52 protein-coding genes and 2 pseudogenes are annotated in these 46,487 nt (G+C 59.9%); 33 read left to right on the top strand and 21 right to left on the bottom strand.

From position 1 onward, the window contains the following. From HBO24_RS29865 to HBO24_RS28325, 7 genes and pseudogenes are all read left to right on the top strand, one after another. Positions 1-92 (top strand): IS3 family transposase (locus tag HBO24_RS29865; protein ID WP_332875105.1); only part of this gene is annotated, 92 nt, incomplete at its 5' end. 52 nt (positions 93-144) lie between these two features. Further along, positions 145-306: pseudogene (locus HBO24_RS29765) on the top strand (transposase); the annotation flags it as partial. Positions 307-388: 82 nt separating this feature from the next. Continuing rightward, entirely contained in the window at positions 389-883 is a 495-nt protein-coding gene (locus HBO24_RS28305; RefSeq protein ID WP_170060776.1) for a hypothetical protein, read from the top strand. A 136-nt stretch (positions 884-1,019) separates the two neighbouring features. Continuing rightward, positions 1,020-1,196, top strand: a pseudogene (locus tag HBO24_RS28310) (HNH endonuclease); the annotation flags it as partial. Positions 1,197-1,268: 72 nt separating this feature from the next. Then, on the top strand, positions 1,269-1,913 hold the full coding sequence (locus HBO24_RS28315) for an HAD family hydrolase (RefSeq protein WP_057960453.1): 645 nt from the start codon (positions 1,269-1,271) through the stop codon (positions 1,911-1,913). Between the two features lie 116 nt (positions 1,914-2,029). Then, entirely contained in the window at positions 2,030-2,980 is a 951-nt protein-coding gene (locus HBO24_RS28320) for a hypothetical protein (protein WP_170060777.1), read from the top strand. Positions 2,981-3,103: 123 nt separating this feature from the next. Next, positions 3,104-3,478 carry a helix-turn-helix transcriptional regulator gene (locus HBO24_RS28325; protein ID WP_170060778.1) on the top strand — a complete coding sequence of 125 codons (375 nt, stop codon included), beginning with the start codon at positions 3,104-3,106 and terminating at the stop codon, positions 3,476-3,478. Positions 3,479-3,500: 22 nt separating this feature from the next. On the opposite strand, the gene HBO24_RS28330 is transcribed toward HBO24_RS28325, so the two are convergent. Next, positions 3,501-4,136, bottom strand: coding sequence for an amidase family protein (locus HBO24_RS28330; protein WP_170060779.1), 636 nt, complete (start codon positions 4,134-4,136; stop codon positions 3,501-3,503). A gap of 239 nt (positions 4,137-4,375) precedes the next feature. Next, positions 4,376-5,431 (bottom strand): MBL fold metallo-hydrolase, encoded by a 1,056-nt coding sequence (locus tag HBO24_RS28335; protein ID WP_170060780.1) that lies wholly within the window; start codon positions 5,429-5,431, stop codon positions 4,376-4,378. Positions 5,432-5,563: 132 nt separating this feature from the next. Between HBO24_RS28335 and HBO24_RS28340 the strand changes: the two genes are divergently transcribed. Further along, positions 5,564-6,187, top strand: coding sequence for a TetR/AcrR family transcriptional regulator (locus HBO24_RS28340; protein ID WP_170060781.1), 624 nt, complete (start codon positions 5,564-5,566; stop codon positions 6,185-6,187). Between the two features lie 196 nt (positions 6,188-6,383). After that, positions 6,384-7,442, top strand: a complete 1,059-nt coding sequence (locus tag HBO24_RS28345; protein ID WP_170060782.1) for a diguanylate cyclase — start codon at positions 6,384-6,386, stop codon at positions 7,440-7,442. A 99-nt stretch (positions 7,443-7,541) separates the two neighbouring features. On the opposite strand, the gene HBO24_RS28350 is transcribed toward HBO24_RS28345, so the two are convergent. Beyond that, entirely contained in the window at positions 7,542-8,429 is an 888-nt protein-coding gene (locus HBO24_RS28350; RefSeq protein WP_170060783.1) for a LysR family transcriptional regulator, read from the bottom strand. A gap of 80 nt (positions 8,430-8,509) precedes the next feature. Between HBO24_RS28350 and HBO24_RS28355 the strand changes: the two genes are divergently transcribed. Next, complete coding sequence (locus HBO24_RS28355; protein WP_170060784.1) at positions 8,510-9,217, top strand: CTP synthase; 708 nt, start codon at positions 8,510-8,512, stop codon at positions 9,215-9,217. Further along, positions 9,214-9,570, top strand: coding sequence for an antibiotic biosynthesis monooxygenase (locus tag HBO24_RS28360; RefSeq protein WP_057960460.1), 357 nt, complete (start codon positions 9,214-9,216; stop codon positions 9,568-9,570). The genes HBO24_RS28355 and HBO24_RS28360 overlap by 4 nt, the downstream gene beginning before the upstream one ends. Before the next feature lie 6 nt (positions 9,571-9,576). Here HBO24_RS28360 and HBO24_RS28365 read toward each other — a convergent pair whose 3' ends face one another. Beyond that, entirely contained in the window at positions 9,577-9,900 is a 324-nt protein-coding gene (locus HBO24_RS28365) for a DUF2025 family protein (RefSeq protein ID WP_076962912.1), read from the bottom strand. 246 nt (positions 9,901-10,146) lie between these two features. Between HBO24_RS28365 and HBO24_RS28370 the strand changes: the two genes are divergently transcribed. Both HBO24_RS28370 and HBO24_RS28375 read left to right on the top strand, forming a co-directional pair. Then, positions 10,147-11,274 (top strand): glycerophosphodiester phosphodiesterase, encoded by a 1,128-nt coding sequence (locus HBO24_RS28370; protein ID WP_169961349.1) that lies wholly within the window; start codon positions 10,147-10,149, stop codon positions 11,272-11,274. After that, positions 11,275-11,949, top strand: coding sequence for an AraC family transcriptional regulator (locus tag HBO24_RS28375; RefSeq protein WP_170060785.1), 675 nt, complete (start codon positions 11,275-11,277; stop codon positions 11,947-11,949). Here the strand turns inward: HBO24_RS28375 and HBO24_RS28380 are convergent. Continuing rightward, positions 11,941-12,819, bottom strand: coding sequence for a sterol desaturase family protein (locus HBO24_RS28380; RefSeq protein WP_170060786.1), 879 nt, complete (start codon positions 12,817-12,819; stop codon positions 11,941-11,943). The two genes, HBO24_RS28375 and HBO24_RS28380, sit on opposite strands and share 9 nt — an antisense overlap. A 151-nt stretch (positions 12,820-12,970) precedes the next feature. On the opposite strand from HBO24_RS28380, the gene HBO24_RS28385 reads away from it, so the two are divergent. After that, entirely contained in the window at positions 12,971-13,276 is a 306-nt protein-coding gene (locus HBO24_RS28385; protein WP_038442689.1) for a PepSY domain-containing protein, read from the top strand. A gap of 51 nt (positions 13,277-13,327) precedes the next feature. Here HBO24_RS28385 and HBO24_RS28390 read toward each other — a convergent pair whose 3' ends face one another. Then, positions 13,328-14,956, bottom strand: a complete 1,629-nt coding sequence (locus HBO24_RS28390; protein ID WP_170060787.1) for a methyl-accepting chemotaxis protein — start codon at positions 14,954-14,956, stop codon at positions 13,328-13,330. 231 nt (positions 14,957-15,187) lie between these two features. On the opposite strand from HBO24_RS28390, the gene HBO24_RS28395 reads away from it, so the two are divergent. Beyond that, positions 15,188-16,210, top strand: coding sequence for a transporter (locus HBO24_RS28395; protein ID WP_057441934.1), 1,023 nt, complete (start codon positions 15,188-15,190; stop codon positions 16,208-16,210). A gap of 146 nt (positions 16,211-16,356) precedes the next feature. Further along, positions 16,357-17,973 carry an inorganic phosphate transporter gene (locus HBO24_RS28400; RefSeq protein ID WP_170060788.1) on the top strand — a complete coding sequence of 539 codons (1,617 nt, stop codon included), beginning with the start codon at positions 16,357-16,359 and terminating at the stop codon, positions 17,971-17,973. Positions 17,974-18,066: 93 nt separating this feature from the next. Here the strand turns inward: HBO24_RS28400 and HBO24_RS28405 are convergent, their stop codons facing one another. After that, on the bottom strand, positions 18,067-18,510 hold the full coding sequence (locus tag HBO24_RS28405; RefSeq protein ID WP_057441938.1) for a multidrug/biocide efflux PACE transporter: 444 nt from the start codon (positions 18,508-18,510) through the stop codon (positions 18,067-18,069). Positions 18,511-18,600: 90 nt separating this feature from the next. On the opposite strand from HBO24_RS28405, the gene HBO24_RS28410 reads away from it, so the two are divergent. After that, entirely contained in the window at positions 18,601-19,455 is an 855-nt protein-coding gene (locus HBO24_RS28410) for a LysR family transcriptional regulator (protein ID WP_120733967.1), read from the top strand. 13 nt (positions 19,456-19,468) lie between these two features. On the opposite strand, the gene HBO24_RS28415 is transcribed toward HBO24_RS28410, so the two are convergent. Genes HBO24_RS28415 through HBO24_RS28430 form a run of 4 tightly spaced genes read right to left on the bottom strand, consistent with a single transcriptional unit; the run spans position 19,469 to position 22,011 of the window. Further along, a complete protein-coding gene (locus HBO24_RS28415; RefSeq protein ID WP_170060789.1) occupies positions 19,469-20,698 on the bottom strand; it encodes an RNA polymerase sigma factor in 1,230 nt (409 codons plus the stop codon). Further along, the gene (locus HBO24_RS28420) at positions 20,695-21,171 is read right to left on the bottom strand and encodes an SRPBCC family protein (RefSeq protein WP_057441942.1); all 477 of its coding nucleotides are present in this window, start codon (positions 21,169-21,171) and stop codon (positions 20,695-20,697) included. Before HBO24_RS28420 ends, HBO24_RS28415 begins: the two co-directional genes overlap by 4 nt. A 32-nt stretch (positions 21,172-21,203) precedes the next feature. Next, on the bottom strand, positions 21,204-21,548 hold the full coding sequence (locus HBO24_RS28425) for a YciI family protein (protein ID WP_057441944.1): 345 nt from the start codon (positions 21,546-21,548) through the stop codon (positions 21,204-21,206). Positions 21,549-21,591: 43 nt separating this feature from the next. Further along, complete coding sequence (locus HBO24_RS28430; protein WP_057960470.1) at positions 21,592-22,011, bottom strand: nuclear transport factor 2 family protein; 420 nt, start codon at positions 22,009-22,011, stop codon at positions 21,592-21,594. 148 nt (positions 22,012-22,159) lie between these two features. Between HBO24_RS28430 and HBO24_RS28435 the strand changes: the two genes are divergently transcribed. The 4 genes from HBO24_RS28435 to HBO24_RS28450 all read left to right on the top strand — a co-directional run bounded on the left by HBO24_RS28435 (position 22,160) and on the right by HBO24_RS28450 (position 24,811). Next, positions 22,160-22,648: a GNAT family N-acetyltransferase gene (locus tag HBO24_RS28435; RefSeq protein WP_057441948.1), complete on the top strand. Its 489-nt coding sequence runs from the start codon at positions 22,160-22,162 to the stop codon at positions 22,646-22,648. Positions 22,649-22,718: 70 nt separating this feature from the next. Next, on the top strand, positions 22,719-22,973 hold the full coding sequence (locus tag HBO24_RS28440; protein ID WP_170045752.1) for a helix-turn-helix domain-containing protein: 255 nt from the start codon (positions 22,719-22,721) through the stop codon (positions 22,971-22,973). Beyond that, positions 22,966-24,174, top strand: a complete 1,209-nt coding sequence (locus tag HBO24_RS28445; RefSeq protein WP_170060790.1) for a type II toxin-antitoxin system HipA family toxin — start codon at positions 22,966-22,968, stop codon at positions 24,172-24,174. The genes HBO24_RS28440 and HBO24_RS28445 overlap by 8 nt, the downstream gene beginning before the upstream one ends. A 31-nt stretch (positions 24,175-24,205) precedes the next feature. After that, positions 24,206-24,811, top strand: a complete 606-nt coding sequence (locus tag HBO24_RS28450; RefSeq protein WP_057960474.1) for a pyridoxamine 5'-phosphate oxidase family protein — start codon at positions 24,206-24,208, stop codon at positions 24,809-24,811. A 150-nt stretch (positions 24,812-24,961) separates the two neighbouring features. Here the strand turns inward: HBO24_RS28450 and HBO24_RS28455 are convergent, their stop codons facing one another. After that, positions 24,962-25,444, bottom strand: coding sequence for a GyrI-like domain-containing protein (locus HBO24_RS28455; RefSeq protein WP_057441956.1), 483 nt, complete (start codon positions 25,442-25,444; stop codon positions 24,962-24,964). A gap of 195 nt (positions 25,445-25,639) precedes the next feature. Between HBO24_RS28455 and alaC the strand changes: the two genes are divergently transcribed. Beyond that, positions 25,640-26,851, top strand: a complete 1,212-nt coding sequence (gene alaC, locus HBO24_RS28460; protein WP_029296464.1) for an alanine transaminase — start codon at positions 25,640-25,642, stop codon at positions 26,849-26,851. A gap of 130 nt (positions 26,852-26,981) precedes the next feature. Here alaC and HBO24_RS28465 read toward each other — a convergent pair whose 3' ends face one another. Both HBO24_RS28465 and HBO24_RS28470 read right to left on the bottom strand, forming a co-directional pair. Further along, positions 26,982-28,334 (bottom strand): GntP family permease, encoded by a 1,353-nt coding sequence (locus tag HBO24_RS28465; RefSeq protein ID WP_057960476.1) that lies wholly within the window; start codon positions 28,332-28,334, stop codon positions 26,982-26,984. An 84-nt stretch (positions 28,335-28,418) separates the two neighbouring features. Beyond that, positions 28,419-28,952, bottom strand: coding sequence for a gluconokinase (locus HBO24_RS28470; RefSeq protein ID WP_057441958.1), 534 nt, complete (start codon positions 28,950-28,952; stop codon positions 28,419-28,421). Between the two features lie 213 nt (positions 28,953-29,165). Between HBO24_RS28470 and HBO24_RS28475 the strand changes: the two genes are divergently transcribed. The 5 genes from HBO24_RS28475 (at position 29,166) to HBO24_RS28495 (ending at position 33,006) form a co-directional block, all read left to right on the top strand. Further along, entirely contained in the window at positions 29,166-30,197 is a 1,032-nt protein-coding gene (locus HBO24_RS28475) for a LacI family DNA-binding transcriptional regulator (RefSeq protein WP_162947806.1), read from the top strand. A gap of 337 nt (positions 30,198-30,534) precedes the next feature. After that, positions 30,535-30,858, top strand: a complete 324-nt coding sequence (locus HBO24_RS28480; protein WP_057960477.1) for a DUF6124 family protein — start codon at positions 30,535-30,537, stop codon at positions 30,856-30,858. A 117-nt stretch (positions 30,859-30,975) separates the two neighbouring features. Next, positions 30,976-31,608, top strand: a complete 633-nt coding sequence (locus tag HBO24_RS28485; protein WP_057439933.1) for a glutathione S-transferase — start codon at positions 30,976-30,978, stop codon at positions 31,606-31,608. Positions 31,609-31,618: 10 nt separating this feature from the next. Further along, entirely contained in the window at positions 31,619-32,356 is a 738-nt protein-coding gene (locus HBO24_RS28490) for an NAD(P)-dependent oxidoreductase (RefSeq protein ID WP_170060791.1), read from the top strand. A gap of 149 nt (positions 32,357-32,505) precedes the next feature. Further along, positions 32,506-33,006 carry a hypothetical protein gene (locus tag HBO24_RS28495; RefSeq protein ID WP_170045872.1) on the top strand — a complete coding sequence of 167 codons (501 nt, stop codon included), beginning with the start codon at positions 32,506-32,508 and terminating at the stop codon, positions 33,004-33,006. Between the two features lie 168 nt (positions 33,007-33,174). Here the strand turns inward: HBO24_RS28495 and HBO24_RS28500 are convergent, their stop codons facing one another. Beyond that, the gene (locus HBO24_RS28500) at positions 33,175-34,494 is read right to left on the bottom strand and encodes a PAS domain-containing methyl-accepting chemotaxis protein (RefSeq protein WP_057439937.1); all 1,320 of its coding nucleotides are present in this window, start codon (positions 34,492-34,494) and stop codon (positions 33,175-33,177) included. A gap of 704 nt (positions 34,495-35,198) precedes the next feature. Here HBO24_RS28500 and HBO24_RS28505 point away from each other — a divergent pair. Next, positions 35,199-35,615 carry a GNAT family N-acetyltransferase gene (locus HBO24_RS28505; protein ID WP_170060792.1) on the top strand — a complete coding sequence of 139 codons (417 nt, stop codon included), beginning with the start codon at positions 35,199-35,201 and terminating at the stop codon, positions 35,613-35,615. On the opposite strand, the gene def is transcribed toward HBO24_RS28505, so the two are convergent. From def to HBO24_RS28520, 3 genes are all read right to left on the bottom strand, one after another. Next, positions 35,612-36,151, bottom strand: a complete 540-nt coding sequence (def, locus tag HBO24_RS28510; protein ID WP_029296447.1) for a peptide deformylase — start codon at positions 36,149-36,151, stop codon at positions 35,612-35,614. The two genes, HBO24_RS28505 and def, sit on opposite strands and share 4 nt — an antisense overlap. Positions 36,152-36,154: 3 nt before the next feature. Continuing rightward, on the bottom strand, positions 36,155-37,108 hold the full coding sequence (locus HBO24_RS28515) for a YihY/virulence factor BrkB family protein (RefSeq protein ID WP_115128800.1): 954 nt from the start codon (positions 37,106-37,108) through the stop codon (positions 36,155-36,157). 176 nt (positions 37,109-37,284) lie between these two features. Next, the gene (locus HBO24_RS28520; protein WP_057439941.1) at positions 37,285-37,476 is read right to left on the bottom strand and encodes a CsbD family protein; all 192 of its coding nucleotides are present in this window, start codon (positions 37,474-37,476) and stop codon (positions 37,285-37,287) included. A 199-nt stretch (positions 37,477-37,675) separates the two neighbouring features. Between HBO24_RS28520 and HBO24_RS28525 the strand changes: the two genes are divergently transcribed. Continuing rightward, positions 37,676-38,053, top strand: a complete 378-nt coding sequence (locus HBO24_RS28525) for a hypothetical protein (protein ID WP_057439943.1) — start codon at positions 37,676-37,678, stop codon at positions 38,051-38,053. Between the two features lie 195 nt (positions 38,054-38,248). Here HBO24_RS28525 and fadD1 read toward each other — a convergent pair whose 3' ends face one another. Both fadD1 and fadD2 read right to left on the bottom strand, forming a co-directional pair. Beyond that, a complete protein-coding gene (gene fadD1, locus HBO24_RS28530; protein ID WP_057439947.1) occupies positions 38,249-39,940 on the bottom strand; it encodes a long-chain-fatty-acid--CoA ligase FadD1 in 1,692 nt (563 codons plus the stop codon). A gap of 312 nt (positions 39,941-40,252) precedes the next feature. Beyond that, positions 40,253-41,941 (bottom strand): long-chain-fatty-acid--CoA ligase FadD2, encoded by a 1,689-nt coding sequence (gene fadD2, locus HBO24_RS28535; protein ID WP_057439948.1) that lies wholly within the window; start codon positions 41,939-41,941, stop codon positions 40,253-40,255. A 210-nt stretch (positions 41,942-42,151) separates the two neighbouring features. Here fadD2 and HBO24_RS28540 point away from each other — a divergent pair, with 210 nt between their 5' ends. Together HBO24_RS28540 and HBO24_RS28545 are read left to right on the top strand one after the other, a co-directional pair. Further along, positions 42,152-43,096 (top strand): alpha/beta hydrolase, encoded by a 945-nt coding sequence (locus HBO24_RS28540; RefSeq protein WP_057960484.1) that lies wholly within the window; start codon positions 42,152-42,154, stop codon positions 43,094-43,096. A gap of 68 nt (positions 43,097-43,164) precedes the next feature. Continuing rightward, positions 43,165-43,635 (top strand): MaoC family dehydratase, encoded by a 471-nt coding sequence (locus tag HBO24_RS28545; protein ID WP_032862565.1) that lies wholly within the window; start codon positions 43,165-43,167, stop codon positions 43,633-43,635. Between the two features lie 185 nt (positions 43,636-43,820). Here the strand turns inward: HBO24_RS28545 and HBO24_RS28550 are convergent, their stop codons facing one another. After that, a complete protein-coding gene (locus HBO24_RS28550) occupies positions 43,821-44,288 on the bottom strand; it encodes a PA2169 family four-helix-bundle protein (RefSeq protein WP_057439949.1) in 468 nt (155 codons plus the stop codon). Positions 44,289-44,494: 206 nt separating this feature from the next. Between HBO24_RS28550 and HBO24_RS28555 the strand changes: the two genes are divergently transcribed. Then, entirely contained in the window at positions 44,495-44,731 is a 237-nt protein-coding gene (locus HBO24_RS28555; RefSeq protein WP_008056784.1) for a DUF3820 family protein, read from the top strand. A 12-nt stretch (positions 44,732-44,743) separates the two neighbouring features. After that, on the top strand, positions 44,744-45,916 hold the full coding sequence (locus HBO24_RS28560) for an aminotransferase class V-fold PLP-dependent enzyme (protein WP_170060793.1): 1,173 nt from the start codon (positions 44,744-44,746) through the stop codon (positions 45,914-45,916). Positions 45,917-46,487: the final 571 nt, after the last annotated feature.

The raw sequence follows: 46,487 nt of genomic DNA on the forward strand, positions 1-46,487 counted from the left end.
TCGATTACATTGAGGCGTTTTACAACCGAACGCGTCGTCACAGTCACCTGGGCGGCGTCAGTCCTGAGGCCTTTGAAAGTGCCTCACTTTGAGGCTGGAAAATGTCTACGGAAACGGGGGTAGTCCATTTTAAGCGGGTCTTTCATGCAGCCACAACGCCGTTCCTACTCCAAGTCCTTCAAGGCCCTAGTCATCCAAGAGTGCGCCCAGCCCGGGGCCTCGATTGCCAGCGTTGCGCTGAGCCATAGCCTCAACGCGAAACTCGTCCTTAAATGGATTCGATTGCAAACGCAGAAAACCATGGCGCTGCAACCTGCTTTCATTCCGCTGCCCTTGCAGCTAGCCGGAGCAAATTCGCAAGCCGTGTCATCGACTAGGCGCCTCCAGCTTGATCGGAGAGGAATCTACATCAAGCACTCATACAACGCGCGTTCTTGGGTTTGTACTGCACGATTTGAAGCATCTCGAACGACAAGGCTTGATCACGCGAGCAAAAAATCTGAAGACTGGTCGCCATTTCACCAGCAGCTCGGTGGAAAATGCCAAAGCACAGCTTGAGAACATGATCTCGCTCAAGCGTTTTTCAGCTCAGCTCGGCATGACTCCAAAGACGTTCTCCAGGCGATTTATCCAAAGCGACTTTCTGGAGTACCTCCGCATAGGGAGTAAAACCCTAATATCCATAGAGCAAATCCGTCGAGTGCAAGAGCACAGCGAGCTATTCATAAGCTTCTGCGAAGCGGATGAAATCGTAGGCGCTTCAATCGGCCACAGCGCCAACCTTGTAAGACAGAAAAGGCTTAATCCCGTACACCTGCATGAAACCGGCTACGTTTCTACAATTCGCCTTTTGCGCCGACATGATGTTATCGAAATAAAATAACCCCCTCCTACGCAAAAACCAGTAATGTTCTGCCATTTATTTTCGGGACCACCGTTTCGCGGGCCAATGACGATGAGCTCATAGTCGCAGCGTGAAAAAGCCCTGGGGTCGCACCCGGGGCTTTTTTATGGCCGCCGGTTTGCCATTTCTTGAAGTACATCACCTCAAACACCTGGCCCGTAAGGGTTCGGATCGCATCTCCAATGCTGTAGCCTTGTGCCCCAATTGCCATCAGCGTTGTCACCGGTCGAGCGACCGGGATGATTTCACTGCGGGGTTTTACTCGAGAATCAGCAGATTGATACCGGAGTAGACTCCTGCGGTCACAGCTTATGCATTCCAAAAAAATAGTAGATAGGACCGAGGCCACCCCGTGAACCCAGACATGCTAGAAGCCGGCCCCGTGGGCGCCAAGGTACTTTCAGTGTTCGACTTCGACGGCACCCTGACCCGCCACGACAGTTTTGTGCCGTTTCTCAAGTTTGCTTTCGGCAAGCAGGAATTCAATCGCCGGATGCTCAAGCTGGCGCTGCCGGGCTTGCGCTTTCTGGTGCGCCGGATGAGCCGTGATGAGCTCAAGGCGCAGTTGATTCGCACCTTTATGACCGGTGTAGAGAAGGCCTGGGTGCAGCGCAAAGCCGAAGAATACTGCCAGGCTTATTGGAACAAGCTGATGCGCCCTGCCGGTTTGCAGTCGGTGGCCGATGAAATTGGCTCCGGTGCCGAAGTGACGTTGTGTTCGGCTTCGCCGGCAATCGTGTTGCAACCTTTTGCCGATCGCCTGGGAATCAAACTGATCGGGACCGAGCTTGAGGTGGTCGATGGGGTGTTGAGTGGGCGCCTTACGGGCAACAACTGCCGTTGTGAGAACAAGGTGTTGCGGCTTGAAGCGGTGTATGGCGACCTGGGTGAGTATCGGCTCAGGGCCTGGGGTGACACGCGCGGGGATCGCGAGTTGCTGGCGGCGGCGCAAGATGCGCATTGGCGGCATTTTCATTCGGCCAAGCGCCGAGGCAAACCGAAGCCGTAAGCCGCTTGGAACCAGCCCTTTCAGACGTGTTGAAAGGGCTGCGCCCTGATAGCGGACATTTGTGCTACCTGCGCAACCCCGCTATTAATAGCGAATCTTGCCACGGACCCGCCCCGATGAAATTCGACATAGCCTATTGCCTGAGCCTGGACGAAAAGCTGTCGATCTATGACGTGCGCGACCTGAATTTCGACGAAACCGCCGCCTTCGACTCCGATAAGGACAGCTTTCTCTGCCCCAACGATGATTGCCGTGCAGCGTTTGCAGCGGGCAATGTGCTGGGTACGTTCAATGGCAAGAACGTCAACTACCTGCGCACCCCGCACTTCAAGAACCTGCCCAGCACCCGGCATATCGACGGCTGCCGCTATGCCAGCCACAAGGCCGCTGCGGGAGACGCTGCGGACGAGCGCGAAGAGAACTTCCCGTCGGAGTTTGTGCTGACTCGACGTCAGTACGAACGCAAGACAGTCATCCAAGGTTCCGCAGACGCTATCCCACAAGATCCGGCGAAAGCACCTTCGAAAATCTCCAATACTTCCCACAGCGCCAGCGAAACCACCCCGGACAAGACCAGCGTCTTCGCCCACCCGGTGGAATGCTACGTGTCCAATATCGACGACAAGGACAAGCTCAAGGGCATGCCGTTGAAGATCGGTGAGCACACCGCGACGTATTGGGCGTTTTTCAAGAAGATCGAATACCTGCAAGACAACAAGGGCTTGATCTACTGGGGCCGGATCAAAGCGATCAAGGACTACACCAGCAGCGTTCGCATCGACTTTGAAAAGAAAGTGTGGCTCGACAAGAAGCCGTATTCCGTCAACGTCTACCTGAACAAGAAGCTGATCGAGAACTACCGCAAGCGCAAGGCGTTCCTGGAGCAGATCAGGGCCGCCGTAAACAGCGATCGCCCGCTGTATTGCTTCTTTTATGGTGTGACGCCGGAGTTGAAACAGGTACCAAGCAAGAAAAACCCCGAGCAGACGTTCGGGGTGTTCAGTGCCGATATCCAGAACCTGGACCACCTGCTGATCCGCGAGGCGCCGGGGCTGGAGGAGAAGTGACCGGAAGCGCCCGCCAATCGCGGGCCGATCAGCCGAGAAAGAATCCAGTTGATGAACGGTCAAAACAGCTGTACAAAAACACAGTATAGTTTGCCCTCCCCCGTTGGATTCCTGGAGAACCCCATGTCCTCTCTGGCAGTGAGCACCACCGTAGATCAGCAAATCGTCCTTCATCAATTCACCCCACGGCACAGTGTGCAGGCCCGCGCGCTGCTGGGCTGGAGCCGGGAAGACCTGGCCCGACAAGCCGGGGTTGGGGTGGACGCTATCCAGCGTTTTGAAAGCCATCAGGAGGTGGATGACGCCATCCGCATCGCCCTGGCATTTCGTCTGGAGCACGAAGGCCTGGTGTTTTTCCCAGGGTTTGCGCCGGGATGGGGCATGAGCGGGCGTCGCTCCCCTACGCCACAGGCGGATGCCGAACCGGCTCGTCGGAGCCTTATCGCCCGGCTGCTGGGCTCGCCATCCTCGAACACGCCTCAACCCAACGGCGCTTAGGCCCGATGACCGCGCAAAGGGGTCACCTCACGGGCATGTCGGCGTGAGCCTGCATCGCCTGTTGATAGACCCGCACCAAGACCGACAGCGAGTCCCGTGCCCAACGGGCACCGTAGAACCAGAGTACGACCCTCGTGCCTTGGAGACCGTCGCTGAATATCTGGCATACGCCTGGGTATCCGGTTTTGCAGAAGATGTGGAAGGCTGGGCTTTGGCCGTCTGACACCAACGCGTCGAGGCGATGCTCGTTCATTCGCTTGTCGATCTCGTTGCTGGACTCCAGAGTGAAGTACGCGGCATCCGGTAACTGTGCCTCCACTGGCACCACTTGGGCGCCGGCAGCCTTTAACACCTCCAAAGCCTGGAGAAACCCGCTGGAATGCTCCACCGTTTCACGTACACCGTTGCGCAAATATCCGTCGGCAAAACCGATACGCCAATCGGCCAGGGCGGGAGCGGATTTGGCGGCGTTGTTTTCCATGATGGGCGGAACTTCCACCATGACCTGGCCTACAGGGTCCAGGCCGCTCAAGGCAATAAGCGATAGCGACGGATCACGTACGGTCTTCATCATCGGGCCAGGGATATCGAACCTGGGGCCCTGGACGGCAGGCGTAGCAGCAGGCTGAAACTCAATGCCACCGCGAGACGTTGACACATTGTCTGTCGACCCAGAAGGAGCGGCAGGCCCACAAGGCATTGCGTTAAAGGCGTTGAACACCAAAGGCAACCCCACGGAACAGGGTGCACCGGGCGACAAGGTTTTCCTACATTTGTCCTCCATCAGGCCCCACTCCCAGAAAATGGCTTTCCGAGATCATCGCACCCTTTTCCAGTCGGTTCTCCAGGCAGAAATACCTTGAAAGCCCTTTTACCGTGTGGCTTTAGCAACCCCTTTCAACTCACTAGCTGTTCTGCCGCCTGGGCCTCGACATCCAGCCACCAGGCATGCCCACGTTCAGGGGCAGCCAGCATAAAAGCCTGGCCCATGGCGGGTGTGGCAATTGACACATTGCGCTCCCAGGCCAGGGCCATGATGCGGTCAAACGGCTCATGCCAGGCATGAAATGCCAGGTCAAAGGTGCCATTGTGGATCGGCAGCAACCAGCGCCCCTTCAGGTCGATATGGGCCTGCAAAGTTTGTTCGGGCTGCATGTGGATATCGGGCCAGTCGACGTTGTAAGCACCGGTTTCCATCAGCGTCAGGTCAAATGGCCCATATTGCTCGCCAATACGCTTGAAACCTTCGAAATAGCCGGTGTCGCCACTGAAAAAGATACGCCGGGCATCATCGACCATCACCCAGGACGCCCACAGCGTCTGGTTGCCATCAAACAGGCCTCGGCCGGAAAAATGCTGGGCTGGGGTGGCGACAAAGTGGATGCCGTCCACTTCAGTGCCCTGCCACCAATCCAACTGCCGCACCTTGCCTGGCGCCACACCCCATTTGATCAAGGTGTCACCCACGCCCAGTGGCGCGAGAAAATAGCGCGTCTTGGCGGCCAATTGCACAACGGCTTGGCGGTCCAGGTGGTCGTAATGGTCATGCGACAAGATCACCGCCTCAATCGGCGGCAGTTCTTCAAGGCTGATAGGCGGCTGATGAAAGCGCTTGGGGCCGGCCCAATTGAAAGGCGAAGCCCGCTCGGCGAACACCGGATCGGTCAGCCAGAACTTGCCGCGCATTTTCAGCAGGACGGTGGAATGCCCCAAGCGGTAGACACTGTGATTCGGGGCGCTCAATAACTGCTCACGCGTCAGGCACTGTACCGGGATTTCACCTACCGGCCGCGTGCTGCGGGGCTTATGAAAGAGCATCTTCCAGAAAATCTGTAGCGTTTTGCCAAAGCCTGCACGGCTGACCGGCGCATGATTATTGAACTGACCTTGCTGCTGCTCGGACGATTTGAGCGCTGGGGAAGAGGTATCGACACGGGTAGAGATCGTGGCCATTACAGAGTGACTCCGGTACGTTCTGCTGATGCAGGTCAACAACTACACTGCACAGTGTAGTTTCAAGATTGCAACAAAACCCGGACCAAGTAAACTACCGAGTGTAATTTTCTTCCCAGAGCCGAAAGCCCCATGACTGCACCTCAACGCCTCACCGACCGTAAACGCGAAGCCATTGTGGCAGCGGCCATTGCCGAGTTTCGCGATAACGGTTTCGAGGTCACCAGCATGGACAAGATCGCCGCCACCGCTGGCGTATCCAAGCGCACGGTGTACAACCACTTCCCCAGCAAGGAGGAGTTGTTCACCGAGATCCTGAATAAGTTATGGGCCAGCAGCGTTGCACAACTGGATGTCAGCTACAGCAGCGCACAGCCCCTGCGCGACCAATTGCGGGTGTTGCTGCAAGCGAAGATGAAGATGATGTCGGACGCCAACTTCCTCGACCTGGCCCGGGTGGCAATTGCCGCGACCATCCATTCCCCGGAGCGGGCCCAGGGCATCGTCAATCGCCTGAGCGAACGTGAAGAAGGGTTCACATTATGGGTGCGCGCAGCGCAGGAAGACGGTCGCCTCAAGCCCGTGGACCCGTGCTTTGCCGCCCATCAGGTGCAAAGCCTGCTCAAGGCCTTCGCCTTCTGGCCGCAAATCACCCTGGGCCAACCCACCCTGGATGCGACTACCCAGGCCAACGTGATCGAGTCAGCGATGGACCTGTTTCTGGCCGGCTACGAGATTGCCACCCGCCCCCAATAAATCCCTCTGTCGTCAATACGACACTGGCGGGTCGTTTTTGCCTGAATCCTGCGGATCCCCACGCAAATGGCCTGGAAGGACACTGATTATTCCTGCGTAAATCACTGACAATAATCACCTGTCATCTGGCGTAAATGGCCTTTTGACAAGGCACGCCTTCGCAACTTAAAAAAAGAACAACCTGACGCAGGAATCTATGGAAAACCTTCGAGGCAAAGGGCTCTCGTTTGCCCGGCGCATTTATCGGCCGCGCATTCTCGGGCTGGGCATCGGCAGCCTTTGCGTGCTGGCCGCCCTATACCCGCTGGCCATGCCCGGATGGGTCTGGGCACTGTGGCTGTTCAATGGGTTTATCTGGCCGCACCTGGCATACCAGCTATCAAGCCATTCAGCGTTTCCGTACCAGGCCGAGCGACGCAATCTGCTGTATGACTCAGTGTCCGGCGGGTTCTGGGCCGCAGCCACACAATTCACGCCCCTGACTGCAGTGACCATCCTCGCGATGATGACCATGCATAACGTCGCGGCGGGCGGCAAAAAGCTGATGATCCAGGGCATGCTCGCGCAACTGGTGGGCGTGGCAGTGGCCTGGCTGGTGTTCGGTCCTTCGTTCAACCCCAATGTCGGCCTGATCCAGGTGTATGCCTGCCTGCCGATGCTGATTCTCTACCCCGTCGCCATCGGCATGGCCAGCTATCGCCTGGCTATCAAGCTCTCGGAACACAAGCGCGCCCTGAGTGCCTTGAGCCGTACCGACAGCCTGACCGGCCTGCTCAATCACGGGTCGTGGAAGGACTTGCTGCAATTGAAGTTTCACAAGTGCCAGCAACAACAGTCCCAGGCCACCATCGCACTGATTGATGTCGACCACTTCAAGCAGATCAACGATGCCTATGGCCATATCGTCGGCGACCGGGTCTTGCGGCAACTGAGTAAGGAATTGCAGCGCAATGTGCGGGAAAATGACCTGACGGGCCGCTACGGTGGCGACGAGTTCTGCGTGATCCTGCCGGACGTGTCGCTGGAGCAAGCCAGTTATGTGATGGAACGCCTGCGGGAAATGTTCAGCCGCTACCGCGACCCGCAGGTTCCAGAACTACGGGTCAGCCTGAGCATTGGCCTGGCGGCCTACCAGGCGCAATTCACCCAGGCGCATATGTGGCTCAACGCGGCGGACCAAGCCCTGTACGCCGCCAAGGGCACCGGGCGCAATCGGGTGACCGTCGCCGATTCACTGGTCGCACGCTCCGCCTGAAGGGGCTAATTATTCAGACCGCATGTTCGTCCACCCTGTAGAAGCCGGCTCGCCGTGCGGGCGGTGAGCATGTTTGCCAATGCTCGGGCTGGCCGATGCCTATAAAGGGCGACGCAGATGCCGGCCCAGCTCATCGAACAACGTCACCACTGAACGCAGCGCCCGACTGTCCGGGCGCGTCAGCAACCACAAGGCCGTGTCGTAACCCGTAAGCGCCGGCCCCAACGGCTGCAATCCCTGGCCATCCGCCAACAGAAAATCCGGCAGCGCCGCCACGCCCAGACCGGCACGTACCAATTGGGTTACAGACAACATGCTGTTGCACCGATAACTGGGCCTTACGCCGGGTAAATGCTGGCGACGCCAAGCCACGGTGGGATGGTCGGGCAAAAAATCATCCGGGGCGATCCACGCCAGGGCCGCCAAATCTTGAGTAGCGTGTTGCTCTATGTAACCGGCACTGGCGCAGACTCGATAGGACACCGTCCCCAAACACCGTCCCACCAGGTGCTCCGGCGGCGTCCTGGTCAGGCGCAAGGCAATATCCGCGTCGCGGCGGCTGAGGTTGGCGAAATCATTGGACGTACTCAATTCCAGGGTCAGTGCCGGGTAAGCGGGCATGAACTGCGCCAAGGCCGGCAATAACAGGCCCTGCAACACTGAGTCAGTGCAGGTCAGGCGCACCGTGCCGCTGATCACTTCACCGCCCTGCTCGACCCCCACGCGGGCTGCTTGCAGCGCCTGTTCGGCACGCTCGGCCTGCTGGGCCAAGGTGGTGGCCAAGCTGGTCGGCAGGTAACCGGCGCGGCTTTTTTCGAACAGTGCCTGCCCCAAAGACGACTCAAGACGCCGCACGGCCCGAAACACCGTAGACACATCCACCCGCAGCAAGGCCGCAGCCCGCGCCAAAGTGCCGCCACGCACCAGGGCAAGGATCAGCGCCAGGTCGGAATAGTCGATTTGATAGTGCGTGGCTGCATTGAACATGTGGGGTAACGCCAATATTGATTGCGCGAACGCCAATCTATAGTGCCCTTCAGGACTCGACAAGCCATTGGACGCACGCCATGACCCCCTCTGCTCTGCACCTCGCCCTGATCGGCGATTACGATCCTCAAGTCACCGCCCACCAAGCCATTCCCCTTGCCCTGCAACAGGCGAGTACACACCTGAGGCTGACACTTCAGATTGAATGGCTGGCCACCGACACCCTTAAGGACAACCACACCTTGCAGCCTTTCGACGGGTTCTGGTGCGTACCTGCAAGCCCCTATCGCGATGCCGACGGGGCGTTGCGGGCGATCCGCTTTGCCCGCGAACAGCGGCGTCCTTTCCTCGGCACCTGCGGCGGTTTTCAACATGCCGTGTTGGAATATGCACGCAATGTGCTGAGGTGGGCCGATGCCGAACATGGCGAGTTGGCACCTGATGCGCCACGGGCGGTGATCGCCCCCTTGTCGTGTGCTCTGATCGAAACCATCGCGCCCATCCACTTGATGGCCTTCACCCGTATCGCCGAGGCTTACGGCACCCTTGAAATCCAGGAGGGTTATCGTTGCCGCTATGGCCTCAATGCCGACTTCAAACAGGCACTGCTGGAGGACAATCTGATTGGCAGCGCCCATGATTCGGCGGGCGAGGTGCGGGCGATAGAACTGCTGGACCATCCGTTTTTTGTCGCCACTCTGTTCCAGCCAGAACGCGCGGCACTTACCGGTGCCAGCGTGCCGCTGGTCAGCGCATGGCTCCAGGCCTGCCTGGAGCGCTCGGCATGATCGCCCAGACACCCTCCCCGCCCTACTACGCAGTGATCTTCACTTCCCTGCGCACCGAGACCGACCAAGGCTACGCACAGGCCGCCGACCGCATGCTCGAACTGGCCCGCCAGCAACCGGGGTTTCTCGGTGTCGAATCAGCCCGCGGCGATGATGGCCTGGGGATTACCGTGTCCTACTGGACCAACGAGGCCGCCATCCTGGCCTGGAAACAACACGCCGAGCACCGCAACACCCGCGAACAGGGCCGGGCCATCTGGTACGGCGCGTTTCAGACACGGGTATGCAAGGTAGAACGGGCTTATGCCTTCACCGCAAACGGCACCACCCCCGCGCCTACGGGATTGGCGTGATGGTGATCAACCTACCAGGCTGCGCACCGCGCTGATCTGCGGGATCTCCACCCGGCGCATATACACCCGCAGCGGCTCGGTGATGTTGATGCGGTCGTCGATGTTCTGGTCCAGCAGGAGTTGGATGTGCTCGCGGGACAGGGTCATGGCCTGGTCGGCCGCCGGCTGCCAGACAAACTCGCTGGTGGGGATGATGCCGTCGTCGGCGACGTCCATGCCGAACGAGTCTTCGCTGAAACGCACGATGTACTGGCCGGTCTTGCGGTTCAGGCCGACAAAGCCGTTGAGTTGGTCGGCGGCCTGGCAGATGAGTTCTGAAGTGATGCGCATGCTAAACCTCACTGAAAAATCCCACAGGGGAAGTGAACGATGGTTTACACGCGAGGCGGCGAAAGAAGGCAATGCAGGTTTCCCTCTGGCGGGGAAACTCGGGCCAAGAATACTGCATAGCACGGCACAAAAGCGCAGAAAAATAGCGCATGCGCACGTTAATGTCGGTTTGGTGATAGCGCGATTTGAATGCAATTGTTAAAAAGGAAGCCTTCTTGAAGCTACCTCCACGAAAGGACCTCGCACATGCCTGCTACGTTTACCAAGAGTGCCCTGCTGCTCGCACTGATGATGGGCCTTGGCCACGCACAGGCTGCAAGCCCCATCAGCCCGGTTGAACTGGCGACCAAGGAGGGCATTCCGCACCCTGCCGTGATCGCCCACCGGGGTGCGTCCTACGATGCACCGGAATCCACCGCCGCCGCCTACAAGCTCGCCCGCGACCTGGGTGCCGACTACCTGGAACTGGACCTGCAACGCAGCAAGGACGGCGTGCTGTTCGCCCTGCACGACAATAACCTGCAACGCACCACCGACGTGGCCACCAAGTTCCCCGAGCGCAAGGACAGCCCGGCCAACGAGTTCACCTGGAAAGAACTGCAAAGCCTGGATGCCGGCAGTTGGTTCAACACCGCCTACCCAGAGCGTGCGCGCCCGGGCTTCGTCGGGTTGAAAATCCTCAGCCTGGACGAAATCATCAAGATCGCCGAAGGCAACCCCCAGCATAAACCCGGCCTGTACATCGAAACCAAAGAGCCCAAGCAGTTCCCGGGGATCGAAGCCGATCTGAAGGACAAGCTGCTGGACAAGGGGTGGCTGAGTTCCGTGGGTTCCAAGCTGGGCAAGAGCAACACAGGCGTCGGCCAGGGCAAGGGCCGCGTGGTGTTGCAGACGTTCGAGACGGCCAGCCTCAAGGAACTGCAGAAAGAGATGCCCAACACCCCGAAAATCCTGCTGTTGTGGGTAGGTGAAGGCAGCATCGAGCCCAAGTCCAAGGTGACTTTCGCCGAGTCCGGCGAACCGACCAAGGCGGCCTACTATGCCAAGCAGGAACCCAAGGACGCGGCCGAATTCGAGAAGTGGGTCGATGAAGCCAAGAGCCTCGGTGCAATTGGCACTGGCCCATCGGCACAACTGACGAACCTGGGCGACCAGAGCTATTCGGACCTGGTCAAGCCCGAGATGAACCAACTGACCCACGACAAGGGCCTGCTGGTGCACGTCTATACCGTCGACGAGCCGGTGGACTTCGAGAAGGTCATGAGCGCCGGGGTCGATGGCATCTTCACCAACCGTGCCGCCGAACTGCTGAAGTTCTACAAGCGCTGGCCGTCTTCCAGCGTGCAGGATCTGCTGCAGGACAACGGTTACTGAGTGAGCGAGTGGTCAGGCCAACTGTGGCTGGGGCCTGATTACGGCCTGATCCTCGGTGAGACGGGGCGTACGGCGCCCCACGCGCATTACGCCCATCAATTTATCCTGTCCGCGGAGAGCCCCTTCACGGTCAGCCTTGATGGGCACCTGCAAACGGCTTACCGCCTGTTCATCCCCTCTCGCCAGCCCCATGCCATCGTGCATGCCCCCGGTACAGTGTTGATGGCTTATGTGGAACCCGGTGCATTTGAAAGCCAGTCGTTGCAACACGCCCTGGATACCGCCGATTTTTCCCATCAGCGCCTGGAGCAGACATTGCGCCAGCTACCACGTCGCCAGGCGGACGATGAGCGCGTGCAACGCGCCCTGCACACCCTCGATCAACAGTTGAGCGGCAAGGTCTCGGCGCAGTCATTGGCGCAGGCGGCGCACCTGTCGTTGAGCCAGTTGGAGCGCCTGTTTGTCAGCCAGCTCGGCGTGCCGGTGCGGCGCCTGGTGATGTGGCGCCGCCTGCGCCGGGCCCTGGATCTGGCCCTGAACGGTCACACCCTGACCCAAGCAGCCCATGGCGCGGGGTTTGCCGACTCGGCGCACTTCTCGCGGACCATGAAGCAACTGTTTGGCGTGACCGCCGGGGCCTCCTTGCGCCATCTTCAAGTACATCTCCTACAGTAGTGCGCTTGGCACCGCAGGCTCCTTGCTCAGTTGCGCCGCACTGAAGGGATCACGCAACTGCTCGACGTAATCCACCGGAAAATCCGGCCGGCTGCCAATCCCCAGGTCGCCCTCGCCCATTCGATAGTCCTCGGTGTAAAACGCAGTCCCCAACAGCCAGTCCCACAGGTTGAAAAACAAACCGAAATTCACATCCCCTGCGCGCCCGTACTTCATATGGTGGAAGCGATGCACGGGCGCCCAGGCAAATACCCAGCGCAACGGCCCCAGGCGCATATCGACGTTGGAGTGCTGCAGCAACAGTTGGATGGCAATGGTCAACGCCAGCAGCATCGCCACCTCCAGCGGAATGCCCAGCAGGATCAACGGCAGCAGGCCGGCCGTGGCCTCCAGCATCTGGTGCAAGGGATGCTTCATCAAGCCATTGAACCCATAGAGCCGCTGCACGCTGTGATGCACCGCATGCAAACGCCAGAGTGCGGCGATGCGATGGCTGGCGTAATGCATCAGGGTGATGCCCGCATCGGCAATGATGATTGCCAGCAGCAATTGCGCCCACAGCGGCCAGGCGCGCGGCCAGGCGCCCTCGATCGCCAGCCATGCCGTGAGCAGCGGCAATGCCAGCAACCCCAGGGCATTCAGGCTTTCATTGACCAGCGCGTGGAGGACATCCCGGCGTCGGTCGCCCAGAGGGCGGTTCCACTGGGGCTCGTAGGGCAAGCACAGCTCGGCGATAAACGACACGCCGATGGCCAGCGCAAACACCGCCAGCAGCCACTGCGATGCCCCTAGCGTGACCAACCAGAGCCCCGCGCCAATAAAACCCGCCCAGAACAAGGGCGCGTATAGCCAAGCCAATAGGTGTTTCATAAGTGTCTCCCGTGGGTGAGACACCAGCATGAAATTCCCCGGCGCGGGGCGATTGAACAAACAACGCAAACGTCCTACACAATTAAGGGTAAATTAAGTTGCGCGGGGTAATCTGATCCCACTTAAACAGCTCACCCCAAAGGACCACATCATGAAAAACCTGACCGCTCTGTTCGCTGCTGCTGCCCTGACTCTGACTGCCGGCCTGGCCCAGGCCGATGTTCGCCCGGACCAGATTCCAAGCCTGCTGCAATCGGGCGCCGTGAAGCCATTTGAACAGCTGAATGCCGCCGCCCTGGCCAAACATGCCGGCGCCACCATCAACGACACTGAGCTGGATAACGAAGCCGGGCGCCTGGTCTACGAAGTTGACCTGACCGACACCACTGGCAAGAAGTGGGATGTGAAGCTCGACGCCAAGACCGGCGAAGTGCTGGAAAACAAGCAAGACACTTAAGTTGCCCCGGCAACACAACGCGCCGCCTTCGGGCGGCGCAGTTGTGTCTGGTCAGGCGCTAAGGCGCGCCGTCACCTCATTCAGCTCAGCAGACAGCCCACGCAGGTTATGACTGGCCGCTTCGGTGCGCTGCACGTTGTCCAGGTTGGCAGTGGCCACCGTGGTGATTTGCGTGATGTTGCGCGAGATATCCTCGGCCACCGAAGTTTGCTCTTCGGCCGCTGTGGCAATCTGCCGGTTCATATCGCGGATCGCCTCTACAGCCTGGGTGATATGACTGAGCATCGCCCCGGCCTGGGTGACCTTTTCGACGCTCTCATCACTGCATGACTGGCCGCTGACAATCGCCTCGGCGGCATCCACGGCGCCGGTCTGCACTGCCTGGATGATCTGGTTAATCTCGATGATCGACGCCGCTGTGCGTTGCGCCAGGCTGCGCACCTCATCGGCCACCACCGCAAACCCACGTCCGGCTTCGCCTGCTCGCGCGGCCTCGATCGCCGCATTGAGGGCCAGCAGGTTGGTCTGTTCGGCGATGCCGCGAATCACTTCCAGCACCGTGCCGATGCGCACGCTGTCTGCTTCCAGGCGGCGGATAATGCCACCGGTGTTGAGGATCTCGTTACGCATCTGGCCGATGGTGGCAATGGTCACTTGCATCACCTCGCCGCCCTCACGGGCCGAATGATCGGCCTCATCCGCCGCCCGCGAAGCGCTGGCGGCGTGGCGCGCGACTTCCTGGGCGGTGGCGGACATTTCGGTCATCGCAGTCGCCACTTGATCGGTACGGTTGAACTGATCCTGGGTGCCCGTCGCCATCTGCCCGGCAATCGAGTTCAACTCGCCACTGGCGCTCACCAGGTCCTTGGCACTGCGCTGCAGGCGGCCAAAGGTTTCAGCGAGGAAGTCGCGCAACGTATTGGCGGCTTGGGCCAAGTGCCCCAGTTCATCCTGGCGCTGGCTGGCAACGCGTTCGGCAAACCGGCCATGGCTCAATTGGGCCACATAGTCGATCAGGCCACGGATCGGCAAAATCAGGTTGCGGTTGATCAACCACAGGCTGAACAGACCGATCAGCCCTCCAGACAGCACCATCACCGCCAGGCCCAGCATCACGGTACGTTCGGCATAGGCGCTGATTGCCAGGGATTGCTGCTTGCCCTGCTCATGCAGTTGGGTAACCAGCGCGCTCATCTGCTCACTCACCGCGCGGTCCACACCCTTGACCGCGTTATCCCCGGCCGCCGCATCAGCCCCGGCGGCCACGTAAGCGTCACGCCCCTTCTGGTAGGCCACGCCCAGCATCTGGTGCTCTTGACGCAAGGTTTCCAGGCGACGGTTCAAGCCTGGATCGCCCTGGGTGTTGCTCACCAGGCGCGCCAGGATGCCCTGCACGTCTTGCTGCCGATCCTGGAACTGCCCCCAGTACTTGTTCATGTCCTGAGGTTGCTTGCCACGCAGCAGGACGTTTTTCCATTCCTGGACCTGGACCTTGAATTGCAGGTTGGCTTCATCAATCAGCTGTGAGGTTTGCAACGGCCCCTCCAGCAAACTGCGGTAACTCTGCACACCGTTGGAGAGAAAATGAAAACACGCCAGGGCAATCAACAGCATTGCCAACAGGCTGCCACCGAGCAACGACAAAATCTGTGCTCTCAAGGACTTTCGCAAAAAACTCATCGGGGAGAAGCCTCGAAACAGGGAAATGGGGACCTGCACCGCAACATCCCTGTCAGCCAACACATGGCCAATCCAATTGCATACTTGCACCTTGAATCGGCCGGACTAGACGCTTCTTGAGCCCAGCGGATGAGCGGTCGTACGGCGTCGATCTGTGACTGACACAAAACGGTCAAATCCCCTTGCAATGATTGCGCGACGCGCATCCGTCGCCCTCCCCTGCGAGCCACCATGAACCACAGCATCGACCACGGCCACCAGGACTCCGACCTGTTTGGCCTGCTTTACGGTTTCCGCTTCAGGCCCGGCGAGAAAGCCGAGCAGATCGACTCGGCGGCCGTGCTCAAGGCCTTGCAAGCCCCGGCCGATCCCGATGAATTCCTCTGGCTGCACCTGAACCTGGCCCACGCCGCCTGCCAGCGCTGGATGCAGGCGCACCTGGAGTTGCCGCCGGAGTTCTTCGAAGCCTTGCACGAAGGCTCGCGCTCCACCCGTATCGAGCATGTGGACTCGGCCTTGCTGGCGGTGGTCAACGACGTGGTGTTCAACTTCAGCAGCATGATGTCATCGGACATTTCCACCTTGTGGGTCTGCGCCCGCAGCCGCCTGCTGATCAGTGCGCGCCTGCAACCGCTGCATTCGGTGGACAAGCTGCGCTCATCGGTAAAGGCCGGCGAACACTTCCGCTCGCCCCTGGAATTGCTGGTGCATCTGTTGCGCGATCAAGGCGAGGTGCTGACGCAGATCGTGCGCAAGACCAGCCTCAGCGTCGACCAGATCGAAGACCAGTTGCTGTCCTCGCGCCTGTCCACCAACCGCGCCGAACTGGGGGCCATGCGCCGGGTGCTGGTGCGCTTGCAACGCCTGCTGGCGCTGGAGCCGGGCTCGCTGCTGCGCCTGCTCAATCGCCCGCCGCAGTGGCTGCAGAAGGAAGACGTGAAGGAGTTGCGCAAATCCACCGAAGAGTTCGCCCTGATCATCAACGACCTCACGGCCCTGGGCGAACGGATCAAGTTGTTGCAGGAAGAAATCGCCGCCAACCTCAACGAACAAAGCAACCGCACGCTGTTTACCCTGACGGTGGTCACGGTACTGGCGCTGCCGATCAATATCATCGCGGGCTTCTTTGGCATGAACGTGGGTGGCGTGCCACTTTCCCAGGATCCCGAGGGTTTCTGGATTCTGGTGGCGCTGGTGGCGACGTTCACCTTGATTGCCGGCAGATGGGCGTTTCGCAAGCGCCAGGATTACTAAGGCTCAAATGCAATCAACCTGTGGGAGCGGCGGCGAGTTTTAGACCAGCGGCCGGCTGACGACACCAAACACTGACTTGAGGCAGCACCTCTGTAACATTCTGCAATGATCATGGGAAACATCCTCCCCACTCTGGATGCTCCGGCATGGCCACCCCTTCCCTGACCGCCTCCCACCAGGCAGCCGCCCCTGACGCAAAACCGCAACTGGACACCAAACCCAGCCTGCTCACGGTGATCGTGTTCTTTTCCGTGCTCGCCATGGGCCTGTTGTTCACCGCCTACAGCCTGATGCACGACATGCACGAACTGGGCGCGGTGGTCACCACCTGGACCCCATTCCTGCTGCTGGGCGTGGCGCTGCTGATTGCCCTGGGGTTCGAGTTCGTCAACGGCTTCCATGACACCGCCAACGCCGTGGCGACAGTGATCTACACCAACTCGCTGCCGCCGCAATTCGCGGTGGTCTGGTCGGGGTTCTTCAATTTCCTCGGGGTGCTGCTGTCCAGTGGCGCGGTGGCCTTTGCCATCATTGCCTTGCTGCCGGTGGAGTTGATTTTGCAGGTTGGCTCTTCCGCCGGTTTTGCGATGATCTTCGCCCTGCTGATCGCGGCAATCCTGTGGAACCTGGGCACCTGGTGGCTGGGTTTGCCGGCGTCGTCCTCCCATACGCTGATCGGGTCGATCATCGGGGTGGGCGTGGCCAATGCCCTGATGCATGGCCGGGACGGCACCAGTGGCGTGGACTGGGCGCAGGCGATCAAGATCGGCTATGCGCTGCTGCTGTCACCGCTGATCGGTTTCGGCTTTGCCGCTCTGCTGTTGCTGGCGCTGCGGGCCTTTGTGAAAAACCGCGCGCTGTACAAGGCGCCCAAGGGCAACACCCCGCCGCCGTGGTGGATTCGCAGCCTGCTGATCGTGACCTGCACCGGCGTATCTTTTGCCCACGGCTCCAACGATGGCCAGAAAGGCATGGGCCTGATCATGTTGATCCTGGTGGGCACTTTGCCCATGGCCTACGCGTTGAACCGCACCATGCCGGCCGATCAATCCCTGCAATTTGCCGCCGTGGCTGAAGTCACCCAGCAAGCCCTGGTCAAAGTCGCCCCGCAACCGGCGCCGGTGGACCCACGACCGACGCTGTCGACCTATGTGCGCACCAAGGACGTCACGCCCGAGCTGATCCCCGCCCTCGCCGCCCTGACCGGGCATATCGGCGAGCAAGTCAAAGGCTACGGCTCCCTGGCCAAGGTGCCCGCCGAGGCCATGGGCAACGTGCGTAACGACATGTACCTGACCAGCGAAACCATTCGCCTGATGGACAAGGGCAAGGTCGGAAATTTCGACACCGACACCGAGGGCAAGCTGCAACTGTTCAAGCAACAGATCGACAATGCCACGCGCTTTATCCCGCTATGGGTGAAGATCGCCGTGGCCATCGCCCTGGGCCTGGGCACCATGGTCGGCTGGAAGCGCATTGTGGTGACCGTCGGCGAGAAAATCGGCAAGACCCACCTGACCTACGCCCAGGGCGCCTCAGCGGAAACCGTGGCCATGCTGACCATTGGCGCCGCCGACATGTTCGGGTTGCCGGTATCGACCACCCACGTGCTGTCGTCGGGCGTGGCCGGGACCATGGTGGCCAATGGTGGCGGCTTGCAGATGAAGACCATCCGCAATCTGCTGTTGGCCTGGGTGCTGACGTTGCCGGCGGCGATTGTACTGTCGGGCAGTTTGTACTGGTTGTTTACCCAAATCTTCTGAAACTCTGGCACCCGGACGTGACCGACAAGGTCACGCCGGTAGCTCGCGAATAACCCGAGGGTGCCGCGTGCATTCAGGATGCCCGCGTCATCGTTAACGTCCTTCGCGAGCAAGCTCGCTGTTGAAGAACTTTCCCCGCAGCACGTCGTAGCCCCAGTGGTACACATAGGTGTACGGCAGGAAGAACAGCAGTACGCCGATATCCAGGATAAACGCCTGCATCAGGCTGATGTTCAGCCACGCAGCAATCAGCGGCACGGCGAACAGAATCAGCCCGCCCTCGAACAGCAGCGCGTGCATGATCCGGGTCTTGACGCTATTGGCCAGCTGCAGGCGCACTTTGAGACGGTCGAAAAGGCTGTTGAAAATCATGTTCCAGGTCAGCGCCAACAAGCTGATAGCCAGGGTCACAGCGCCCATTTCCAGGGCCGGCCGGCCAGTGATCCACACCAGCAGCGGCGTACAGATCAACAGGGCCAGGCCCTCGAAACCAAGGGCCTGCAAAACGCGTTCAGTGATGGACTTGGTGGTGTTCATAAGCCTTGCTCTGTGAATGTCGAGGGTTGCCATCATCACTCCCGCACTCGATACTTCATAATCAATAACCATCGACCAAGGCGATAGATGATGGCCTCTCATGAAGTGTTGCAAGCGTTTGTGCAGGCGGCGACCCAAGGCTCGTTTTCGGCGGCGGCACGCAAGCTGGGCAAGAGCCAATCGACCGTCAGCGCCGCGGTGGCCAGCCTGGAGATTGATCTGGACGTGGTGCTGTTCGACCGCAGCAGTCGCAAACCCACCCTGACCCCGGCCGGGCATGTCCTGTTGCAACGCGCCGAGCAGGTGCTGGAGGCCAGCAGCCGCCTGGAGCTTGCCGCCAGCCAGTTGTCCCAGGGGCTGGAACCCAAGCTCAGTATTGCCATGTCCGACACCTATCAGTCGGGACGTTTTGAAACGCTGCTCAGCGCCCTTGAGCAGCGTTATCCGGACCTGGAGCTGGAGTGGCTGATTGCCGAATGCGAAGACCTTATCGCCCTGGTCCAAAGCGGGCGGGCGCAGCTCGCGTTTATCGAGGCGCAGGAGGTCTACCCGCCAGACCTGACCCATGCCACCGTCGAAGAGCGCGCGCAACTTGCGCTGTTTGTATCGCCGCTGCATGCACTGGCCGGCCTTGAGGGCATCAACCAGCAAACCCTGGAACAACACCGGGAGCTGCGCCTGGCAAGCATCATCAGTCCCAACGAAAACCGGCCGACCGGCCGTGTATGGTCCGCCCCCAGCTTTTTGATGCTGATGGAAATGGCCATCCTCGGTTTTGGCTGGGCCCCCTTGCCGCGCTGGCTGGTGGAGCGTTTTGCCAATGGCCAACTGGTGGAGCTCAAGGCGCGCGGCTGGCCACGTTCGGTGGCGGTGGATGCCTTGTGGTCACGACAACAGCCGCCGGGCCCGGCCGGCAGTTGGTTGCTGCAAAAGATGCTTGAGTAACCTCAGCCGGCGCCTACAAAGGGCTATCGGTGCAGGTTGCCAGGCGTCGTTCGATAAAGCGTTTTTCCGGGGCCTGCTGGGTCAGGCCCAGGGCTGTTTCATACGCATGGCGCGCCTCTTTCATCCGCCCCAGTTGCCGACAGAACTCCCCCCGTGCCGAATGCGCCAGGTGGTAATCCCGTAACTCGCCACGCGCCAGGATCCCCTCGACCTGCTGCAACCCCGCCAACGGCCCATCGCGCATGGCCAGGGCAACGGCGCGGTTGAGCTCGATCACGGGCGACGGCAGCATCCGCAGCAGCACGTCATACAGGCCGACAATCTGTGGCCAGTCGGTCTGCGCCGCACTCGGGGCCTCGGCGTGTACCGCGGCAATCGCCGCTTGCAGGCAGTAAGGCCCGAAACGCCGGGTGGCCAGGGCCTGTTCTACCAACCCACAGCCCTGGGCAATCAGCGCTGCATCCCACAGCGTGCGGTCCTGCTCGTCCAGCAGCACCAACTCAGCGGCGGCAGAAAGCCGGGCCGGGCGCCGGGATTCATGGAGCAGCATCAACGCCAGCAGGCCCATGACTTCCGGCTCCGGCAGCAACTCCAGGAGCAGATGGCCCAGGCGGATGGCCTCGCGGGTCAAGTCGTCACGGGTCAGGTCAGCGCCCATGGACGCCGAATAGCCCTCGTTGAACACCAGATAAATCACCCGCAATACGCTGTCCAGGCGCTCGGGCAACTCCGCCAGGGACGGCACCTGGTAGGGAATCCTGGCCTCGCGGATCTTGCCCTTGGCCCGCACGATGCGCTGGGCGATGGTGGCCGGCGTGACCAGGAAGGCCCGGGCAATTTCCTCGGTGGTGAGGTCACAAATCTCACGCAGGGTAAGCGGCACTTGCGCATCCGCCGCCAGCGCCGGATGGCAGCAGGTAAAGATCAGGCGCAGGCGGTCGTCTTCCACGTCTTCGGCACTCCAGTCAGCCGCCTCCAGCGTATCGGCCTGCTCCTGCAACAACGGGGTGAAACGGGCCTGGCGACGCAAGCGGTCGATGGCCTTGAAGCGCCCGGCAGACACCAGCCACGCCCGAGGATTGTCGGGCACACCGTCCTGCTGCCAGCGTTCGACCGCGACGAAGAACGCCTCGTGCAGGGCTTCTTCGGCGAGGTCGAAATCCCCCAGCAGGCGAATCAACGTCGCCAGGATGCGCCGCGACTCACTGCGGTAGACCGCCTCGACCTGGGCCTTGACGGTCAATCGGGCATGCCCGTGGTCACCAGGGTCACCAGCCGGTCCAGGCTCTCACCCCAGCCCTGATGAAAACCCATGGCTTCGTGGGCTTGTTTATCGGCTTCGCTCCAATGCATGGCGCGGGCGGTGTAGCGGGTCTTGCCAGCCACCTCCTCGAAGGTCACTTCGGCGCTCATAAACGGCTTGCCCGAGGGGATCCAGCCCGGCAGGAACGCATCGGTAAACACCAGGCGGCGCGGCGCGTCGATCTCCAGGAACACGCCCTGGGTCGGATACTCACTGCCGTCCGGCGCGCGCATCAGGGTGCGAAACAGGCCACCGACCCACAGGTTCATTTCGCACTCGGGCGTGGTCATGCCGTGGGGGCCCCACCATTGTTGCAAGAGCGCAGGCTCGGTCCAGGCGCGGAACACCCGGCTGGGCGGGGCGTCGATCACCCGGCTGATGGACAGTTCAAATGCAGCAGGTTGAGTGTTCATGGATAAACCTCCTGAGTTTTATAAGTGTTGGGTCAGAGATTCAAATCACGCACGGGGCGCACTTCCACGCTGCCGACCCGCGCCGCCGGAATGCCGCCGGCCACCTGCAGCGCCTCATTCAAGTCCTTGGCTTCGATCAGGTAGAAGCCGGCAAGCTGCTCCTTGGTTTCGGCAAACGGCCCATCGGTGATCGACAACTTGCCGTTACGCATGCGCACGGTGGTGGCCGTGCTCACCGGCTGCAGGGCCTCGGCCGCAAGCATGCGGCCACTGCCGTGGACCGCCTCGGCGTAGGCGTGGCATTCCGGGTCCTTGGGGCTGTCGGGCAGGCTGTGCAGCAAAGCTTCGGCGCTGTAGACCAGGCACAGGTATTTCATGGCGTTCTCCGTTTTTCGGACTAATGACTATAGTTCGCGGTACTCACGGTTCCAGGTCGAACAGACCGGCGCCGGTTTCCATATCGAACGGTGCGGACCAATGCTCGTGCACCACCTTCCACTGGCCGTTGATTCGCTGGTAGCCGGCGCTGACCCGCATCCAGCAGGTTTTCAGCACGCCATCGGGCCCGGTGCCGCCGCAGTGGGCGAGCCAGTGGGCAAAGGCGCTGTCATCGGCGGCGACGATATGCAGTTCATGAAAGTCAAAAACACCGGGGCCCGGGCAAAACTCCATGCAGGCCTGCCAATGGGCACGGTAGGCCGCCTTGCCTTTGAACTGCAGGGCATTAACGGCGTCGAACGCGACGATATCGTCGGCGTAAAAGCTGACAATCTGCTCGACATCCTTGGCGACCACCGCTTGCTTCCATTGCTCGATCAGGGTGTTGATTGCGTTGCTCATGGCGATACTCCTCGGGGTGGAAAATCACAGAAGACACCCTTGGTCGAATGGGCCGCCTGCCAATCGACAAGCCTACAAAAAATAATTTCGCCAAGGGCAAAGCCGCTAGAATTTGCGACTTCCCTGTAGGACTTCGGATATCTGCTCGATGGAAACCCGCCTCGCGCCCTATGAGACGCTGACCGCTGCACAGCAACAGCAACTCGCCAGCCTCGAAGTCCACCCCGAGCAACTGGCCTATAGCGGCGATATCGACTGCGCGCTGAACAGCCTGCTGGTCAACCCAAGTCCCGGCATCAAGGGCTTTGCCTTGCTGGCCGACGAAATCCCCGTGGCCTTCCTGCTGCTCAAGCGCCCGCCCTGCCTGCCCCATTGGGCCGACGAACACAGCGCCACACTGCATGCCCTGCAAGTCGATCGCCACCAACAGGGCCGCGGCTTGGGCAAAGCCTGCCTGCAAGCCCTGCCCGCTGCCGCCCGCCTGGCCTGGCCACAGATCACGGCGTTGGAGTTGTCGGTGGACAGCGACAATGTGGCGGCAATGGGCTTGTATTTGCAGCAGGGCTGGGTAGACCGGGGCGAGGCGTATAAGGGGCGGGTGGGTTATGAGCGGCGGTTGGCACTGACACTCGGTTGATATCAGCGTTGACAATCCTAAAATGTAACGTATATATAACTTTAAAATACAAATGTAACGGTAACGCGACATGGATCCTGCACTTCTGAGCCAGAGAATCGGCAACCAGGTTCGCTCGATGCGCCTCAGCCGTGGCCATACCCAAGCACAGCTGGCAAAGCTGGCCGGTACGACGCGGCAAAAACTGATCGAGATTGAGCACGGCAGCTTGTCGGTGGCGATGAATGCCTACGCACGGGTTTTTGCAGCCTTGGGCAGTGAGGTCAAACTGGTCCCCGTCTCCATGCCAACGCTGGAGGAAGTGGAGGATTTGTTCAATGAGTAGCTACAAACTGCAGGTCCGAACGCCCGAAGGCGCAAGTGGCAGCGTGTTCGTCGGCACTGAGCACTACCACTTTCGCTACGCTGATGATGCCCTGGAGCAGAGTGCAATCAGCCTGCTGATGCCAGTGCGGGCCGAGGAGTATCGACGGCATGAACTGCACCCGATCTTTCAAATGAACCTGCCCGAAGGTTATGTACTGGAGCAACTGAAAAACCGTCTGGCGAAGACCGTCAAGGTAGATCCGATGCTGTTGTTGGCCCTGTCAGGCAGCAGCGCACCTATCGGCCGCGTTTTCACCTCGTCCGCGCAAGTCAACCAACTGATTGAGCGCAACAGCCCCGTGTCGTACGGTGAGCGTCTGGATGAAATCCTCGCCTGGGATGGTGCCGAGGATTTGTTTACCCATCTGGTCGATCGCTACATCCTTCGCGCCGGCATTTCCGGGGTACAGCCTAAGGTATTGGTACCCGAAATCCCGCTGATACCGGAACAGAAACTCACATCGAAAACCAACGATCTGATCATCAAGAGCGGGCGTGACGAGTTTCCAGGCCTGGCGATCAACGAATACCTGTGTATGTCGATTGCAAGGGAGGCAGGTATCCCCGTGCCACCCTTCTACTTGTCACAGAACCACAAGCTTTTCATCATGCGCCGCTTTGATCGGGACGAAAAACTCAACCCCCTGGGCTTTGAAGACATGACCACATTGATGGGCCTGTCCGCCGAGCAGAAATACAGCAAGAGCTACAACATGATTGCCAAGGCTGTTCGCCTCTTTTGTGCAATCGAACATGAACGCAGCTCCCTGGAGCAGTTGTTCGATAGCGTTGCGCTGAGCTGTATCGTCGGCAATGGTGATGCCCATCTGAAAAATTTTGGCTTGCTCTACAGCGATCCACTCAAACGTGACGCCCGTCTTGCACCCGCTTATGACATCGCCAATACCACCGCCTATATTCCCGAAGACGCCCTGGCTCTGGACCTGGACGGCAACCGCTCATTCTTTGCGTCACGCTTGGGAATCCTTGAGTTTGCCAAGACCTGCAGCATAGAAAACGCCGAGGAGCGCATCCGGGCTCTGCTGCAGACCCTTGAAGTGGTGCTCGCACGTGAAGACGATTATTGTCGGCAAGCACCCCACGTTGCTCAGGCCATCCGGCTATCAGCGCAGGGCTACCAACGCAGCTTTGGCGGATAATCGCCAGCGCTCCCTGGGCAAGGAGACCCACATGCTAACCACCCTGGACCAACTCGAAACCCTCTACGGCCTGCCCCAGGAGCGTGCCCTACGCAAGGAAATCGCGTTTCTCAATGAGGATTACCAGGCGATGGTCAAAGCCTCGCCGCTGGTGATTGTCAGCTCTTCAGGCGCCGATGGCCTCGACGGCTCGCCTCGGGGCGATGTGCCGGGTTTTGTGCGGATCATTGATGAGCGCACGCTGGCGATCCCCGATCGGCCGGGCAATAACCGCCTCGATACCTTGCGTAACCTGTTGGTGGATCCGCGGATTGCCTTGCTGTTCATCATTCCGGGAATCGGTGAGACGTTGCGGGTCAACGGGCGGGCGCAGATTTCCATCGAACCTGAGTTGCTGCAGAGCTTTGCGGTCAACGGCAAGCCGGCGCGGTCGGTGATTGTGGTGCAGGTAGAAGCGGCGTATTTCCACTGCTCGAAAGCTTTTGTGCGCTCCGATTGCTGGAACCCGGACAAGCATGTGGAGCGTTCGACACTGCCGTCAGCGGGGGCTTTTCACAAGCGTTTGAATGATGGGCAGTTTGATGCCGAGGCCTACGACCGGGAAATGCCGGAGCGGGTCAAGGCCACGTTGTATTGAGGCACTGGCCGGCTCGGGCGCCCTTGAGATCGCCATCGCGGGCGAGCCCGCTCCCACAGGTAATTGCGCGGTACCAGGCTTTGAGTACACCCCGATACAAATGTGGGAGCTGGCTTGCCTGCGATGGCGGTGGATCAGGCGACGTACAGGTTATGCGGACTTTTCGACAGGCAGCCAGATTTCCACGGTGCCGGTGCCCTTATCCACATCAAAGTCGGCGCTGTAGCGCTCCAGATCCGGCCCGGCGACCTTGTACCCCGACGTCGGCAACCACTCGTACATAATCCGCTCATAGGTCTGCGACAGTGCATACACCGGCCCGTAGTGCGCGAAGACCGCATAATGATTGGCCGGCACTTCAATGGATTGAAAGTTGCCCGGCACATCACTTTTGGCTGGCACTTCGACCCCGGCGATGTAATCAAACTCTTCCTGGGTGGCGTTGTAGCAAACGCCGTAGGTCACGCCGCCCATGCGCTTTTTGATGTCCTTGATGCAGCTGTCGAACAACTCCCACAGCTTCGGAATGTCCCCCAGCGTGGCCTTGCCGTAATGACCGCCGACCCCGGCAATGACCATCGCCCTGCCCTCTTCCATGCGGGGTTCCAGGGGTAACGTTACCTGTTGGTTCATCTGCACAATCTCCATTGATAAATGACCAAAACCATACTGAGTATAGGGGCATAGTCATCCAACACTCCAGGCCGAAAATTTTCCGGCGCCATCTGGACAACCTACCCTCATCGCCCGTATTGTCTGCCCCGCAGGCCACCGCAGTGGCCGACGTCGCTCGGACGGTTCCGGGCGCTTACGTATTCCGAGGCAACAATGGCAGACCAAGGTTCGCCGCGCCGCTTTGCGCGCATAGATCGACTCCCCCCTTATGTTTTCAATATCACTGCCGAGCTGAAGATGGCTGCGCGTCGGCGCGGCGAAGACATCATCGACTTGAGCATGGGTAACCCCGACGGCCCGACTCCACCGCATATCGTGGAAAAACTGGTGACCGTCGCCCAGCGCGAAGACACCCACGGCTACTCCACCTCCAAAGGCATCCCGCGCCTGCGCCGCGCCATTTCGCGCTGGTACAAGGACCGCTATGAGGTGGATATCGACCCGGAAACCGAGGCCATCGTGACCATCGGTTCCAAGGAAGGCCTGGCGCACCTGATGCTGGCCACCCTGGACCAGGGCGATACCGTTCTGGTACCCAACCCCAGCTACCCGATTCACATCTACGGTGCGGTGATTGCCGGCGCCCAGGTGCGCTCGGTGCCGCTGATTCCCGGCGTGGACTTCTTTGCCGAGCTGGAGCGGGCGATCCGCGGTTCGATCCCCAAGCCGAAGATGATGATCCTCGGCTTTCCGTCCAACCCGACCGCGCAGTGCGTGGAGCTGGACTTCTTCGAACGGGTGATCGCCCTGGCCAAGCAGTACGACGTGCTGGTGATCCACGACCTGGCCTACGCCGATATCGTCTACGACGGCTGGAAAGCCCCGTCGATCATGCAGGTACCGGGAGCCAAGGACATTGCGGTGGAGTTTTTCACCCTGTCCAAGAGCTACAACATGGCCGGCTGGCGCATCGGTTTTATGGTGGGTAACGCGGAACTGGTCAACGCCCTGGCGCGCATCAAGAGCTACCACGACTACGGCACCTTCACCCCGCTGCAAGTGGCGGCGATTGCCGCGCTGGAAGGCGACCAGCAATGTGTGAAAGACATTGCCGAGCAGTACCGCCAGCGCCGCAATGTGCTGGTCAAGGGCCTGCATGAACTGGGCTGGATGGTAGAGAATCCGAAGGCGTCGATGTATGTCTGGGCAAAAATTCCCGAGGCGTATGCCGCCATGGGCTCGCTGGAATTTGCCAAGAAGCTGCTGCTCGAAGCCAAGGTGTGTGTGTCGCCGGGGATCGGCTTTGGCGAGTATGGCGATGACCATGTGCGCTTTGCGCTGATCGAGAACCAGGACCGCATTCGCCAGGCGGTACGCGGGATACGGGCAATGTTCCGGGCCGATGGCCTGGTCACCAAAGCCTGACCGAGTGATCGTTCCCACGCTCTGCGTGGGAACGTAGTCCGGGACGCTCTGCGTCCCAAAGCGTGACGCAGAGCATCACAAGGGGCATTCCCACGCGGGGCGTGGGAACGATCAGTCACCCCAGGTTGGGTTACACCACCAACGACAGCAACATGATAAAGCCCAGCGCCACGATGGACAGGATGGTCTCCATCGCCGTCCACGTCTTGAACGTCTCGGCCACGGTCATGTTGAAGTACTGCTTGACCAGCCAGAACCCTGCATCGTTGACGTGCGACAGAATCAACGACCCCGCCCCCGTCGCCAGCACCAGCAACTCCAGGTTGACCCCCGGCACCATCCCCACCACCGGCACCACAATGCCTGCGCCCGTAATGGTGGCCACGGTTGCCGAACCCGTGGCAATCCGAATCACCGCGGCTACCAGCCAGGCCAGCAGGATCGGGTTGATCTGCGCCGTCACCGCCATATGGCCGATCACGTCACCCACACCGCTGGTCACCAGCATCTGCTTGAAGCCACCACCGGCACCGATGATCAGGATGATCGCGGCGGTCGGCGCAAGGCTCGCATCCAGCAGCTTGAGGATCTGTTTGGAATGGATGCCCTGGCGATGGCCAAAGGTGTACAGCGACAGCAACAACGCCAGGAGCAAGGCACTGATCGGGTGGCCGATCATGTCCATCCAGTTACGCACGATGTGCCCGTCTGGCAGGGCAATGTCAGCGAAGGTTTTCAGCAGCATCAGGAACACCGGCAGCAGCACGGTGATCAGGGTGATGCTGAAGCTCGGCAGGTTTTTTGCGTCGGACTCGCGGGCCAGTTGGTCCACCAGTTCCTGGGACGGGTTGCCGGGGATGTACTTGGCAATGAACGTCCCGAAGATCGGCCCGGCAATGATGGCGGTCGGCAAGGCGACGATCAGGCCGTAAAGAATGGTCTTGCCGATATCCGCGCCAAACACGCCGATGGCCAGCAACGGCCCCGGATGCGGCGGCACCAGGCCGTGCACCGCCGACAGGCCGGCGAGCAACGGGATGCCGATCTTGATCAGCGACACACCGGTGCGCCGCGCAACGATAAACACCAGCGGGATCAGCAATACAAAACCGATCTCGAAGAACAGTGGGATGCCCACCAGGAAGGCCGCGAACATCATCGCCCACTGCACCTTTTCCTTGCCGAAGGCGCGGATCAGGGTCTGCGCGATCTGATCGGCACCGCCGGATTCGGCCATCATCTTGCCGAGCATCGTACCCAGCGCCAGGATAATCCCGACAAACCCGAGCACCCCGCCAAAACCGTCCTGGAAGGCCTTGATGATCTTGTCCACGGGCATGCCCGAGGTCAGGCCGAGAAAGCCTGCAGCGATGATCAGCGCAATAAAGGGGTGGACCTTGAACCGGGTGATCAACACGATCAGCCCGATGATAGTGACCACTGCATCAAGCAGCAGGTAAGACTCGTGGGACATGCCAAACATGGGGGTCGTCTCCTGTTTGTTGTTGTTATTAAAGCGGGTGTTGAATTTCGTGCCGTCGGATAGCGCTATCTTTCGGGCAAAAAATCATCGGGAAGGTTCAAAACCGTGGGTCAGCCACCACGCGTGGGTCTGCGCGGCCAACGCCTCGATGCTGTCTTTACTGGCGTTGAGGGCCAGGGTCAGCGGCTCGCCAATGGGCGATTCGAGGGTGGCGAACTGGCTGTCGATCAAGCTGGCCGGCATGAAATGGCCGGGGCGATGGGATACGCGGTCGGCGGCCACTTCGCGGGTCAGTTCGAGGAAGACAAACCCCAGGCCCGGCGCGGCTTCGCGCAGGTGATCGCGGTATTTTTTCTTCAAGGCCGAACAGGTGAGCACCGGATGCTCGCCGGCCTTGAGCGCACGACGCAACTCATCGCAGAGGATGTCGAGCCAGCCGGCGCGGTCGTCGTCGTTCAGGGGATGGCCTGCGCTCATCTTTTCGATATTGGCAGCCGGGTGAAAGCTGTCGCCTTCAATGGCGGTGGCGCCGTTCAACAGGCACAGGGCCTCGCTGACACTGGACTTGCCACATCCGGAAACACCCATGATGACCAGGGCAGTAACAGGTTGACTCATGAAACACCTCAGGACGCAGATAGCGCTACCTTTGCACGCCCTAAGGCTAGTGCAAAAACAGGCTTTTCCCGCGCCTAATTGTCATTTTTATGGAGTGACGCGTGCATCCTCTGCCACCGCTTGCACCAGGATCAGGCAACCCTTTGCGCAAGTATTTGCAGGCTTTTGGAGACAGCGCTACCTTAGTGCCTCGATTTTTGTTTGGCAAGCCGCCTGATGACCTCCAAGAACGATAAAAATACCCGCACCACGGGTCGCCCTACCCTTAACGAAGTCGCGCGCCTGGCCGGCGTCAGCCCGATTACCGCCTCCCGGGCCCTGCGCGGGATCAGCACCGTGGCCACCGAACTGGTGGAAAAAGTGCAGAAAGCCGCTGCCGAGCTGAACTACGTGGTCAACCCGGCCGCCCGCGCCCTGGCCTCCGCCCGCAGCCAGTCGGTGGTGGTGCTGGTGCCCTCGCTGTCCAACCTGCTGTTTATCGAAACCCTCGAAGCCATTCATCAGGTGCTACGGCCCAAGGGCTTCGAAGTGCTGATCGGCAACACCCACTATTCCCGGGACGAAGAAGAAAACCTGTTGCGCAACTACATGGCCTACCAGCCACGCGGCCTGCTGCTGACCGGCTTTGACCGCACCGAAAGCGCCCGGCGCATGGTGGAGTCGAGCAATGTGCCCTGCGTGTACATGATGGACCTGGACCCGACGGCCGGGGTCAACTGCGTCGGTTTCTCGCAGATCAGTGCCGGCGAAACCGCAGCAGCGCATCTGATCTCCCGGGGCCGCAAACGCCTGGCCTATGTCGGCGCGCAACTGGACCAGCGTACGCTGCTGCGCGGTGAAGGCTTCCGCCGTGGCCTGCAACAGGCCGGTTTGTATGACCCAACCCTCGAACTGCTGACCCCGCGTCCCTCGTCGGTGGGCCTGGGTGGCGAGTTGTTCCTGCAACTGCTGGCCAGCCATCCGGATGTGGACGCGATCTTCTTCGGCAACGACGACCTGGCCCAGGGTGCGCTGCTCGAAGCCCTGCGCCACGGGATCAAGGTGCCGCAGCAAGTGGCGGTACTGGGCTTCAACGACCTGCCCGCCTCCAGCTTCATGGTGCCGCGCCTGAGCAGCATCAGCACCCCACGCGAAGCCATTGGCCGACGCGCGGCAGAGCATTTGCTGACGGTGATGGCCGGCAACAAAATCGCCCGGCCGGTGGTGGATATGGGGTTTGAGTTGAAGGTACGCGAGAGCAGCTAGGCATTGGCTGTAGGAATGGGCTGACTGTGCGGCCACGCCTTGCTCCGTTACCTACGGTTGCGTCAGAATCCGCCGGCTTGTGCGCCTGGGTAGGGCTCTCTAAGGTGGCTCGGTCGCTGAATGTCTCGGTGATCGGGTTTAGTAGCCCGAACCTCCCACAAAACGTGCAAGAGCTTCATCAATCGGATGCAACTGTCCGTGCTTGATGGTGGCTGTGCGCAGGGCGCCCTCGTGGTGCGCCGGGTTTTGTGGGATCTACCGGTCTACTAACCTGCGTGCAGCCGCCACCCTTTCGTTTAGTAGCGATCAGGTGGTGGCCCCGTTAGAGATCCTGTATATGTTCAAAATAACTCCAAATCCCCCGCTTCATGACGCAAAACTCAACCTGGCCGCCCACCGCGCCATTGATCACTACCTCAACCCCCCAACCGCCCCCGCGCCCGAACCTTCCACTCTGTTCACCGTCACTTCCGGCGCCAGCAGCGAAAGCCTGATTGCCAACAGCTATGAAACCCTATCCTCAGTCACCACATTGCTGCTGGACCTGTCCGAAGACCTGACCGGCAAAGACCGCGACAGGGCATTGGCGATTCACCAGTTGAGCGAGTTGGGCGTGTTGCTGATGGGCACATTGATGGACCAGCAAACACTGCACAACTAAAGCCCAGACGCGATCAGAAAGGTGGGAGCTGGCTTGCCAGCTCCCACCTTTTTTACCGTGCCCACTTGGCCCCTGCTAAATTGGCCAACGCCAACTCACACCTGCCAGGGAAGCACCATGGGACACGCGCTGAAAATCTTGGGTCGCACTTCGTCCATCAACGTACGAAAAGTCCTGTGGACCTGCCAGGAACTGAACATCCCCTACGAGCGCGAAGACTGGGGCATCGGCTTCACCCCCACCCAATCACCCGCCTTCCTCGCCCTGAACCCCAATGCCCAGGTGCCGGTGATCATTGACGACAACGGCGTGCTCTGGGAATCCAACACCATCTGCCGCTACCTGGTGGGCCTGCACCAGCGCCATGACTTGCTGCCCGCCGCCCCCGCGCCTCGCGCCAGGGTCGAGCAATGGATGGACTGGCAAGCCACCGAACTCAACCCCTCCTGGGGCTATGCCTTCCACGCCCTGGTGCGCCAGAACCCGGACTTCCAGGACCCGCAGCGCATTGCTGCCGGCGTGCGCGGTTGGAACGACAAGATGGGATTGCTGGAGCAGCAGTTGATCAAGACCGGCGCCTATGTGGCCGGTGACAGCTTCAGCCTCGCCGATATCCTGGTCGGCCTGTCGGTGCACCGCTGGCGGATGACGCCCATGGAGCGCCCTCGCTACCCGGCTGTCGATGCGTACTACGCCCTGCTCAGCCAGCGCCCAGGTTTCCAGGCCTTTGCCCTCGACGGTCACAACTAAGGATTACACGATGAAAGGACTCAACGTACTGCTCACCGGCGCCTGCGGCAGGATCGGCAAGACATTTTTCGAAGCGTCGAAAGATCGCTACCGCTTTACCCTCACCGACCGCGTCGCACCGGGCTTCGCCCTCGACGGCCATCGCTTCGTGCAGGCCGACTTGAGTGACAGAACGGCCCTCACCGCACTGCTCGACGGCATCGACGTGGTTGTGCACCTGTCGGGCATTCCCCACGCCAGCGCCACCTTCGACGAACTGCTCCCCAACAATATCCTCGCCACCACCTATCTGTTCGAGGCCGCCGTAGCCGCCAACGTCAAGCGCCTGGTCTTCGCCAGTAGCGCCCAGACCATCGAAGGCTACCCGGTGGATCGGCAAATCACCCCGGGCATGCCGGTGCTGCCGGCCAACCTGTATGGCGTGAGCAAATGCTACGGCGAAGCGCTGTGCGGGTATTACGCAGCCAAAACCCCACTCTCCACCATCGCATTACGCATTGGCGCGTTTGAATTTGCCGAAACCCACGACTTGAACAACGCCCGCGACCTCAGCGCCTGGCTCAGCCCTCGGGATGCCGTGCAGTTGTTGCAGCGCTCGGTGGAGGCCGAGGGGGTCAAGCACCTGATCGCCCATGGCATTTCCAATAACCGCTTCAAGCGCCTGGACTTGAGCGAGACCACACGGGTTCTGGGGTATCAGCCGCAGGAGGATGCCTTCCAGGTCTTCGAGATTCCCATTACCTACTGAAGGCAATGGCCGCCGACGGCAAACATTGGCCGTCGGCAACCCGCCTCTTGCCTCGGTATTGCCCTCACAGCCAATGAATACGGGGTTTTAGTTCCCGGCACGCTAATTGCTAAACCCTATGGACCGTTCAAAACCACAGGTGCCCGATCATGTTGGTCAATACCCAAGTCTCGTCCGTGATCCAACAGTCCAAACGCCCCGACCTGGACCCGGCCAACGCCGCCGCCAGCGCGCTGTACAGCGGCGTGATGCAAAACGTGCAGAACGCTGCCGCCGCGACCCAGGTGCAGGCCACGCAAAAGGCCACCGACACCACGGCCAGCAACGTGGATGCGGCGTTTGCCAAGACCCGCCTGCAGTTGCAGGCAACACCGCCGACCAGCACCACGCCGGCCACCGCGACCAGCACCCAGGCCCGGACAGAGTTCACCGACTACATGGCCAAGACGCCGGCCGAGCGCATTCGCGATCAGATCCTCAAGGAAAAGGGCCTGACCGAAGAAGAAGTGAAAGCGATGCCTATCGAACAGCAGAATGCCATTGCCCTGGAAGTGACTGAGCGCCTGAAGATGCAGGCGGCGCAGCAGTTCGCCGAGAAGACCGCTGACCCGCAGATCAAGGCCGTGAAAGATACCCTGGCTGCCATCTGATATCACCCGCCACTGCCGCTCTGCGCGGGTTGAGCCTGGCAACCCACTCTCCCGCTGACCTGTGGCGAGGGAGCTTGCTCCCGTTGGACTGCGTAGCAGTCCCATTTCAGGGCCGCTTCACGCCCCAACGAAAGCAAGCTCCCTCACCACAGAGTGGGCACGGTCCCGTTACTGCAACTGCAGGGTGGAGTTGAACTGACCGATAGCATCCACCACATGCCGCGAGCCCTCCTGGATCTCCAGGATCACCTGCCCCGCTTCATTGGCCAATTCCACCCCCAGCCCGGTACGGCTCAGGCTCGACTGCATGCTCGATACCGCGCTCAGGGACAAGTCGTGGTTTTTGCGCACCACGTCGACAATCTCGATCGTCGCCTGGCTGGTACGCGCGGCCAGGCTGCGCACCTCGTCCGCCACCACCGCAAAACCACGCCCGTGCTCACCGGCGCGTGCAGCTTCAATGGCCGCGTTAAGCGCCAACAGGTTGGTTTGATCAGCAATCCCGCGAATGGTCTGCACGATGGTGCCGATAATGTCCGACTGCTTGCTCACCGCGTCGATACTCAGCGCCGCCTGATTCAGGTCGCGGGAAATTTCTTCGATGATCTGCACCGTCTGCTGCACCACTTCCGACCCCTTACGGGCGCAGGCGTCGTTCTGCACCGAGGTGGCGTGGGCCGAATCGGCAGCGGTCCGCAACGTGGTGACCTGGTGGGTGATATCACTGGCGAACTTCACCACCTTGTACAGGCGGCCATTGGCATCGAAGATCGGGTTGTAGGAGGCTTCCAGAAACAGCGTCTGGCCATACTTGTTGCGCCGTTCAAAACGATGGGAGTGAAATTCACCCCGGTTGAGCGACGCCCAGAACGCCTTGTAAGTCGGTGACTCCACCTCGGCGCGGTCACAGAACATGCTGTGGTGCTGACCAACGATTTCACCGAGGGAATATTGCACCGTCTTCAGGAAGTTCTGGTTGGCATTGAGGATCTGCCCCTGGGGCGTGAACTCGATGACCGCCATGGAGCGGCCGATGGCGTCAATCAGGCTCTGGTTTTCATGTTCGCGGTGGATCCGTTCGGAAATGTCCGACGCCACCTTGATCACGCTCTGCACCTGGTCATCCGGACCGAACACCGGCATGTAGCTGGCCTCCAGCCACACCTCCTCGCCGCTCTTGGTCAAGCGCATGAACGTGTCGCTGATGGGCTCGCCCTGGGCCAGGTCGCGCCACAGCTTGGCGTAGGCGTCGCTGCGGTAGTAGGACTCTTCACAGAAGATTCGGTGGTGTTTGCCACGTACTTCCTCGGCGCTGTAACCCATTGTCTTACAGAAGTTTTCGTTGGCATCCAGGACTATGCCGTCGCGATCAAACTCGATCATCGCCATGGAGCGGCTGATCGCCGCCAGCTTGGCCTGGGCCTGGGTCAACGCGCAGGAAAAACGTTCGATTTGCAACAGGTCGGATTTGTGGTGCAGGTTAAACATGGTCGGATCACCTTCAGCGCTGTCTTTGAATGACGGTTAGTTCTTGGATTTGACCCAGCACAACTTTCCACAAAACAGGCAAACGCAATCGTCCAGAGACAGGACAAGTGTCAGGCGATAGATAAATGATGGCTAATCGGAGAGTCCATGGGGCAACACTCGCTTCAAGGCATCCTTTTCTTGATGACCCTCTCTGGGGCCTGCTTCAACCGACACACGCAAGTCCATTTAACTTAAGGCTCCATTTTTCCCGGCGCGTTGAGGTACGCGCTCGCTATGCCAAAAACCACCCAGAACGCTTCATATGGCAAGCGACATAAGTGGTTATGGGTGAGCATAGACAGGGCTTGGCACTCTGCAAGGCCATTAATCAGCCAGCATTGGTAAATAGAGGTTGGAGGGGCGTGCGAGGGGGATATCAGGATGTATCTTGCCGTGTAGAAGCGAGCTTGCTCGCTCCTACAGTGAAGGGCTTAGTGACCGAACAGGCCTGTCTCAGTTTTCTTGGCTTTTTTGTCCGCGCGTTTTTCATCGGCGGTCTTTGCCGGTTTTTTCTTCGCGGCTTTCTTTGAATCCATACCTTTGGCCATGATGCATGCTCCACTAACAGAGGAAGTAAGCATGGGTATAACACCTATTGCCCAACAGAAGGCGCTTTGCCCGACTTATAATCCCCAGCCCTTGATCACGCTTGTCCAAATACCATGCCCGAGTTGCACATTGATCTACTGGCAGAGCCCCTGTGGCCGTTGCTGAACAAGTTCTACCGCCGCCATAACTCGCCGATGAAGGCCCTCAAGGGCGGCCAGTTGTGGGTCGCGCGCAACAGCGAGGTCGTCGCCGGCCTGTGCCTGAGCCCCGTGGTCGGCGGTCAGTGGCTGACCGGGCTGTTTGTCGATCCGGCATTACGCGGACAAGGGCTGGCGGCGCGGCTGATCGCTGAAGCGATTGCGCCTGTCGAAGGCACGGTGTGGCTACTGTGCCACCCCGACCTGGAAGGGTTTTATACAGCCCAGGGCTTCAGCCAGCAGACCGCGTTGCCGCAGTCGCTGGCAGAGCGCCTGGTGCGCTATAAACGCAACAAGCCGATGATTGCCATGGGCCTGTGCCGCCAGGGTTAAGCGTCGGCGGCGGGATCCAGCTCCGGGAACATCACCTCGATAAACCCGAATTTGCTGAAGTCTGTGATCCGCGACGGGTACAGGCGACCGATCAGGTGGTCGCATTCATGCTGCACCACCCGCGCATGGAAGCCATCGGCAATCCGCACAATCGGCTCGCCCTTGGGGTCAAAACCCTCGTAGCGAATCTGCTGGTAGCGATCCACCGCACCGCGCAGGCCTGGCACCGACAGGCAGCCTTCGTAACCCTCCTCCAACACCGGGCTCAGCGGGGTAATCAGCGGGTTGATCAGGATGGTCTGGGGCACCGCCGGGGCATCCGGGTAGCGCTCGCTGCTCTCGAAGCCGAAGATCACCAGTTGCAGGTCGACACCAATCTGCGGCGCGGCCAGGCCAACGCCACCCACGTGTTCCATGGTCTGGAACATGTCGTCGATCAGTTGCCACAGCTCGGGGCTGTCGAACATTTCCGGGGGCACCGGGGGCGCGATACGCAGCAGGCGTTCGTCGCCCATTTTCAGGATTTCACGAATCATCGATCAACTTTCATCAGAGGTGGGTTTGGGCAGCGAATGGTCCCGGCCAAGGCCCGAGACATGCTGTTTTTGATCAGGGTGGTGTTCGCCAAAGTCTTTTTCGCCCGGGTCTTTGCCTTCGGCAGACATGTGCTCGATCACCGCGTTCATCTCCGCGCCCAGCAGTAATACGGCGGCGGAAATATAGAAGTACAACAGCAGGACAATGATCGCGCCGATGCTGCCGTACATGGCGTTGTAGTCGGCGAAGGTTTTCACGTAATAGCCAAAGCCCAGGGAAGCCACGATCCAGACCACCACCGCCAGCACCGAGCCTGGCGTGATAAAGCGAAATTTCTGCTTCACGTCCGGCATCACGTAGTACATCAAGGCCACGGCGAACATCAGCAGGATCACAATCAACGGCCAGCGCAGGATGGTCCACAGGGTAACGACGAACTCCTGCATGCCAATCTGCCCGGCCAGCCACTCCATCACTTGCGGCCCCAGGACCATCAACGCGGCGGCGGCCAGCAACATACCGGCGATACCCACGGTGTAGAGAATCGACAGCGGGAAACGTTTCCAGATCGGCCGGCCTTCCACCACGTCGTAGGCGGCGTTCATCGCGCTCATCATCAGGCGCACGCCCGCCGAGGCGGTCCACAGCGCGATAACGATACCCACCGACAACAGCCCACCCTTGGATTGCTGCAATTGGTCAATCACCGGGTTGACCTGCTCCAGGGCCTGGGGCGGCAACACCAGTTCCGATTGCAGGCGCAACCAGCTGAAGAAGTCCGGCAGGTGCAGGAAACCAATCAGGGCAATCAGGAACAGCAGGAAGGGAAACAATGAAAACAGCATCTGGTAGGCCAGTGCCGAGGCGTAGGTGGGCATCTCGTCGTCGATGAACTCTGTGACGGTGCGCATCAATACGCGGTGCAGCGGCAGATCTTTTAATACCGGAAAAATCATAGCGTCTCCTTTCGCCGCAAAAAGGTTGAGTTCGTGGGCGACTCAGGGGCCGTTTTCTACATCAAGGTAGCCTATTTGGCGACCTTGAAACAATTTCGAAACTTTAATCCGCCGGTGTGACATAAAAACGGCCATCCGTGGATGACCGTTATGCTGCGTGTTGGCAGGCGGGTGAATCAGGCTTTGTCGACCGTATTCTTTACCGCGTCCTTGACCTTGCCGATCGCTTGCTGGGCTTCGCCCTTCTTCTCTTGGATCTTGCCTTCGGCCTCAAGCTGGGTGTTGTCAGTGGCTTTGCCGACACCTTGTTTGATATTGCCAATGGCTTCGTTCGCTAAACCTTTTGCCTTATCCGCTGTGCTGCCCATGGTATTTCTCCGTAAGAACAATCAAGGGTTTTGGTCATTACCTAAGGATTGACCCTGGGCGTTTGCGTAGAGTTTCAATTATTTGCGTCAGGCATTTCATCACCCTGTACAGGTTTGGCTTTATGTTTTGCGGCCAACCCACGAGAATGCCCGGCAGATTCAGGCTCAACCGCTGAATAACAGATCCCGTAGGAAGGTTATGAAACTCAATAAATCACAGGCCATCGCCCGCAGAAACCTGGAACTGGGCGGTGCCGTGCTCGGTGTCAACAACTGCCACTTCACCGACCTGGACCGCAAGCGCAACATCTGGTGGTTCGACCTACCGGTGGCGCGCATCGCCATTGGCCAGTACGAGTGGATTCATTTGTTGATGCACAACGCCGAAACCGATCAGCTGCTGCACCTGAAAGTACCGACCGTGTACCTGCGTGAGAAGCTTGAAGGGTTGGTGGTACGCAATGCAGGCAAGCGCAAGCCGGAGATTACCCTGGAGCTGAGCGCGGACAAGGACTCGTTCCTGAAGGATGTACGCCCGGCAGGCGCTGGCGTGAGCTTCGCGCAGTTCGCCCTGTAGACACCCGATCGGAAATGTGGGGGCTGACAGGACGCCATCGCGGGCAAGCCCGCTCCCACAGGGGTTGTGCTGTACAGGTGTTTTGAGTGCGGCCCAGGACAAATGGCTTGTCGGGTCGCCGCATCGCGGCGACAGCGGTGGGTCAGTCGACACTCAGCGCCCAATAAAAAGCCCCGCATTCGCGGGGCTTTTTGTTTACTTCTTCAGGCCCAGTTTCTTCATCTCTTCATCGCGCAACTCACGACGCAGGATCTTGCCCACGTTGGTGGTCGGCAGTGCTTCGCGGAACTCGACAGCCTTCGGCACTTTGTAGCCGGTGACGTTGGCGCGCATATGCTCCATCACCTGCTCCTTGGTCAGTGTCGCGCCTGGCTTGACCACGATGAACAGCTTGATGTGCTCGCCCGATTTCTCGTCCGGTACACCAATGGCCGCGCATTGCAGCACGCCCGGCAGGCTTGCCAGCACGTCTTCCAGCTCGTTGGGGTAGACGTTGAAACCGGAGACCAGAATCATGTCCTTCTTGCGATCAACGATGCGCATGTAGCCGTCTGGCTGGATGATCGCGATATCGCCGGTCTTCAGCCAGCCTTGGCTGTCGAGCACTTCGGCGGTGGCGTCTTCACGCTGCCAGTAGCCCTTCATCACTTGCGGGCCCTTGACGCACAGCTCGCCGATTTCGCCCAGGGGCAACTCGACGCCCTCATCCGAGATGACTTTGCACAGGGTCGAGGGCACCGGGATGCCGATGGTGCCGATCTGGATATTCTGGATCGGGTTGACCGTGGCCACCGGGCTGGTTTCGGTCATGCCGTAACCTTCACAGATATTGCAGCCGGTCACGGCCTTCCAACGCTCGGCCGCCGCCAGTTGCAATGCCATGCCACCCGACAGCGTGACCTTGAGCCCCGAGAAGTCCAGCTTGCGGAAGCCTTCGTTGTTGCACAGGGCCACGAACAGGGTGTTCAGGCCGACAAAGCCGCTGAACTTCCACTTCGACAACTCCTTGACCATCGCCGGCAGGTCGCGCGGGTTGCTGATCAGGATGTTGTGGTTGCCGATCAGCATCATCGCCATGCAATGAAAGGTGAAGGCATAGATGTGGTACAGCGGCAGCGGCGTGATCAGGATCTCGCAGCCTTCGTTGAGGTTGGAGCCCATCAGCGCCTTGCACTGCAGCATGTTGGCGACCAGGTTGCGATGGGTCAGCATCGCACCCTTGGCCACGCCGGTGGTGCCGCCGGTGTATTGCAGCACGGCGACGTCTTCGCTGGCCGGGCTGGCGTCGGTGACCGGCTGGCCATGCCCCTTGGCCAGGACGTCGTTGAACTTGATCGCCTGGGGCAAGTGATAGGCCGGGACCATCTTCTTCACGTACTTGATAACGCTGTTGATCAGCAACCGCTTGAGCGGCGGCAACAGGTCAGCCACTTCGGTGACGATCACGTGCTTGACGCCAGTCTTGGGCACGACTTTTTCTGCCAGGTGCGCCATGTTGGCCAGGCAGATCAGGGCTTTGGCCCCGGAGTCGTTGAACTGGTGTTCCATCTCCCGCGCGGTGTACAGCGGGTTGGTGTTGACCACGATCAGGCCGGCGCGGATAGCGCCAAACACGGCGACCGGGTATTGCAGGAGGTTTGGCAATTGCACGGCGATTCGATCACCGGGCTGCAAGTCGGTATGCTGTTGCAGGTACGCGGCAAAGGCACCGGACAATTCGTACAACTCACCGTAGGTGATTGTCTTGCCCAGGTTGCTGAAAGCCGGTTTGTCGGCGAAGCGTTGGCAGGACTGTTTCAGTACCGCCTGAATATTTTGATACTCGTCTGGATTGATGTCTGCAGCAATCCCGGCGGGGTACTTATCCTTCCAAAAGTCTTCGATCATGGAAGCCCACTCCTCAGCGACGCGAATTCATTCACCGCATTTGATGCGATTATTATTTGTGTGTTTTTAGGTGATTCCGGCTGTTTCAAGCAGGCCGAGAGGTCACAAAGCGCGCCGAGAGTAGCAGCTTTGCCAAGGGCCGCCTAGAGCCAAAAGAGGGCCCTACAGTCATAAACATGACTCAAGAATATGCAGTAGTCATTTTTAGAGCAAAGATTCTATAACCTGCGAAACCGCTCTACTTTAAGGGTGTACACCGTAAATGTGGGAGCTGGCTTGCCAGCTCCCACATTTGAATCGCATCAATTCAGGTCAGGCGATATCGCGAAGCTCTCTGCGCAGGATCTTGCCTACCGGCGTCATCGGCAGCGAGTCGCGCAACACAATGTGCTTGGGCACTTTGTAGCCGGTGAAGTTGGCCTTGCAGTAAGTCTTCAGCTCCTCAAGGCTGACACCCTGGGCCCGCGCCACCACGAACAGTTTCACCGCCTCGCCGGTACGCTCGTCAGGCACGCCGATCACCGCGCAGTTGGCGACGTTCGGGTGGGCCATCACCACGTCTTCGATCTCGTTGGGGTACACATTGAAGCCCGAGACGATGATCAGGTCTTTCTTGCGGTCGACAATGCGCACAAAACCGTCGGGGTCGATCACCGCAATATCGCCAGTCTTGAGCCAGCCCTCGGCGTCCAGGGTCTCGGCAGTGGCCGCCGGTTGCTGCCAGTAGCCCTTCATGACCTGCGGGCCCTTGATGCACAACTCGCCCCGCTCGCCCATCGGCAACTCGACGCCGGCGTCATCAATAACCTTCATCGCCGTGCCCGGCACTGGAATACCCACGGTACCCAGGCGGGATTGATCACCGTAGGGGTTGGTGCTGGCCACTGGCGACGTCTCAGTCAGGCCGTAGCCTTCGCCGATGGAACAGCCGGTGATCTGCTTCCAGCGCTCGGCAGTGGCCTTGACCAGGGCGGTACCGCCGGAGTTGGTGATCTTCAGGTGGGAGAAGTCCAGGGTCTTGAAATCCGGGTGCTCCATCAAGGCGACAAACAGTGTGTTGAGCCCCAGCAACCCGGTAAACCGCCACTTCTTCAATTCCTTGATAAAGCCGCCGATATCCCGTGGATTGGTGATCAGCACGTTGTGGTTGCCGGTAACCATCATGCACATGCAGTTCGCCGTAAAGGCATAGATGTGATACAGCGGCAGCGGCGCGATCATCACCTCCTGCCCTTCCTTGACCAGCGGATGCCCGTCTTCACGCAGCTGGGACATGCACGCCCGCACCTGCTGCATGTTGGCTACCAGGTTGCCGTGGGTGAGCATCGCGCCCTTGGCCAGGCCGGTGGTGCCGCCGGTGTATTGCAGCACGGCGATGTCATCGAGGGTTATCGGGTGGCGGGTCACGGCCAGGCCCGCCCCCATGCGCAAGGCGCGCTTGAACGACACCGCCCGAGGCAGGCTGTAGGCCGGGACCATCTTCTTCACTTTGTCGACCACGGTGTTGATCAGCCAGCCCTTGGCGGCGGGCATGAAGTCGCCCATCTTCGCTTCGATCAGGTACTCGATCTCGGTGTCGGCCGCCACTTCCTGGACCCGGGAACCAAACAGGTTGAGGTAGACCAGCGCACGAATGCCCGCATCCTTGAACTGATGGCGCATTTCCCGCGGGGTGTACAACGGGTTGGTGTTGACCACCACCAGCCCGGCGCGCAAGGCGCCGAACACGGCAATCGGGTAATGCAGGACGTTGGGCATCTGCACCGCAATACGGTCGCCCGGCTTGAGATCGGTGTGGTGTTGCAGGTAGCCGGCGAACGCCGCACTCTGGCGCTCCAGGTCGGCGTAGGTCAGGGTGATCCCCATGTTGCTGAATGCCGGACGGTCGGCAAAGGCTTTACAGGAACGCTCGAAGACTTCGATTACTGACTTGTACGCCGACAGGTCAAGCTCATTGGGAACGCCTGTTGCGCGTTTGTCATTCCAGAAATCAGGTTGCATTATTCTTGTCCTCTTACCCGAGTGTGCCCGACCGCTTCCGGCTGTTTAAGGGAAGCGGAGCTTCGGGGACGTTAGCAGCTATGGCCAAACAGGCAAATACACTAAAACGTGTCATTGATTGTATGAATCTTGCCCCTGAGGCCGCGGGTGATCAGACGCCGGCCCTCGGATGAGCTATACACTGCAACGACCCTGAGCAAAGGAAGCGCCATGAACCACACCACTTTCTGGCTGACCGCGAACGACCGCAGCCGCCTGTACGTCAACCAGTGGCTACCGGACGGCACGCCCACGGCGCTGGTGATGCTGGCCCATGGCATGGCCGAGCACAGCGGCCGCTATGCGCGCCTGGCCCAGGCCCTGTGTGATGCCGGCTACGGCGTGTACGCCCCGGACCTGCGCGGCCATGGCCGTACCGCCGATGAAGGCACCCTGGGCCTGTTTGCCGAGCGCGATGGCTGGAACAAAGTGGTAGGTGACCTGGCCGCGCTCAACCAGCACATCGGCCAGCAAGCCCCCGGTGTGCCGATCCTCCTGCTGGGCCATAGCATGGGCAGCTATATCGCCCAGGCCTATCTGTTGCATCACAGTGCCAGCCTGCACGGGGCGATTCTCAGTGGGTCGAACTTCCAGCCGGTGGCCCTGTACCGCGCCGCCCGCCTGATCGCCCGGGCCGAACGCCTGCGCCAGGGCCTCAGGGGCCGCAGCGCACTGATCGAGTTTCTGTCGTTTGGCTCGTTCAACAAGGCCTTCAAGCCCAACCGCACGGCGTTTGACTGGCTGAGCCGCGACCCGGACGAAGTGGACAAGTACATCAACGACCCCCTGTGCGGCTTTCGTTGCACCAACCAGCTATGGATCGACCTGCTGGGTGGCTTGCAGCAAATCAGCAAAGCGTCCAATCTCAAACAGATTGATCCGGGCCTGCCAATCCTGGTGATGGGCGGCGAATGTGATCCGGTCAGTGAAGGCAAGCGTCTCACCAGCCTGGCCAACGCATTGCGCGATGCCGGCTGCCAGAACCTGCACGTGAACATCTACCCGCAGGCGCGCCACGAACTCTTCAATGAAACCAACCGCGATGCGGTCACCGCTGATGTGCTGGCCTGGATGGCCCAGGCCGTGAACCATCGCCGGCCGGCGCGCTGCGAGTGAACGCATAAATATTTTCGTTTAAAATCAACGAATTAAGATTACCGATTAGCCACAGGATGCAGGATCAGATGACCCAGGTTACCAACACTCCGTACGAAGCCCTCGAAGTTGGCCAGAAAGCCACCTACAGCAAAACCGTGGAAGAGCGCGATATCCAGCTGTTCGCGGCAATGTCCGGCGACCATAACCCGGTGCACCTGGATGCCGAATTCGCCAAGGCGACGATGTTCAAGGAGCGGATCGCCCACGGCATGTTCAGCGGCGCCTTGATCAGCGCGGCAGTCGCTTGTGAGCTGCCTGGGCCGGGCACCATCTATATCGGTCAGCAGATGAGCTTCCAGAAGCCGGTGAAAATCGGCGACACCTTGACCGTACGTCTGGAAATCCTCGAGAAGCTGCCCAAGTTCCGCGTGCGGATTGCCACCCAGGTGTTCAACCAGCGTGATGAGTTGGTGGTGGATGGCGAAGCCGAGATCCTCGCGCCACGCAAACAGCAGGTTGTGACCTTGACCGAGTTGCCGGCGATCAGCATCGGCTGATCAGGCATGTGAAATAAAGAATGTGGGAGCGGGCTTGCCCGCGATGGCGTCATTTCAGTCGATACATACATCGACTGATCAACCGCTATCGCAGGCAAGCCAGCTCCCACATTTGTATCGGGGTACGTCGCAATTACCAGTGGGAGCAGGTTTGCCTGCTCCCACATTTGTTACCTCGGCGCAGCTCAGGACTGGGCGCGAGCCTGGTTACGCAGGGCTTTCACCTGGTCGTGATTGCGTTGCGCACCATGATACTGGCGCTCAACCAGGTCACGAATACCGACCAGGTTGTGCTTGTTGATTTTCTCGATGGCCTCTTTGTAAGCCTTCAGTGCGTGGTCTTCACCGCGCTCGGCTTCGTTGAGTACCGCTTCTTCGTCCTTGCCGGTGACCATCGACTTTACGTCGACCCAGCCACGGTGCAGTGCGCCGGCCACGCTGCCGGAATCTTCCGGATCGCCACCCAAGGCCCGCACCGCCGTTTGCAGTTCGGCAGCCGCCGACGCGCAGTCTGCGGAACGCTTGATGAACAGCGCCTTGAGCTCAGGGTGCTTGATGTCTTCTGCGCAGGTCTTGAAGCCTTCCTGGCCGTCTTTGCTGGTTTCGATCAGGTCATTGAGTACGGAGATCGACTCTTTGTTGATATCAGTCATTTTTCAATTCCTTCGCGGGTTTAGAAAGGTATTGGGGTAGTTGCAGCGCCCGTGCCAGGTCTTGAATCAATATTTATTCTTTATTTTTCAACAAGTTATAAATATCCCTCAAATATGTATCCGCTTTATTTGCATGATCTGTCATTTGGCCTTCATGCAGAATGCCTGTATTTTCCAAGGCATCCTCCTGATTGCCTGAAGCCCGTATGAACCCCGAAAAACTCGAACTGCTGATCACCCGCCAAATGCCGTTCGGCAAGTACAAGGGCCGGATCATTGCCGACCTGCCCGGCCCGTACCTGAACTGGTTTGCCCGCGAAGGGTTCCCCCACGGTGAACTCGGCGGCTTGCTGGCCTTGATGCAGGAAATCGACCACAACGGCCTGTCCGAACTGCTGGAACCGCTACGCGCCAAACACGGTAAACCCGCCCCGCGCCACTAACCGAGCCCGCCCATGCCCCACACCCGCGACGAAGCCTATTGGCAGGCCATTGCCCAGCGCTATGACCTGGAGCCCAGCCCCATCAACCTGGAAAACGGCTACTTTGGCCGCATGAGCCGGGCCGTGTTGGCCCAGTATCAGGAGCACGTGGCCTTCATCAATCGCAGCAACTCGGTGCATGTGCGCCAGCGCTTCGAGCAAGGGCAACATGTCGAGATTCGCCGGCAACTGGCCGAGTTGGTCAACGTCGACCCAGAAGCGATTGCTTTCACCCGCAATGCCACCGAAGCCCTGCAGTCGCTGATCCGCAACTACAACCGCCTGCAGCCGGGCGACCAGGTGCTGATCAGCGATCTGGAATACGACACGGTCAAAGGCGCCATGCGCTGGCTCGCCGGCTACCGGGGTGTAGAGGTGATCGAAGTGTCCCACGCCCATCCGGCCAGTTTCGACAGCCTGCTGCAGACTTATCGCGACACCTTCAGCCGCTACCCACGCCTGAGGCTGATGGCGCTGACCTATGTCACCCACCGCACCGGCCTGGTCATGCCGGTGGAGGCCATCGCCCAGGTTGCGCGGGAATATGGCGTCGAAATCATCCTCGATGGCGCCCATGCCCTTGGCCAGATCGACTTCGACCTGGCCCAGTTGGGCATCTCGTTCGCCGGCTTCAACCTGCACAAGTGGATCGGTGCACCGCTGACCCTGGGCTTTCTCTATATCGCCCCGCAGCGGCTGGCGGACATTGACCCGGACATGGGCGAGTTCCATTACCCAGCCAGCGACGTGCGCGCCCGTACGTCCTACAGCACGCCGAACTTTCCAGCGCTGATGACCTTGCCGCTGGTGCTCGAAGAGCATCGGACCCTGGGCGGCGCGCAGGCCAAGGGGGCGCGGGTGAAATACCTGCGTGACCTGTGGGTGAGCCAGGTACGGCCATTGCCGGGGATCGAGGTGCTGACCTCGGATGATCCACGGTTGTATTGCGCGATTACGGCGTTCAAGTTCAACGGGCGCGATCAACAGGTGATGGCGGATCGATTGCTTAATGAATACAACCTGTTTACCACCCTGCGCAGTGGGGCAGCGTTTGGTACCTGCATACGCGTGACGCCGGGGGTGGTGACGTCGGCGGCGGACATCGACGTGCTGGTCAATGCCATTACCAAGCTGAACACTGATTAAAATGTGGGAGCGGGCTGGCCTGCGATGGCGGTGGGTCAGTCAAATATCGGTTAACTGAACCAGCGCTATCGCAGCATAGGTATCTACACAACTCTTTTCTGGGGTTGTGTACATATCCGTTGTTGCGGTTATGGCGGCTATTGGTTCCGCCCTTACGGCGGGTCACTTTTGGAAAAGAGCCCCAAAAGTAACCAAAAGGGCTCTTGCCCCACCACTCGGCACCTCGCCTAGGCTCGGTGTGCCCGTCATCCGACATTGATTTGGGGGGCCGCCGCGATGGGCCATCCATGGCCCAGCGCGGCTAACCCGGCGTCCTGCCGGGTTACCCCCCAAATCAATATCGGATGACGGCCAGCGTGGTTTAACGGGGCGCCTAAGATCAAAATCAAAGCAAAGCGAGGCGGCCTGACAGCCGACCTGATCCTCGAGGCGTACGCGGATTCCTGTGGGAGATTCTATGGTTTTGGGGAAGCCCCCAAAACCGCTTTTGACTGGTATTCGCTCAGGTTTTTCATGAGCGAAAAGGCGATGCGCGCCAGCTTGCGGCCAATGATGACCAGGGCTTGAGTCG

Origin of the sequence: Pseudomonas sp. WS 5410, assembly GCF_012985645.1 — a bacterium.
Classification (GTDB): Bacteria; Pseudomonadota; Gammaproteobacteria; order Pseudomonadales; family Pseudomonadaceae; genus Aquipseudomonas; species Aquipseudomonas shahriarae.

What these genes read in the sequence shown, in the direction of transcription:
- HBO24_RS28315 (WP_057960453.1), top strand. Translation starts at nt 1,269, where the DNA reads ATGCTAGAAGCCGGCCCCGTGGGCGCCAAGGTACTTTCAGTGTTCGAC.
- HBO24_RS28320 (WP_170060777.1), top strand. Translation starts at nt 2,030, where the DNA reads ATGAAATTCGACATAGCCTATTGCCTGAGCCTGGACGAAAAGCTGTCG.
- HBO24_RS28325 (WP_170060778.1), top strand. Translation starts at nt 3,104, where the DNA reads ATGTCCTCTCTGGCAGTGAGCACCACCGTAGATCAGCAAATCGTCCTT.
- HBO24_RS28335 (WP_170060780.1), bottom strand. Translation starts at nt 5,431, where the DNA reads ATGGCCACGATCTCTACCCGTGTCGATACCTCTTCCCCAGCGCTCAAA.
- HBO24_RS28340 (WP_170060781.1), top strand. Translation starts at nt 5,564, where the DNA reads ATGACTGCACCTCAACGCCTCACCGACCGTAAACGCGAAGCCATTGTG.
- HBO24_RS28345 (WP_170060782.1), top strand. Translation starts at nt 6,384, where the DNA reads ATGGAAAACCTTCGAGGCAAAGGGCTCTCGTTTGCCCGGCGCATTTAT.
- HBO24_RS28350 (WP_170060783.1), bottom strand. Translation starts at nt 8,429, where the DNA reads ATGTTCAATGCAGCCACGCACTATCAAATCGACTATTCCGACCTGGCG.
- HBO24_RS28355 (WP_170060784.1), top strand. Translation starts at nt 8,510, where the DNA reads ATGACCCCCTCTGCTCTGCACCTCGCCCTGATCGGCGATTACGATCCT.
- HBO24_RS28360 (WP_057960460.1), top strand. Translation starts at nt 9,214, where the DNA reads ATGATCGCCCAGACACCCTCCCCGCCCTACTACGCAGTGATCTTCACT.
- HBO24_RS28365 (WP_076962912.1), bottom strand. Translation starts at nt 9,900, where the DNA reads ATGCGCATCACTTCAGAACTCATCTGCCAGGCCGCCGACCAACTCAAC.
- HBO24_RS28370 (WP_169961349.1), top strand. Translation starts at nt 10,147, where the DNA reads ATGCCTGCTACGTTTACCAAGAGTGCCCTGCTGCTCGCACTGATGATG.
- HBO24_RS28380 (WP_170060786.1), bottom strand. Translation starts at nt 12,819, where the DNA reads ATGAAACACCTATTGGCTTGGCTATACGCGCCCTTGTTCTGGGCGGGT.
- HBO24_RS28385 (WP_038442689.1), top strand. Translation starts at nt 12,971, where the DNA reads ATGAAAAACCTGACCGCTCTGTTCGCTGCTGCTGCCCTGACTCTGACT.
- HBO24_RS28390 (WP_170060787.1), bottom strand. Translation starts at nt 14,956, where the DNA reads ATGAGTTTTTTGCGAAAGTCCTTGAGAGCACAGATTTTGTCGTTGCTC.
- HBO24_RS28395 (WP_057441934.1), top strand. Translation starts at nt 15,188, where the DNA reads ATGAACCACAGCATCGACCACGGCCACCAGGACTCCGACCTGTTTGGC.
- HBO24_RS28400 (WP_170060788.1), top strand. Translation starts at nt 16,357, where the DNA reads ATGGCCACCCCTTCCCTGACCGCCTCCCACCAGGCAGCCGCCCCTGAC.
- HBO24_RS28405 (WP_057441938.1), bottom strand. Translation starts at nt 18,510, where the DNA reads ATGAACACCACCAAGTCCATCACTGAACGCGTTTTGCAGGCCCTTGGT.
- HBO24_RS28410 (WP_120733967.1), top strand. Translation starts at nt 18,601, where the DNA reads ATGGCCTCTCATGAAGTGTTGCAAGCGTTTGTGCAGGCGGCGACCCAA.
- HBO24_RS28420 (WP_057441942.1), bottom strand. Translation starts at nt 21,171, where the DNA reads ATGAACACTCAACCTGCTGCATTTGAACTGTCCATCAGCCGGGTGATC.
- HBO24_RS28425 (WP_057441944.1), bottom strand. Translation starts at nt 21,548, where the DNA reads ATGAAATACCTGTGCCTGGTCTACAGCGCCGAAGCTTTGCTGCACAGC.
- HBO24_RS28430 (WP_057960470.1), bottom strand. Translation starts at nt 22,011, where the DNA reads ATGAGCAACGCAATCAACACCCTGATCGAGCAATGGAAGCAAGCGGTG.
- HBO24_RS28435 (WP_057441948.1), top strand. Translation starts at nt 22,160, where the DNA reads ATGGAAACCCGCCTCGCGCCCTATGAGACGCTGACCGCTGCACAGCAA.
- HBO24_RS28440 (WP_170045752.1), top strand. Translation starts at nt 22,719, where the DNA reads ATGGATCCTGCACTTCTGAGCCAGAGAATCGGCAACCAGGTTCGCTCG.
- HBO24_RS28445 (WP_170060790.1), top strand. Translation starts at nt 22,966, where the DNA reads ATGAGTAGCTACAAACTGCAGGTCCGAACGCCCGAAGGCGCAAGTGGC.
- HBO24_RS28450 (WP_057960474.1), top strand. Translation starts at nt 24,206, where the DNA reads ATGCTAACCACCCTGGACCAACTCGAAACCCTCTACGGCCTGCCCCAG.
- HBO24_RS28455 (WP_057441956.1), bottom strand. Translation starts at nt 25,444, where the DNA reads ATGAACCAACAGGTAACGTTACCCCTGGAACCCCGCATGGAAGAGGGC.
- alaC (WP_029296464.1), top strand. Translation starts at nt 25,640, where the DNA reads ATGGCAGACCAAGGTTCGCCGCGCCGCTTTGCGCGCATAGATCGACTC.
- HBO24_RS28465 (WP_057960476.1), bottom strand. Translation starts at nt 28,334, where the DNA reads ATGTTTGGCATGTCCCACGAGTCTTACCTGCTGCTTGATGCAGTGGTC.
- HBO24_RS28470 (WP_057441958.1), bottom strand. Translation starts at nt 28,952, where the DNA reads ATGAGTCAACCTGTTACTGCCCTGGTCATCATGGGTGTTTCCGGATGT.
- HBO24_RS28480 (WP_057960477.1), top strand. Translation starts at nt 30,535, where the DNA reads ATGTTCAAAATAACTCCAAATCCCCCGCTTCATGACGCAAAACTCAAC.
- HBO24_RS28485 (WP_057439933.1), top strand. Translation starts at nt 30,976, where the DNA reads ATGGGACACGCGCTGAAAATCTTGGGTCGCACTTCGTCCATCAACGTA.
- HBO24_RS28490 (WP_170060791.1), top strand. Translation starts at nt 31,619, where the DNA reads ATGAAAGGACTCAACGTACTGCTCACCGGCGCCTGCGGCAGGATCGGC.
- HBO24_RS28495 (WP_170045872.1), top strand. Translation starts at nt 32,506, where the DNA reads ATGTTGGTCAATACCCAAGTCTCGTCCGTGATCCAACAGTCCAAACGC.
- HBO24_RS28500 (WP_057439937.1), bottom strand. Translation starts at nt 34,494, where the DNA reads ATGTTTAACCTGCACCACAAATCCGACCTGTTGCAAATCGAACGTTTT.
- HBO24_RS28505 (WP_170060792.1), top strand. Translation starts at nt 35,199, where the DNA reads ATGCCCGAGTTGCACATTGATCTACTGGCAGAGCCCCTGTGGCCGTTG.
- def (WP_029296447.1), bottom strand. Translation starts at nt 36,151, where the DNA reads ATGATTCGTGAAATCCTGAAAATGGGCGACGAACGCCTGCTGCGTATC.
- HBO24_RS28515 (WP_115128800.1), bottom strand. Translation starts at nt 37,108, where the DNA reads ATGATTTTTCCGGTATTAAAAGATCTGCCGCTGCACCGCGTATTGATG.
- HBO24_RS28520 (WP_057439941.1), bottom strand. Translation starts at nt 37,476, where the DNA reads ATGGGCAGCACAGCGGATAAGGCAAAAGGTTTAGCGAACGAAGCCATT.
- HBO24_RS28525 (WP_057439943.1), top strand. Translation starts at nt 37,676, where the DNA reads ATGAAACTCAATAAATCACAGGCCATCGCCCGCAGAAACCTGGAACTG.
- fadD1 (WP_057439947.1), bottom strand. Translation starts at nt 39,940, where the DNA reads ATGATCGAAGACTTTTGGAAGGATAAGTACCCCGCCGGGATTGCTGCA.
- fadD2 (WP_057439948.1), bottom strand. Translation starts at nt 41,941, where the DNA reads ATGCAACCTGATTTCTGGAATGACAAACGCGCAACAGGCGTTCCCAAT.
- HBO24_RS28540 (WP_057960484.1), top strand. Translation starts at nt 42,152, where the DNA reads ATGAACCACACCACTTTCTGGCTGACCGCGAACGACCGCAGCCGCCTG.
- HBO24_RS28545 (WP_032862565.1), top strand. Translation starts at nt 43,165, where the DNA reads ATGACCCAGGTTACCAACACTCCGTACGAAGCCCTCGAAGTTGGCCAG.
- HBO24_RS28550 (WP_057439949.1), bottom strand. Translation starts at nt 44,288, where the DNA reads ATGACTGATATCAACAAAGAGTCGATCTCCGTACTCAATGACCTGATC.
- HBO24_RS28555 (WP_008056784.1), top strand. Translation starts at nt 44,495, where the DNA reads ATGAACCCCGAAAAACTCGAACTGCTGATCACCCGCCAAATGCCGTTC.
- HBO24_RS28560 (WP_170060793.1), top strand. Translation starts at nt 44,744, where the DNA reads ATGCCCCACACCCGCGACGAAGCCTATTGGCAGGCCATTGCCCAGCGC.